The sequence below is a fragment of the Pseudomonas sp. F8002 genome, from assembly GCF_013385495.1.
Lineage (GTDB): Bacteria > Pseudomonadota > Gammaproteobacteria > Pseudomonadales > Pseudomonadaceae > Aquipseudomonas.
Genome location: NZ_JACAPW010000042.1, coordinates 407 through 56,270, shown reverse-complemented (window position 1 = coordinate 56,270; position 55,864 = coordinate 407). Strand labels below are relative to the sequence as shown.

At 61.1% G+C, this 55,864-nt stretch carries 53 protein-coding genes and 2 pseudogenes (1 of these 55 only partly in view); 21 read left to right on the top strand and 34 right to left on the bottom strand.

Features of this window, described 5'->3' with window-relative positions; genetic code table 11:
- Positions 1 to 497, top strand: partial view of a hypothetical protein gene (locus HX811_RS28195; RefSeq protein WP_177048359.1) — the 3' portion only. 13 nt of this gene lie to the left of the window's left edge; the window shows 497 of its 510 coding nt (coding positions 14-510); its start codon lies beyond the left edge, outside the window; the stop codon is at positions 495 to 497.
- 137 nt (positions 498 to 634) lie between these two features.
- Here the strand turns inward: HX811_RS28195 and HX811_RS32320 are convergent.
- The 3 genes and pseudogenes from HX811_RS32320 to HX811_RS28185 form a co-directional block, all read right to left on the bottom strand.
- Positions 635 to 1,060: pseudogene (locus tag HX811_RS32320) on the bottom strand (methyl-accepting chemotaxis protein); the annotation flags it as partial.
- A 165-nt stretch (positions 1,061 to 1,225) separates the two neighbouring features.
- Positions 1,226 to 1,849, bottom strand: a pseudogene (locus HX811_RS32315) (PAS domain-containing protein); the annotation flags it as partial.
- A gap of 272 nt (positions 1,850 to 2,121) precedes the next feature.
- Positions 2,122 to 2,991 carry a LysR family transcriptional regulator gene (locus HX811_RS28185; RefSeq protein WP_008431612.1) on the bottom strand — a complete coding sequence of 290 codons (870 nt, stop codon included), beginning with the start codon at positions 2,989 to 2,991 and terminating at the stop codon, positions 2,122 to 2,124.
- A 98-nt stretch (positions 2,992 to 3,089) separates the two neighbouring features.
- Between HX811_RS28185 and gstA the strand changes: the two genes are divergently transcribed.
- Entirely contained in the window at positions 3,090 to 3,692 is a 603-nt protein-coding gene (gene gstA / locus HX811_RS28180; protein WP_008431610.1) for a glutathione transferase GstA, read from the top strand.
- A 107-nt stretch (positions 3,693 to 3,799) separates the two neighbouring features.
- On the opposite strand, the gene HX811_RS28175 is transcribed toward gstA, so the two are convergent.
- The 9 genes from HX811_RS28175 to HX811_RS28135 all read right to left on the bottom strand — a co-directional run bounded on the left by HX811_RS28175 (position 3,800) and on the right by HX811_RS28135 (position 14,828).
- A complete protein-coding gene (locus tag HX811_RS28175) occupies positions 3,800 to 5,194 on the bottom strand; it encodes an aromatic amino acid lyase (RefSeq protein WP_177048357.1) in 1,395 nt (464 codons plus the stop codon).
- Entirely contained in the window at positions 5,191 to 6,195 is a 1,005-nt protein-coding gene (locus tag HX811_RS28170) for an ornithine cyclodeaminase family protein (RefSeq protein WP_003213072.1), read from the bottom strand. The genes HX811_RS28175 and HX811_RS28170 overlap by 4 nt, the downstream gene beginning before the upstream one ends.
- Before the next feature lie 329 nt (positions 6,196 to 6,524).
- Entirely contained in the window at positions 6,525 to 7,451 is a 927-nt protein-coding gene (locus HX811_RS28165) for an aliphatic sulfonate ABC transporter substrate-binding protein (RefSeq protein WP_008431606.1), read from the bottom strand.
- The gene (locus HX811_RS28160; protein ID WP_177022235.1) at positions 7,451 to 8,464 is read right to left on the bottom strand and encodes an ABC transporter substrate-binding protein; all 1,014 of its coding nucleotides are present in this window, start codon (positions 8,462 to 8,464) and stop codon (positions 7,451 to 7,453) included. Before HX811_RS28160 ends, HX811_RS28165 begins: the two co-directional genes overlap by 1 nt.
- Before the next feature lie 80 nt (positions 8,465 to 8,544).
- Positions 8,545 to 11,184, bottom strand: coding sequence for a TonB-dependent receptor (locus HX811_RS28155; protein WP_177048355.1), 2,640 nt, complete (start codon positions 11,182 to 11,184; stop codon positions 8,545 to 8,547).
- Between the two features lie 253 nt (positions 11,185 to 11,437).
- Complete coding sequence (locus HX811_RS28150) at positions 11,438 to 12,373, bottom strand: FecR domain-containing protein (protein ID WP_177048353.1); 936 nt, start codon at positions 12,371 to 12,373, stop codon at positions 11,438 to 11,440.
- Positions 12,370 to 12,879, bottom strand: a complete 510-nt coding sequence (locus HX811_RS28145; protein ID WP_003213062.1) for a sigma-70 family RNA polymerase sigma factor — start codon at positions 12,877 to 12,879, stop codon at positions 12,370 to 12,372. Before HX811_RS28145 ends, HX811_RS28150 begins: the two co-directional genes overlap by 4 nt.
- 218 nt (positions 12,880 to 13,097) lie before the next feature.
- Positions 13,098 to 13,877 (bottom strand): phosphate/phosphite/phosphonate ABC transporter substrate-binding protein, encoded by a 780-nt coding sequence (locus HX811_RS28140; RefSeq protein WP_177048351.1) that lies wholly within the window; start codon positions 13,875 to 13,877, stop codon positions 13,098 to 13,100.
- Between the two features lie 9 nt (positions 13,878 to 13,886).
- Positions 13,887 to 14,828, bottom strand: coding sequence for a fatty acid desaturase (locus HX811_RS28135; RefSeq protein ID WP_177048349.1), 942 nt, complete (start codon positions 14,826 to 14,828; stop codon positions 13,887 to 13,889).
- A gap of 334 nt (positions 14,829 to 15,162) precedes the next feature.
- On the opposite strand from HX811_RS28135, the gene HX811_RS28130 reads away from it, so the two are divergent.
- Both HX811_RS28130 and HX811_RS28125 read left to right on the top strand, forming a co-directional pair.
- The gene (locus HX811_RS28130; RefSeq protein WP_177048391.1) at positions 15,163 to 15,600 is read left to right on the top strand and encodes a GNAT family N-acetyltransferase; all 438 of its coding nucleotides are present in this window, start codon (positions 15,163 to 15,165) and stop codon (positions 15,598 to 15,600) included.
- 60 nt (positions 15,601 to 15,660) lie between these two features.
- Complete coding sequence (locus HX811_RS28125; RefSeq protein WP_003213051.1) at positions 15,661 to 16,479, top strand: class I SAM-dependent methyltransferase; 819 nt, start codon at positions 15,661 to 15,663, stop codon at positions 16,477 to 16,479.
- 136 nt (positions 16,480 to 16,615) lie between these two features.
- On the opposite strand, the gene def is transcribed toward HX811_RS28125, so the two are convergent.
- The 3 genes from def to HX811_RS28110 form a co-directional block, all read right to left on the bottom strand.
- Positions 16,616 to 17,155, bottom strand: a complete 540-nt coding sequence (gene def, locus HX811_RS28120; protein WP_003213049.1) for a peptide deformylase — start codon at positions 17,153 to 17,155, stop codon at positions 16,616 to 16,618.
- 3 nt (positions 17,156 to 17,158) lie between these two features.
- The gene (locus HX811_RS28115; protein WP_177042825.1) at positions 17,159 to 18,103 is read right to left on the bottom strand and encodes a YihY/virulence factor BrkB family protein; all 945 of its coding nucleotides are present in this window, start codon (positions 18,101 to 18,103) and stop codon (positions 17,159 to 17,161) included.
- A 181-nt stretch (positions 18,104 to 18,284) separates the two neighbouring features.
- Complete coding sequence (locus HX811_RS28110; protein ID WP_003213044.1) at positions 18,285 to 18,470, bottom strand: CsbD family protein; 186 nt, start codon at positions 18,468 to 18,470, stop codon at positions 18,285 to 18,287.
- Positions 18,471 to 18,669: 199 nt separating this feature from the next.
- Here HX811_RS28110 and HX811_RS28105 point away from each other — a divergent pair, with 199 nt between their 5' ends.
- Positions 18,670 to 19,047: a hypothetical protein gene (locus tag HX811_RS28105; protein ID WP_003213043.1), complete on the top strand. Its 378-nt coding sequence runs from the start codon at positions 18,670 to 18,672 to the stop codon at positions 19,045 to 19,047.
- Between the two features lie 183 nt (positions 19,048 to 19,230).
- Here the strand turns inward: HX811_RS28105 and fadD1 are convergent, their stop codons facing one another.
- Together fadD1 and fadD2 are read right to left on the bottom strand one after the other, a co-directional pair.
- Complete coding sequence (gene fadD1, locus HX811_RS28100; RefSeq protein ID WP_003213041.1) at positions 19,231 to 20,922, bottom strand: long-chain-fatty-acid--CoA ligase FadD1; 1,692 nt, start codon at positions 20,920 to 20,922, stop codon at positions 19,231 to 19,233.
- 394 nt (positions 20,923 to 21,316) lie between these two features.
- Positions 21,317 to 23,005 carry a long-chain-fatty-acid--CoA ligase FadD2 gene (gene fadD2, locus HX811_RS28095; RefSeq protein ID WP_003213039.1) on the bottom strand — a complete coding sequence of 563 codons (1,689 nt, stop codon included), beginning with the start codon at positions 23,003 to 23,005 and terminating at the stop codon, positions 21,317 to 21,319.
- A gap of 209 nt (positions 23,006 to 23,214) precedes the next feature.
- Here fadD2 and HX811_RS28090 point away from each other — a divergent pair, with 209 nt between their 5' ends.
- Together HX811_RS28090 and HX811_RS28085 are read left to right on the top strand one after the other, a co-directional pair.
- On the top strand, positions 23,215 to 24,159 hold the full coding sequence (locus HX811_RS28090) for an alpha/beta hydrolase (RefSeq protein WP_003213037.1): 945 nt from the start codon (positions 23,215 to 23,217) through the stop codon (positions 24,157 to 24,159).
- A 58-nt stretch (positions 24,160 to 24,217) separates the two neighbouring features.
- Positions 24,218 to 24,688 carry a MaoC family dehydratase gene (locus HX811_RS28085; RefSeq protein ID WP_003213034.1) on the top strand — a complete coding sequence of 157 codons (471 nt, stop codon included), beginning with the start codon at positions 24,218 to 24,220 and terminating at the stop codon, positions 24,686 to 24,688.
- Positions 24,689 to 24,743: 55 nt separating this feature from the next.
- Here the strand turns inward: HX811_RS28085 and HX811_RS28080 are convergent, their stop codons facing one another.
- Positions 24,744 to 25,211 (bottom strand): PA2169 family four-helix-bundle protein, encoded by a 468-nt coding sequence (locus tag HX811_RS28080; protein WP_003213033.1) that lies wholly within the window; start codon positions 25,209 to 25,211, stop codon positions 24,744 to 24,746.
- Positions 25,212 to 25,417: 206 nt separating this feature from the next.
- On the opposite strand from HX811_RS28080, the gene HX811_RS28075 reads away from it, so the two are divergent.
- Both HX811_RS28075 and HX811_RS28070 read left to right on the top strand, forming a co-directional pair.
- The gene (locus tag HX811_RS28075; protein WP_003213031.1) at positions 25,418 to 25,654 is read left to right on the top strand and encodes a DUF3820 family protein; all 237 of its coding nucleotides are present in this window, start codon (positions 25,418 to 25,420) and stop codon (positions 25,652 to 25,654) included.
- Positions 25,655 to 25,666: 12 nt separating this feature from the next.
- The gene (locus tag HX811_RS28070) at positions 25,667 to 26,842 is read left to right on the top strand and encodes an aminotransferase class V-fold PLP-dependent enzyme (protein WP_177048347.1); all 1,176 of its coding nucleotides are present in this window, start codon (positions 25,667 to 25,669) and stop codon (positions 26,840 to 26,842) included.
- Between the two features lie 137 nt (positions 26,843 to 26,979).
- Here the strand turns inward: HX811_RS28070 and HX811_RS28065 are convergent, their stop codons facing one another.
- Genes HX811_RS28065 through zwf form a run of 3 tightly spaced genes read right to left on the bottom strand, consistent with a single transcriptional unit; the run spans position 26,980 to position 29,829 of the window.
- Positions 26,980 to 27,645, bottom strand: a complete 666-nt coding sequence (locus HX811_RS28065) for a bifunctional 4-hydroxy-2-oxoglutarate aldolase/2-dehydro-3-deoxy-phosphogluconate aldolase (RefSeq protein WP_003213027.1) — start codon at positions 27,643 to 27,645, stop codon at positions 26,980 to 26,982.
- A gap of 17 nt (positions 27,646 to 27,662) precedes the next feature.
- A complete protein-coding gene (gene pgl, locus HX811_RS28060) occupies positions 27,663 to 28,376 on the bottom strand; it encodes a 6-phosphogluconolactonase (protein WP_087693179.1) in 714 nt (237 codons plus the stop codon).
- On the bottom strand, positions 28,363 to 29,829 hold the full coding sequence (zwf, locus tag HX811_RS28055; protein ID WP_003213023.1) for a glucose-6-phosphate dehydrogenase: 1,467 nt from the start codon (positions 29,827 to 29,829) through the stop codon (positions 28,363 to 28,365). The genes pgl and zwf overlap by 14 nt, the downstream gene beginning before the upstream one ends.
- A 218-nt stretch (positions 29,830 to 30,047) precedes the next feature.
- Between zwf and HX811_RS28050 the strand changes: the two genes are divergently transcribed.
- On the top strand, positions 30,048 to 30,908 hold the full coding sequence (locus HX811_RS28050) for a MurR/RpiR family transcriptional regulator (protein WP_173406104.1): 861 nt from the start codon (positions 30,048 to 30,050) through the stop codon (positions 30,906 to 30,908).
- Between the two features lie 142 nt (positions 30,909 to 31,050).
- Here the strand turns inward: HX811_RS28050 and HX811_RS28045 are convergent, their stop codons facing one another.
- The 10 genes from HX811_RS28045 to HX811_RS28000 all read right to left on the bottom strand — a co-directional run bounded on the left by HX811_RS28045 (position 31,051) and on the right by HX811_RS28000 (position 42,224).
- Entirely contained in the window at positions 31,051 to 31,896 is an 846-nt protein-coding gene (locus HX811_RS28045; RefSeq protein WP_003213018.1) for a D-hexose-6-phosphate mutarotase, read from the bottom strand.
- Positions 31,897 to 32,074: 178 nt separating this feature from the next.
- On the bottom strand, positions 32,075 to 33,421 hold the full coding sequence (locus HX811_RS28040; RefSeq protein ID WP_003213016.1) for a carbohydrate porin: 1,347 nt from the start codon (positions 33,419 to 33,421) through the stop codon (positions 32,075 to 32,077).
- A gap of 105 nt (positions 33,422 to 33,526) precedes the next feature.
- A complete protein-coding gene (locus HX811_RS28035) occupies positions 33,527 to 34,687 on the bottom strand; it encodes an ABC transporter ATP-binding protein (RefSeq protein ID WP_003213014.1) in 1,161 nt (386 codons plus the stop codon).
- A gap of 2 nt (positions 34,688 to 34,689) precedes the next feature.
- Complete coding sequence (locus HX811_RS28030; protein WP_003213012.1) at positions 34,690 to 35,535, bottom strand: carbohydrate ABC transporter permease; 846 nt, start codon at positions 35,533 to 35,535, stop codon at positions 34,690 to 34,692.
- Complete coding sequence (locus tag HX811_RS28025) at positions 35,528 to 36,436, bottom strand: carbohydrate ABC transporter permease (protein ID WP_003213011.1); 909 nt, start codon at positions 36,434 to 36,436, stop codon at positions 35,528 to 35,530. Before HX811_RS28025 ends, HX811_RS28030 begins: the two co-directional genes overlap by 8 nt.
- A gap of 88 nt (positions 36,437 to 36,524) precedes the next feature.
- A complete protein-coding gene (locus HX811_RS28020) occupies positions 36,525 to 37,811 on the bottom strand; it encodes an ABC transporter substrate-binding protein (protein ID WP_177048345.1) in 1,287 nt (428 codons plus the stop codon).
- A gap of 106 nt (positions 37,812 to 37,917) precedes the next feature.
- Positions 37,918 to 39,177 (bottom strand): AGE family epimerase/isomerase, encoded by a 1,260-nt coding sequence (locus HX811_RS28015; RefSeq protein ID WP_008430989.1) that lies wholly within the window; start codon positions 39,175 to 39,177, stop codon positions 37,918 to 37,920.
- Positions 39,178 to 39,333: 156 nt separating this feature from the next.
- Positions 39,334 to 40,161: a hypothetical protein gene (locus tag HX811_RS28010; RefSeq protein ID WP_003213005.1), complete on the bottom strand. Its 828-nt coding sequence runs from the start codon at positions 40,159 to 40,161 to the stop codon at positions 39,334 to 39,336.
- A gap of 118 nt (positions 40,162 to 40,279) precedes the next feature.
- Positions 40,280 to 41,278 (bottom strand): NAD(P)-dependent oxidoreductase, encoded by a 999-nt coding sequence (locus HX811_RS28005; protein ID WP_003213003.1) that lies wholly within the window; start codon positions 41,276 to 41,278, stop codon positions 40,280 to 40,282.
- Positions 41,279 to 41,330: 52 nt separating this feature from the next.
- Positions 41,331 to 42,224: a LysR family transcriptional regulator ArgP gene (locus tag HX811_RS28000; protein WP_003213001.1), complete on the bottom strand. Its 894-nt coding sequence runs from the start codon at positions 42,222 to 42,224 to the stop codon at positions 41,331 to 41,333.
- A gap of 99 nt (positions 42,225 to 42,323) precedes the next feature.
- Between HX811_RS28000 and HX811_RS27995 the strand changes: the two genes are divergently transcribed.
- The 6 genes from HX811_RS27995 to HX811_RS27970 all read left to right on the top strand — a co-directional run bounded on the left by HX811_RS27995 (position 42,324) and on the right by HX811_RS27970 (position 49,932).
- Positions 42,324 to 42,725 (top strand): ACT domain-containing protein, encoded by a 402-nt coding sequence (locus tag HX811_RS27995; protein ID WP_177048344.1) that lies wholly within the window; start codon positions 42,324 to 42,326, stop codon positions 42,723 to 42,725.
- Between the two features lie 5 nt (positions 42,726 to 42,730).
- Positions 42,731 to 43,333 carry a LysE/ArgO family amino acid transporter gene (locus HX811_RS27990; RefSeq protein ID WP_177048342.1) on the top strand — a complete coding sequence of 201 codons (603 nt, stop codon included), beginning with the start codon at positions 42,731 to 42,733 and terminating at the stop codon, positions 43,331 to 43,333.
- Positions 43,334 to 43,508: 175 nt separating this feature from the next.
- On the top strand, positions 43,509 to 44,105 hold the full coding sequence (locus HX811_RS27985; RefSeq protein WP_003212997.1) for a superoxide dismutase: 597 nt from the start codon (positions 43,509 to 43,511) through the stop codon (positions 44,103 to 44,105).
- Between the two features lie 556 nt (positions 44,106 to 44,661).
- Positions 44,662 to 46,713: a bifunctional diguanylate cyclase/phosphodiesterase gene (locus HX811_RS27980; protein WP_177048340.1), complete on the top strand. Its 2,052-nt coding sequence runs from the start codon at positions 44,662 to 44,664 to the stop codon at positions 46,711 to 46,713.
- Between the two features lie 162 nt (positions 46,714 to 46,875).
- Positions 46,876 to 48,213 (top strand): imelysin family protein, encoded by a 1,338-nt coding sequence (locus HX811_RS27975; protein WP_003212990.1) that lies wholly within the window; start codon positions 46,876 to 46,878, stop codon positions 48,211 to 48,213.
- A gap of 264 nt (positions 48,214 to 48,477) precedes the next feature.
- On the top strand, positions 48,478 to 49,932 hold the full coding sequence (locus HX811_RS27970; protein ID WP_177022247.1) for a TrkH family potassium uptake protein: 1,455 nt from the start codon (positions 48,478 to 48,480) through the stop codon (positions 49,930 to 49,932).
- Here HX811_RS27970 and HX811_RS27965 read toward each other — a convergent pair.
- Positions 49,889 to 50,944: an AraC family transcriptional regulator gene (locus tag HX811_RS27965; protein ID WP_003212986.1), complete on the bottom strand. Its 1,056-nt coding sequence runs from the start codon at positions 50,942 to 50,944 to the stop codon at positions 49,889 to 49,891. The two genes, HX811_RS27970 and HX811_RS27965, sit on opposite strands and share 44 nt — an antisense overlap.
- Positions 50,945 to 51,105: 161 nt before the next feature.
- Here HX811_RS27965 and HX811_RS27960 point away from each other — a divergent pair, with 161 nt between their 5' ends.
- A complete protein-coding gene (locus tag HX811_RS27960) occupies positions 51,106 to 51,417 on the top strand; it encodes a DUF962 domain-containing protein (protein WP_003212984.1) in 312 nt (103 codons plus the stop codon).
- A 33-nt stretch (positions 51,418 to 51,450) separates the two neighbouring features.
- Positions 51,451 to 52,035: an HD domain-containing protein gene (locus HX811_RS27955; protein WP_003212982.1), complete on the top strand. Its 585-nt coding sequence runs from the start codon at positions 51,451 to 51,453 to the stop codon at positions 52,033 to 52,035.
- On the opposite strand, the gene HX811_RS27950 is transcribed toward HX811_RS27955, so the two are convergent.
- Complete coding sequence (locus HX811_RS27950; protein WP_052024259.1) at positions 52,032 to 53,306, bottom strand: MFS transporter; 1,275 nt, start codon at positions 53,304 to 53,306, stop codon at positions 52,032 to 52,034. The two genes, HX811_RS27955 and HX811_RS27950, sit on opposite strands and share 4 nt — an antisense overlap.
- Positions 53,307 to 53,668: 362 nt before the next feature.
- Here HX811_RS27950 and HX811_RS32110 point away from each other — a divergent pair, with 362 nt between their 5' ends.
- From HX811_RS32110 to HX811_RS27940, 3 genes are all read left to right on the top strand, one after another.
- Positions 53,669 to 53,797, top strand: coding sequence for a hypothetical protein (locus HX811_RS32110; protein WP_003212978.1), 129 nt, complete (start codon positions 53,669 to 53,671; stop codon positions 53,795 to 53,797).
- Positions 53,798 to 53,871: 74 nt separating this feature from the next.
- A complete protein-coding gene (locus HX811_RS27945) occupies positions 53,872 to 54,045 on the top strand; it encodes a hypothetical protein (protein ID WP_008430977.1) in 174 nt (57 codons plus the stop codon).
- An 86-nt stretch (positions 54,046 to 54,131) separates the two neighbouring features.
- Entirely contained in the window at positions 54,132 to 55,331 is a 1,200-nt protein-coding gene (locus tag HX811_RS27940; protein ID WP_177008479.1) for an MFS transporter, read from the top strand.
- Here HX811_RS27940 and arfB read toward each other — a convergent pair.
- Positions 55,328 to 55,741, bottom strand: a complete 414-nt coding sequence (gene arfB / locus HX811_RS27935) for an alternative ribosome rescue aminoacyl-tRNA hydrolase ArfB (RefSeq protein WP_003212972.1) — start codon at positions 55,739 to 55,741, stop codon at positions 55,328 to 55,330. The genes HX811_RS27940 and arfB overlap by 4 nt on opposite strands.
- Positions 55,742 to 55,864: the final 123 nt, after the last annotated feature.

Sequence of the window (55,864 nt, the reverse complement as noted above, 5' to 3'; positions counted from 1 at the left end):
ACAACCCCCAGGCTCAGTCGACGATCCAACGCATCAAGCGCGCAGACATGGACCCGGCCAACGCCGCGGCCAGCGCGCTGTACAGCGGTGCCGCGCAAAACGTGCAACAGGGCACTACCACTGTATCGACCACACAGGCAGCGGCCGACGCCACTGCCGACAACATCAATGCCGCCTTCGCCAAGACCCGTGTGCAGTTGCAAGCCACCACCGCAACCGCCTCGACCACCGATACGGCCAAGACTGACTCCACCACGTCGGCCCGCAGTGACTTCACCGACTACATGAAAAAAAGCCCGGCCGAGCGCATCCGCGAGCAACTGCTCAAGGAACAGGGTTTGACCGAGGACGATGTGAAGAACATGCCTCAGGAAAAGCAGGACGCTATTTCCAAAGAAGTGGCAGAACGCCTGAAAGAGCAGCAGACGCAGCAGGTAGCGGCGAAGACGGCTGACCCGCAGGCGCAGACGGTGAAAGAGACCCTGGCTGCGATCTAAGCCACACCACAAACCAAATGTGGGAGCGGGCTTGCTCGCGAATGCGGTGTGTCAGTCAATCCATGTGCTGACTGACACACCGCATTCGCGAGCAAGCCCGCTCCCACACAAGCTCATTCCACATTTGATCTGCGGTGTTACTGCAATTGCAGTGTCGAGTTGAACTGACTGATCGCATCCACCACATGCCGTGACCCTTCCTGAATCTCCAGGATCACCTGCCCCGCCTCATTCGCCAGCTCCACCCCAAGCCCTGTGCGGCTCAGGCTCGACTGCATGCTCGACACTGCGCTGATCGACAGGTCGTGGTTCTTGCGCACCACATCCACAATCTCGATCGTCGCCTGGCTGGTGCGCGCCGCAAGGCTGCGCACCTCATCCGCCACCACCGCAAACCCGCGCCCATGCTCGCCCGCCCGGGCCGCTTCGATCGCCGCATTCAGCGCCAGCAGGTTGGTCTGGTCGGCGATGCCGCGGATGGTCTGGACGATGGTGCCGATGATGTCCGACTGCTTGCTCACTGCGTCGATGCTCACGGCCGCTTCGTTAAGGTCACGGGAAATTTCTTCGATGATCTGCACGGTCTGCTGCACCACTTCCGAACCCTTGCGGGCGCAGGCGTCGTTTTGCACCGAGGTGGCGTGAGCCGAGTCGGCAGCCGTGCGCAAGGTGGTGACCTGGTCGGTGATGTCGCTGGCGAACTTCACCACTTTGTACAGGCGCCCGTTGGCATCGAAGATCGGGTTGTAGGAGGCTTCCAGGAACAGCGTTTGGCCGAATTTGTCTTTGCGCTCAAACCGGTGGGAGTGATATTCGCCGCGATTGAGCGAGGCCCAGAATGCCTTGTAGGCCGGCGAATCGGTCTCACCGCGATGACAAAACAGACTGTGGTGCTGGCCGACAATTTCACTGAGGGAATACTTCACCGTCTTCAGGAAGTTGTCGTTGGCATTCAGGATCTGGCCTTGCGGAGTGAATTCAATGACCGCCATGGAGCGGCCGATGGCGTCGATCAGGCTCTGGTTTTCATGCTCGCGGTGAATCCGCGCCGAGATGTCCGAGGCCACCTTGATCACGCTTTGCACCTGGTTGTCGGCACCGATTACCGGCATGTAACTGGCCTCCAGCCACACTTCCTGGCCATGCTTGTTCAACCGCATGAAGGTGCCACTGAGGGGCTCGCCCCGCGCCAGGTCGCGCCAGAGCTTGGCGTAGGCGTCGGTGTGGGTGTAGGCCTCTTCGCAGAAAATCCGGTGATGCTTGCCGCGAATTTCTTCGGCGCGGTAGCCCATGGTCTTGCAGAAATTTTCATTGGCATCCAGCACGATGCCGTCGCGATCAAACTCGATCATTGCCATGGAACGGCTGATGGCGGCCAATTTGGCTTTGGCTTCGGTAAGGGCGCAGGAGAAACGTTCGATTTCCAGCAGGTCGGATTTGTGTTGGCGGTTGAACATGTCAGATCACCCTTTATTTTCCCGACGCCCACGCGGGCGCATTCCATTCACGGTTTGAATCTTGATCGCAGACCTTTATAGAGAAACCTATCCGAAACGCTTTATATGCCGAGCGTCATCAACGGTTCTGGGTGAGCATAGACAGGCGTTGGCGCTATGCAAGGCCACTAGTCAGCCAGCATTTGCAACAAAGCATTAACCACTGCGGAGGGCGGTTGGTGGCGTGATGTCACCAACGCAAACTCGCGATGCACCGGCTCCGCCAGGGGCATGATGCGCAAGCCTTGGCGCTGGGCCGGCAGGGTCATCTCGGGCACCAGCGTCACTCCCACGCCTTCACGCACCAGGCTGAAAGCGCTGTTCCATTCGCGCACTTCCACCCGCACCTCGCGCAGCACCAGGCCGGCTTCCTGCGCCAGGCTGCGGGCGTTGACGGTGCAGCCGCCGGTGGCAAGCACGAACGGTTGCTCCACCAACTCTTCCAGCGTGACCGTTGCCTGCGCCGGGCGCCGGGAAAACCCGTGGGCCATCGGCAGCACCGCCACCCAGTTATCGCGCCCCAGCACGGCGGCATTGCGCTCGGACGGCGGGTTGAGCACCACGCCCAGGTCGATCAGATTCGCGTCGAGCAAGGTGTTCACTTCATCGTCGGTCACTTCCAGGGCCGTGACCTCGATGCCGGGGTAAAGCTGGTTGAACCGACGCAGCAGCGGCGGCAGGAACACCGCCAGCACCATGGGGAAACTCGCGATGCGAATCGTCCCACGCAGCATCGGCCGCGCTTCGTCCACGGTGGTGCGAATCGCCTGCAAGGCCCCGAGCATCACCCGCGCCTGCTCGATCACCTGCAGGCCCAGGGCGGTAGGCACGGTCTGACGCGCCTCACGCACAAACAACTGCGCACCGAGGTTGGCCTCCATGGCCGCCATCGCCTGGCTGGCGGCGGACTGAGTCATGCCCACTCGTTCGGAGGCGGCAGTGATGCTGCCGTTGTCCGCCACGGCCACCAGCAGGCGCCAGTGCATCAGGTTCATCATGGCAGTAGCTGTCCTTATGGCAGGATTCTGAAAGATTAATTTTACCCAAGGTGCCATGCCCACGAGACTGAAGGCAACTGTCCTGCGGAGTTGCCCCGATGAAGCTGTATTTTTCCCCGAATGCCTGTTCCCTCGCCTCCCATATCGCGCTGCGGGAATTGGCCCTGCCGTTTGAATTGATTCGCGTCGACAACCAGAAAAAGCTCACGGCTGACGGTGATGATTTCCTGCAGATCAACCCCAAGGGCTATGTGGCCGCACTGCAACTGGACAACGGCGAGGTACTGACCGAAGGCGCCGCCATCCTGCAATACCTGGCCGACCGTGTACCCGCAGCGGGCCTGGCGCCGGCCAATGGCAGCTGGGAGCGGGTGCGTTTGCAGGAGTGGCTGAACTTTGTCTCCAGCGAGATTCATGGCGGGCTGGGAGTGTTGTTCAAGGACGCGATTCCCGATGAGGTGAAGGCGCTGTTCAAGGCCACGTTGTTCAAGCGTTTTGCGATTCTGGTACAGACCCTGGAGCGCCAGGATTACCTGCTGGGCGCGCAGTACTCGGTGGCGGATGCGTACCTGTTTGTGGTGCTGCGCTGGGCGGGGTTGTTTGATATCGACTTGCAGCAGTGGCCGGCGTTGGCGAAGTTTCAGCAGCGGGTCGGTGAGCGGCCGGCGGTGATTGCCGCCCTGGCCGCTGAAAATCCATGACCTGAAATGCAGTCAAAAATGTGGGAGCTGGCTTGCCTGCGATAGCGATGGTGAATCCAACACCGCTATCGCAGGCAAGCCAGCTCCCACATTGGGTCTTCATTGGTTTAGAGAATGGGTTTCAAGCCATCGTTTTCGATGAATGCACTTAACGCCAACACATCCACCGACCCCGAACGGTCCTGATCCAGGTGCGCCACCTGGCGGCGCACCGCCTGATGAATACGCCGGGTGCCCTGCCCCAGTTGAACCGTGCCGCACAGGTCCACCGCCTGCGCCGCCACGATCAACTCAATGCTGCCCAGCCACACCACGCGCTGCACCAGTTGCCGGGTTTTCTCGACCACCGCCAGCGCCTGCCCCGCGTAATCTTCCACGCGATCCGCCACCGGCACGCTCACCGCCGGGATCGGATTGGCCAAGTGCCCGATCTCCGCCACCAACGCCGAACCGGTGCGCTGCAAGGCGGCCATGCCCACGTGCCCGGGCTGGTTGATCAGAAAGCGCGGCAGTTCACTGGAAGCCGGCGACAGCAACTTGGCAATCCGCTCGGCGCTGCACACCGCCACACGGCTCAACGCCAGGCCCAAGCCTTCGGCCGCCAGCGCGAGATGGGTGCTGTCGAAATTGGCCGTGGCCAGCACCAACGCGTCTTCGCTGATCAACGCCGGATTGTCCGCACCGCTGGCCAGTTCCAGTTCGATCAACTCGCGCAACGCCTGCATTGCCTGTTGCGCCGCGCCTTGAACCACCGTGGCACAGCGAAAGCTCAGCGGGTCCTGTAGCCGGCGCGGGTTATCGGCCAATTCGCCGCCCGCCAGCAATTCCAGCAACGCCGCTGATTGCCCGCTTTGCCCCGGCGCCAGGCGCAACCGCGAAGCCCACGGCTGGAACGGACTGAGGTTGGCCCGATAGCCTTCACACGACAACGCCAGCCCCGCCAACATGGCCTTCAATGCCTGTTCGGCCTCGGCCACCAGCAACGCGCCAAGGCCGATGCTCGCGGAGTTGGCCGACACCAGCGCCAGGCCATCCTTGCCCGTCAATGGCACGTTCAGCGCCAGACTCAAATGCGCCAACGGCGCCAGGTCGCTCTCGCCCAGCGAGCCGAGCAACGGCACCGCGGGCTCCATACCGCAGTTGAGTAACGCCAACAGCGCCTGCGCCACACCCGGCGAAATACCCGAACGCCCCTGGGCCAACCCCGCCAAGCGGGCTGCGGTGATCGCGCGTAATTCCTCACGCTTGGCCAGGCGGCCAACGCCCACCGCACGCCCCAAAGGAATGTTTGCCTGCACCGGCGCAACCTGCGTATCCACCGCCGCACCGAGGCCGGTGGTCACCCCGTAAATCGGCGTGCCTTCAGCCACCAGGCGCAGCAACAGTCGATGCCCTTCGTCGATACGTTGGCGCGCCGCATCGCTGAAGTCAGCCGGTGCGTCTTGGCGGGCAATCGACAGCAAATCCTCAATCGTCAAACCGGCGGGATCGAAGTGAATCATGCCCAGCGCAACCGCTGGCCGATCCCCAGGCGTCTGGATTTTTCCAGCAGTGCGTGGCCCAGGGCAATATCGCTGAGGCTCAAGCCACGGTGCCAGAACAGGATGGTTTCCTCGGGGGTTTCCCGGCCGGTCTTCAAGCCGGCGACGATCTGCCCCAACTCGGCATGCAAGGTCTCGGCGCTGAGTTTTCCGGCGTCGACATGGGCGCGCAATGCGCCGAACATCCCGCCCTTGCACTGGCCCCAGTCGTCCACCACCAGCTTGTGCATGATGTCGGTCAACGACAGTTCCACCGCGCTCATGGTGCCGTAGGGCACGACGAAGGCACCGGGCTTGATCCACTCGGTGTGCAGCAACGGTTGCGGCTGATCCAGGCGTGAAGCTTCCACCACGATGTCGGCGCCGCGCACCGTGGACTCCCAATCATCCGTGACAATCACCGGCTTGCCGAGGTCGCGGCGCAGGCGTTCGGCGAAGGCTTCGCGGCTTTCACTGCGGCGCGAGTGCACGCGGATTTCGTCGAAGTCGAACAGGTGGTCCAGCAGCCGCACGTTCCAATACGCCGTGCCACGGGCACCGATGTGCGCGAGGATTTTGCTGTCGGGCCGGGCCAGGTATTTGGCACCGATGGCGGTGACGGCGCCGGTGCGCATGTCGGTGATCGCCGAGGCGTCGAGGATGGCCTTGGGGATGCCGGTGGCCGGGTCCAGCAGGTTGAGAATCGCCAGTTCCGAGGGCAGGCCCTTGCGGTAGTTATCGACAAAGTCGCCCACCACCTTGACCCCGGCGTAGCCGATTGCGCCGCCCAATACACCGCGCAGCACGTTGAAGTGGCCGTTGATTTCACCGCCGGGAATCAGGTGCATGCGCGGTTCGATCACCGCCTCGCTGCGGCCCTGGATCGCCAGGCTGGATTCGATGGCGTTGAGGATTTCGTCGTTGGTCAGGGCCAGTTCGTCGATGTCCAGGCCGTTGAGGAAGTCGATGTAGATCGGTTGCATGGTCTGCTCACTGATGGGTTGCGAAGGTCGATGCTGAAGATGCTTTTATGGGGTGAGGGAGATTGCTTTGGGGAGGGAGCGTGTTGTGGTGAGGAGCCTGTTGTGGTGAAGAGCTTGTTGTAGAGAGGGAGCTTGTTGTGGCGAGGGAGCTTGCTCCCGCTGGAGTGCGCAGCGCTCCCGTTTTTTTTGGGGCCGCTACGCAGCCCAGCGGGAGCAAGCTCCCTCGCCACAGCAAGCTCCCTCGCCACAACAGCTCTTTCCCTAAAGCAAGCTCCCCTGCCACAGCAAGCTCCCTCCCTACAGCAAGCTCCCTTGCCACAGGGATCAAGTTAAGGGGCCTTGAACACAACCTGCTGCACATCGACCTTTTTCGGGATCAGGCCGTTGGCAAAAAACGCGTCGGCCGTACGTTGCTGGTTGGCGATATCCACCGCTTCCAATGGCCGGCTCGGCGTCGGCGAGCGGTGCTGGAAGTAACTCTCCACCACCGCCGGCTGCAAGCCCAATGTCTTGGCCATCAGCGCGACGCTTTCATCATGCTGGTCCAGCGACAACCGCTGCGCCTGGGCAAACACCTTGAGAATCGCCGCAATCGCCTGCGGGTGCTGCTTGGCAAACGGCCCGCTGGCGATGAAGAAACTGCCCGCCGGGTTCAGCCCCTGGCCATCCCCCAGCACCTTCGCCGAACCGTCCACCACGGCCGCCGAGTAGTACGGGTCCCACACCACCCACGCGTCGACCTTGCCTTGTTCAAACGCGGCACGGCCGTCGGAGGGCGACAGGTACACCACGTTCACGTCCTTCCACTGCAAGCCGGCACGCAGCAAACTTTTGAGGAACAGGTTGTGGGCGCTGGAACCCTTGAGCAACGCCACGCGCTTGCCCTTGAGTTCGGCCACGCTTTGCACGGTGCTGTCCTTGGGCAGCAGGATGGCTTCGGTGCGTCCGTCATTGGGCTCGACGCCGATGTAGCGAATGTCGATGCCGGCAGCCTGGGCGAAGATCGGCGGGATGTCGCCGATATTGCCGATGTCGATGCTGCCGCCATTTAGGGCTTCGATCAGCGGCGGGCCGCCGAGGAATTCGATCCACTCGACCTTGGTGCCCGGCAACCCTTGCTCGAACAGGTGATGCTCACGGGCGAGCACCATGCTCACCGAGCTTTTCTGGTAGCCGACGCGCAGGGTGGCCGGTTCTGCCGCCAGCAGCGGCCCGGCGCACAGTGCCAGCAGTGTGGCTGCGATGAGCTTGCGCATCAGAGACTCTCCTTGACCTTGGCCGCGACGTCCGCCGGCACCCATTGCTGCCAGACCTGCGGCTGTTCTTTCAGGAACGCTTCGGCCACCTGACGCGGCGCGGTACGTTTCTCGGCCATTTGCGCGAGGATGCCGTTGAGCAGGTCAATCGGCAGGTCGACTTTTTCAAAGAACGTCACCAGTTGCGGGTACTGCGCCTTGAACGGCGCCGACACGCCAATCGCCAGGTGCGCTGGCATCGAACGAGTACCGATGGGGTGCGGGTTGTTGGCGTCGGCCAGGGTCTTCCAGGCTTCGGCGTTGAACGGTGGTTCTTCCAGTTTGATCAACTTGAAGCGCCCCAGCAGTGGCGTCGGCGACCAGTAGTAGAACAGCACCGGCTTGCCGCGACGGATCGAGGATGCAACCTCGGCATCCAGCGCCGCGCCGGAGCCGGTGCGGAAGTTGACGTAGCTGTCGGTCAGGCCATAGGCCTTGAGTTTCTGGCTGTTGACGATCTCCGAGGTCCAGCCGGTGGGGCTGTTGAGGAAGCGCCCACGGGTCGGGTCTTCGGGGTCGCGGAACACATCCTTGTAGCGGGCCAGGTCGGCGACGGATTTAAGCTCCGGGGCCAGGGGTTTGATGCCCCGTTCGGCGTCGCCCTTGATCACGTACTCCGGCACCCACCAGCCTTCGGTGGCACCTTTGACGGTGTCGCCCAGGCCGAACACCTTGCCTTCGCTTTCGGCCTTGACCCACGCCGGACTGCGCCCGGCCCACTCTTCGCCGATCACCTGGATATCGTCCTTGGCCAGGGCGGCCTCCAGGCTCACGGTGCTGCCGGGCAAGGTGTCGGTGGGCAGGCCATAGCCTTTCTCGACGATCAGGCGCAGCACTTCGGTGATCAGGCTGCCGCTTTCCCAGGTGATGTCACCAAAGTGGATCGGTTTGGCAGGTTCGGCGGCCGTGGCTGATTGTGCCAGGACGGTGAGTGCCAATAGCGAGCCACCGAGCAGGTTTTTTAGTGTTCTCATGAGTAGCCTCTTGGAGATTCAAAACAGATCCAGAGTGGGCAGCTCCCACAGTTGATCTCCACACCCTTCAAGATCAGGGTTTAAAAGTCATAACTGAGCCGCGTGTAGTAAAACGCCCCTTCCGGCGCCGTCGGCGACAGGTAGCTGTATTGCTGGCCCGGGGTCTGGCGCAAACGGGTGTTGTAGTCGTCAGGCTTGCTGTCGAACAGGTTGTTGACGCCCACCGACACCCGCAGTTGTTTGGTGAAGGCGTAGTTCACGTCCAGGTCGGTGGTCCATTGCGCGCTGAAGGTCTGGTCGTACTGGGCGTTGGCTTCGCTGGAGGCATATTTGCGGTACTTGCCGTAACGGGTTTCGTTGAGGGCGATGGTCCATTGGTTGAGCTTGTGGACCGCGCCAAACACTAGCTTGTCTTCCGGGTAACCGTGCTCCAGGAAGCCCCGGGATTCACGGGTCAGCACTTCGAAGCCGTTGGGGTTTTCGTGGACCTTTTCGATAGTGGTGCGGGCCTTGGTGTAGCCCGCCGACAGGTTCAGGTTGCCGAACTGCTCAAGGTCCAGGTTGTACTTGCCCACGATGTCGACGCCACGGGTGCGGGTGTCGGCGGCGTTGGTCATGAACTGCGCCCAGGAGTACTGGCCGTAGCCGGCGTCCTTGAGGATCTGCTCGGCCAGCGGCCCGGAAATGCCACCGCTGAACAGCAGGCGGTCACGAATCGAGATCTGGTAGGCGTCGATGGTCAGCGAGGCCTGGTCGGTTGGGCGCAGCACCAGGCCCAGGGAGAAGTTGGTGGACTTCTCGGGCTTCAGCGGCTGCGCACCGAGGGCACGGGCGGCCGGGTTGTCGGCCGGCAGCATGCGGGTCAGCACCGGGTTGCCGTTGGCGTCGAGGTTGGTGGTGGTGGTCCAGGAGGTGCCGATCTGGCCCAGGCTGGGCGCGTGGTAGGCATTGTTGACCGTGGCCCGCAGGCCGACTTTCGGGGTGAAGTCATAGCGCGCCGAGAGTTTGCCGGTGGTGGCTGAACCGAAGTCCGAGTAGTGCTCGGTACGCCCGGCAATGCCCACCTGGAGCTTGTCGGTGACCTGGTTTTCCAGGCCGAAATACACGCCGCCCACATCACGCTTGAAAGTGCCGGCGTCGTCCGGGGTCAGGCCCGAAGCCTGCACCGCGCCAACCTGCACGCCGTCGATGCCACCGTAGGAATAGGAATCGTAGTCGCCGGCCTCCAGCCGGTATTGCTCATGCCGGTAGGCGACGCCCGCTGAAACGGTGAGTGGATGGCTCGACCAGTCGACGTTCAGATCCTTGGCGTAATCCAGGGTGATGTTGGTCTGGTCGTTGACCAGGGTGGCGACGTTGAACTTGGTCGGGCTGTTGATCCCGTAGCTCGGGTTGACGGTGTTGAAAGCCAGTTCGTCGTGCTCGTCGCGGCCATAGGTGGCGCTCAAATCGAAGCGGCCGATGCTCTCGTCTTCATAGCGGGTGCCGACGGTGACGGCGCCGTCTTCATAGCGATAGCGGTATTTCGGGATGGTGCCGTTGGGGTAGATCCCGGCCACGTTGTTCGGGCTGCTGGCCAGCAGCGGCGGCGTGTTGTTTACCGAAGTGTCCTGGCCGAAGGTGGCGAAACTGTAGAGGCGCCATTGGTCGTTCAGGCCGATTTCGGCGTTGGCCGCCAGGTTGTATTTGTCGCGACCGGCGCCGCCCCAGCGCGGGTCTTGTACCTGGCCGTCGGCGACGTATTTGTCGCCGATGTCATCGGGTTTGTTGTTCAGGGTATTGAAGCTCAGGGTCAGGAAACCATCCCCCGGCAAGCCGATGCCGTACCAGCCATCGGTGGTTTTGCTGAAGCCGTCGCCCTGGGCGTATTTGCCCAGTTGGGTGTTGATGCCGCCACCGCTGTCGCGCTCCTTGAGCACGATGTTGACCACCCCCGCCACCGCGTCCGAACCGTATTGCGCCGAGGCACCGTCGCGCAGCACTTCGACGTGGTCGATGGCGCTGATGGGGATCATGTCGAGGTCCACCGGCTGCGCGCCAATGAACGGCACGCCACCGGAAATGTTCACCACCGCCGAGGTGTGCCGGCGCTTGCCGTTGATCAGCACCAGGGTCTGGTCCGGGGACAAGCCGCGCAGGGAGGCGCCTTTCGGATCCTGGCCGCGGGTGGCGCTGTTGTTCTGCGGAAAGTTGAACGAGGGCAGCAGTTGGAACAGCGCCTGGTTGAGGCTGGTGGCGCCGGTTTGCTTGAGTTCTTCGGCGTTGATCACATCCACCGGGGCGCTGCTGGTGAGGGCCGTGGCGTCGCTGCGACGGGTACCGATGGCGACCACACGGTCGAGGGTTGGCGCCTGGGCTTCGGCGGTTTGCGCCTTGATGCTGTTGCTGGCAGGCGCGACTTTGGCGCCTTCCTTGATGATGAATGCACCGTCCGGGCTGACCTGGACTTGCAGGCCGGTGCCCTTGAGCGCGGCGTCTACCGCCTGTTGCGCCGACAGCGAACCGTCGACCCGCGCCGAGGAATAATTGCCCAGCTGCGGCGTGAAGGAAATCACCTGGCCGCTCTGGCGGCTGATGTTCAGCAGCACTTCGTCCAGCGGGCCGGGCGCGATGTGGTAGACCTGCCGCGTGTCTTCGGCGCTGGCGGCGAAGGACAGGAACAGACTGGCCAACGGCACCAGGGCAAAGGTTCGAAGCGGTGTACGGTTGAATGGGCTCACGTTGGCTCCCCCCAAGGAAACTCCTGAGCGCTGCTCCCCGCAGCGCTTACGGGAGTGATGTGGGATGGCCGGGGGAAAACTTGCAGATCGTTTGGTTATGTCGTTAGAACCGACATTCGGAAACGACGCGGTCAACTGTGGGAGCTGTCGAGCTTTAGCGAGGCTGCGATGGTATCGCTGCGGTACATCTGAGAGGCCGAGGTGCTCGCATCGCAGGCAAGCCAGCTCCCACATTGACCGAGGTGAACCGTTTTCATGTGGCACTGACGGTCACCCACAACCCGGTCCGGCGGGTGATGTGGATCGGCAGGGTGCGCGCCAGGGTGTCGAGGATCTGGTCGGGATTGTCGAGGCGGTACAGGCCGCTGACCCGCAACCCTGCCACCGCCGGATCGAGGCGCAGCACACCGTTGTGATACGGGCGCAGTGCGTCGATCACCTCCACCAGCGGGCGGTCGCGCACTTGCAGGAAGCCATCGATCCAGGCGGTCGCGCCCGAGGAACTGGCGAGCACCGGTCCGAAGCCGAAGCGGTCATAAGTCACCTCGTGCCCGGCCTCCAGTTGCAGGCGTTCACCGTTCTGGCCGTCGATCTCCAGGGCGCCGTTGAGCGCCACCACGTGGCCCTGCCCTTCGCGCTCACGCAACAGCAGGCGATTGCCATCGGCGCGCACTCGGGCCTGGTCGGTCTGGATGAAAAACGGCCGGTGGCTGTCCTTGGCGATCTTCGCCAGCAACTCACCGTCGCGCAGGCGCACCACGCGGCGTTGTGGGTCGAATTGAATATCGGCGGCACTGCGGGCGTTGAGCAGTAACTCGCTGCCATCGGCCAGCTCTACAGTGCGCCGTTCGCCGGTGCCGGTGCGGATATCGGCGGTCAAATCCTCCACCACCGGCCGGGCCAGCCAACCGGCGCCCAGCACCAGGCCAGCGCCCACCAGGGCGCCGCGCAATACGGTGCGGCGGCTGGATGGCGCGTCCAGTGCCTGCTGCAATACCTTGCCGCTGACGCCTTGGGCCTGCGGAATTTGAAACACACCGAGGCGGGTTTCCAGTTGTTGGCACAAGGCTTCGTGACGCGGGTCTGCGGCGCGCCACTGATGGTAACGCTGCCAGTCGGCGGCACTCGCCTCGCCGGAGCGCAGCAACACCACCCAGCGAGTGGCGCTGTCGATCAGGTCGTCGCTCATTCCAGGCACAGCCGCAGGCAGCGGTTGACGGCACGGGTCATGTAGTCGCTGACCGAGCGTTGGGAAATGCCCAGCTCGGCCGCGATTTCCGGGTAGGTCAGGCCATTGAGTTGCGACAGCAGAAAGGTCGCCTTGACCTTGGCCGGCAAGCCGTCGAGCAACTGGTCGATGGCCTGCAGGGCTTCGAGCATCTGCGCCAAATCCTCAGGGGATGGCGCGGGCGAGGTTTCGTCCTGGTCGAGGGCGTCGAGGTAGGCGCGCTCCAGGTCACGGCGACGCCACAGCTGGTACATCAGGCGTTGGGCAATGGTGGTGAGCAAGGCGCGTGGCTGGCGGATCGGCGCCACGCCCGGGGAACTCAACAGTTGGACGAAGGTGTCGGCGGCGATGTCTTCGGCGTGGGCACGGGAATCGAGATGGCGGTGCAAACGGCCGCACAGCCAGTCGTAATGACTGCGGAACAATCCGCCCACGTAATCGCTGTGAGAAGTGTCGGCGCCGGACATAGTGGCTCCATCTGAGTAGGTTGCGCGTTATGTCCGGTGTTCCGGTGGAGCGATCCTAGCAAGGCTGCTTATTCTTTAATAATATTTAAAAGGTATTTTTATATAACCGATCGTTCCCACGCTCTGCGTGGGAATGCCGCCTTGGACGCTCCGCGTCTGCTTTGAAATGGTGACGCAGAGCGTCACAGGATGCGTTCCCACGCGGAGCGTGGGAACGATCATTGGAGGCGTGGATAACCCAAGGCTTCCGCCTGCTGCCGGTAATCCAGCAGCACCTGGTAATCCGCTTCGCTGGCGGGCAGCACTTCGTGTACGCCGAGGGTTTGCACCACTTCGGGCAGATCCTGCAAGGCCAGGTTCATGGCCTCCCGCAGGTGTTCACTTGAGCCCGGCGCGCTGATGTAAGGCAGCGTCGGGCTGGGCGCACTGCGGGTGACGATCCTCAGCCCGGCCACTTCCTCTGGCGCAAAACGGGCGAGGTAGTCGAAGGTCACGCTGTCGATGGCGGCAAGGTCGGCGCGATCTTCCCGCAGCCAGCGCAGGCTTTCGCGATGGGCGCCGCTGATGCCGACTTCGGCAAAGAACCGACCGCCCTGCTGCAGCGGCGCCAGGCGTTCGCGCAGCAGGTTCATGCCGCTGTTGGAGTCATGGCCGTTGATCACGCCGCGGCTGTCTTGGAAGTCGGCCAAGGCAACGCGGGGATTGTCGTCGCGGGTCAGCAGCAGGCTGCAATGCTGGCCGCCGCTGCTGTGGGGCAGTTCGTAGCGCGGGCGGCCAATCACCTGGACTTGCCCGCGCAGCTCGGTCATCAGCGGGTAGCCGCAGGTTTGCGTCAGCAGCAATTGCGGGGCACGCCACAGGCTGCGCAGGTCGAGATGATCAGCCTTGCGGCGGGTCGCGCCCAGGCGCTCAAGGATGCGCGAAAGCCAGCGCTCATTGGCCTGTTGCACCTGCTGCGGCGCCACGTACATCAGCAGTTCGGCGTAGCGGTCACTCATGGTCGTCTCTCAAGCAAAGGGGTGCCGTGGGCTGTCGATGGCCTTGAGCCCGTGACGGCCGATCAACTGGCCGTAACCCTGCACCAGGAACCCGCCGCTGCGCGCCACCCATTGTTCACGCCGCGCGCGGTACACGGTGGGCAGCAAATACCACGGCAGCTTCGGCAAGTCGTGATGCACCAGGTGCAGGTTGTTGTTGAGGAACAGCCAGGTCCACGGCCAGGCGGCTTCGTTAAGCACCGTGCGCTGTTCCGGTTGTGGGTGCGGGCGATGCTCATAGTAGGAACGGATCGCCGCCACCGACAAGGCCGGCACGCTGACCAGCGCCACGTAGTGCCACACCGGCAGCACGCTGTAGTGGGCGATGAAGGTCAGCATCAGCACGGTCACGGTGCCATGGCTCAGCCACATCAGCCACGCCTGGCGCTGGCCTTCGCGCAGGCGTCTGACCTCGTTGCGCGCCAGCTTCCACAGCGCCAGCGGCGAACCCAGCAGGAAGCGTCCCAGGACGGTCTTGGTCAGCCAATGCAAGGTGCGCTCGAACAGCGAACTGTCGTCCCACTGCCGCTGATTCAGGTAGCGGCTTTCCGGGTCGACACCGGGCACCGTCAGGTCTTCGTCGTTGTGGTGCACCAGGTGGCAGTTGCGGTACAGGGTGTAGGGGTACCAGACGGCAAACGGTGCGTAGCCGAGGAGTTTGTTCAAAGCAGTGAAGCGGGTGGGATGGCCGTGCAGCAGTTCGTGTTGCAGGGACATCCATAGCGCCACGAGCGGGATCAACAGTGCGGTACTCAGCCACAGGCCAAGCCAGTGGCTGGCGAGGATCACCGCAAACCAGCCGGCATAGACGCCGATCAACAGCAGCCAGGTCGGCCACTCGGTGCGGGCGGTAAAGGTCTGGGCCAGGGCTTCGATTTCCCGGCGCTGGGTTTCATCAAGGTAGTTGGACATCGGCAGCTCAGGGCAGGCGTGGCCGACGAAAAAGTCGGCTTCATCCTGCTCTGTGCAATGGGGCGGAAAAATCTTGCAGATCGTTTGGTGCTTAGCTTAGAACTTAATGACCGAACAGGTTGCTGTCGGTTTTCTTGGCCTTTTTCTCGGCGCGTTTTTCATCGGCGGTCTTTGCCGGTTTCTTCTTGTCAGCTTTCTTGGAATTCAGACCTTTGGCCATGATGCGTGCTCCACTTACAGGGGATGTAACACTGGGTATAACACCGATTGCCCAACAGAAGGCGCTTTGCCCGACTTATAATCTGCACCCCCTGGATTCGCGTGTTTGAAAACCATGCCCGAGTTGCACATCGACCGACTGGCAGAGCCGTTGTGGCCGCTGCTGAACAAGTTCTACCGCAGCCATAACTCACCAATGAAGGCCCTCAAGGGTGGCCAGTTGTGGGTGGCCAAGGGCAACGAGATTGTCGCGGGCCTGTGCCTGACGCCGGTGGTGGGCGGGCAGTGGCTGACCGGGCTGTTTGTCGACCCGGCGCTGCGTGGCCAGGGGCTGGCGGCGCAATTGATTCGCGCCTCGGTCGCAAGCGTTGAAGGCACGGTGTGGCTGCTGTGCCATCCGGACCTGGAAGGCTTTTATCAACGCCAGGGTTTTACCCAGGACACGTTGCTGCCGCAGTCCTTGTCGGAGCGCCTGGTGCGCTACAAACGCAACAAGCCGATGATCGCCATGGGCTTAGAACCGTTGGTGAGGTCGACCTTCAATAAAGTGTGATCAGCCGCTGTGGACCCCATGCTAGCCTCGGCGGCACCAGCGGCCCATTACAGGATGATCATGAAAGCGACCCTTGCAGCCTTATCCCTTGCAGCCCTCCTCGCCCCGGCCTTGAGCCAGGCAGCCGAAGCGCCGGTTTCCGCCGAGCAGTATGCAACCGTGCTCGCCGGCAGTTGGCGCGTGCCGGCCAACAGCGCGCGCGATGTTTATCGCCACCCGCAGCAGACCCTGGAATTCTTTGGCCTGCGGGCCGACCAGACCCTGATCGAAATCACCCCCGGTGGCGGCTGGTACAGCGAGCTGCTGGCGCCGCTGCTCAAGGATAACGGCCACTATATCGCCGCCGTGCAGGCGCCGAACAGCAGTGCCTACGCGCGTACATCAGAAGAAAACCTGAAAAAGAAATTCGCCGCAGACCCGGTGCATTATTCCAAGGCCGGCTTCGCCGAGTTCGACCCCAAGGCTCCGGTGCTGGGCAAGCCTGGCTCGGCCGACACCGTGCTGACCTTTCGCAACGTGCATAACTGGGTGATGGCGGATACGGCGCCGGCGATGTTCGAGGCGTTCTTCAAGGTGTTGAAACCGGGCGGCGTGCTGGGGGTGGTGGATCACCGGGCCAAGGACGGGGCGTCGCTGGAAGACATCAAGCACAGCGGTTACCTGACCACCGCGTACGTGGTGAAACTGGCGACGGATGCGGGGTTCAAGCTTGAGGGGCAGAGCGAGGTGAATGCCAACCCGAAAGATACCAAGGACTACCCGGATGGGGTCTGGACCTTGCCGCCGGCGTTGACGTTGGGGGAAAAGGACAAGGCGAAGTATGTGGCGATTGGTGAGTCGGATCGGATGACGTTGCGGTTTGTGAAGCCCGCAAAATAATCTGAATGCACGCAGAACAAATGTGGGAGCGGGCTTGCTCGCGAATGCGGTGGATCAGTCTATATCTTCGGTGACTGGCACTCCGCTTTCGCGAGCAAGCCCGCTCCCACAGTTTGATGTGTGTTTTGCCTGAGGGTTATTCGTCTGCGGTGGGATCCATATCCGGGAACATCACTTCGATAAACCCGAACTTGCTGAAATCGGTAATCCGCGATGGGTACAGCCGGCCGATCAGGTGATCGCACTCGTGCTGTACCACCCGTGCGTGAAAGCCTTCGGCAATCCGCACAATCGGCTCGCCCTTGGGGTCAAACCCTTCGTAGCGAATCTGCTGGTAACGGTCCACGGCCCCGCGCAAACCCGGCACCGACAGGCACCCTTCATAACCTTCTTCCAGCACCGGGCTAAGGGGCGTGATCAGCGGGTTGATGAGGATGGTCTGGGGCACGGCGGGCGCGTCCGGGTAGCGTTCGCTGCTCTCGAAACCGAAGATCACCAGTTGCAGGTCCACTCCAATCTGCGGCGCGGCCAGGCCGACGCCACCGACGTGTTCCATGGTCTGGAACATGTCATCAATCAACTGCCACAGCTCGGGGCTGTCGAACATTTCCGGCGGAACCGGCGGGGCAATGCGCAGCAGGCGCTCATCGCCCATTTTCAGGATTTCACGGATCATCGATCAGACTTCATCGGTAGTGGGCTTGAGTGAGTGGTCCCGGCCAAGGCCTGAGACATGTTGTTTGTCGTCGTGCTCGCCAAAGTCCTTTTCACCAGGATCCTTGCCTTCGGCCGACATGTGTTCGATCACCGCGTTCATCTCCGCCCCCAGCAACAGCACGGCAGCCGAGATGTAGAAGTACAACAGCAACACAATGATCGCGCCGATACTGCCATACATGGCGTTGTAGTCGGCAAAGGTTTTGACGTAGTAGCCAAAACCCAGGGAAGCGATGATCCACACCACCACCGCCAGCACCGAACCCGGTGTGATGAAGCGAAACTTTTGCTTCACGTCAGGCATCACGTAGTACATCAACGCCACGGCGAACATCAGCAGGATCACAATCAGCGGCCAACGCAGGATGGTCCACAGGGTGACCACGAATTCCTGCATGCCGATCTGCCCCGCCAGCCATTCCATCACCTGGGGCCCGAGCACCATCAGGGCGGCAGCGGCCAACAGCATGCCGGCGATGCCGATGGTGTAGAACACCGACAGCGGGAAACGCTTCCAGATCGGCCGGCCTTCCACTACGTCGTAGGCGGCGTTCATCGCGCTCATCATCAGGCGCACACCCGCCGAGGCGGTGTACAGCGCAATCACGATACCCACCGACAGCAGGCCACCCTTGGATTGCTGCAACTGGTCGATCACCGGGTTGACCTGCTCCAGGGCCTGGGGCGGCAACACCAGTTCCGATTGCATGCGCAGCCAGGTGAAAAAGTCCGGCAGGTGCAGGAAACCGATCAGGGCGATCAGGAACAGCAGGAAGGGAAACAGCGAGAACAGCATCTGGTAGGCCAGTGCCGAGGCGTACGTAGGCATTTCGTCATCGACGAACTCTTTGACGGTGCGCACCAGCACTTTGTGCAGGGGCAAGCCTTGTAATACCGGAAAAATCATAGCGTCTCCTTTCGCCGCAAAAAGTTGAGTTCGTGGGCGACTCAGGGGCCGTTTTCTACATCAAGGTAGCCCATTTGGCGACCTTGAAACAATTTCCAAACTTTAATCACTGCAGGTGACACAAAAACGGCCATCCGTGGATGGCCGTCGGGCTGCTGGAGTGCAGGCAGCCAGGTCGGGACTATTTGACCGCTTTCTTTACTGCGTCCTTGGTGTCGCCGACTGCTTTTTGCACTTCACCTTTCTTTTCCTGAACCACGCCTTCAGCCCGCAACTTGTCGTTGCCGGTGACTTTGCCAACACCTTGCTTGATGTTGCCTACGGCCTCGTTCGCCAAACCTTTTGCCTTATCCGATGTGCTGCTCATGGTATTTCTCCTGGGAACAATCAAGGATTTTGGTCACTACGTAGTCGTTGACCCTTGGCCTTTCCAGAGAGTTTCAATTATTTTTTCAGCGGCATTTCATCGCGCCGTACAGGTTTGGCTTTATGTTTTGCGGCCAACCCACGAGAATGCCGGGCACATCCAGGCGCAAGCGCTGGGTAACAGATCCCGTAGGAAGGTTATGAAACTCAATAAAGCACAGGCCATTGCCCGCAGAAACCAGGAACTGGGCGGTGCCGTACTCGGTGTCAACAACTGCCACTTCACCGACCTGGACCGCAAACGCAACATCTGGTGGTTCGACCTGCCGGTGGGCCGGATTGCCGTGGGCCAGTACGAGTGGATCCACTTGTTGATGCACAACGCCGAGAGCGACCAGTTGCTGCACCTGAAGGTGCCAACGGTGTTTTTGCGCGAGAAGCTGGAAGGCCTGGTGGTGCGCAATGCCGGCAAGCGCAAGCCGGAGATTACCCTGGAGCTGAGTGCCGACAAGGACTCGTTCCTCAAGGACGTACGCCCGGCCGGTGCCGGTGTGAGCTTCGCGCAGTTCGCACTGTAGGAATACGGTCTAAACCTGTGGGAGCGGGCTTGCCTGCGATGGCGGTGGGTCAGCTAACACTGCTTTGACTGGCCCACCGCTATCGCAGGCAAGCCAGCTCCCACATTTGGATTGCATTCCAAGTGGCCGGATCAGCGTTCAATAAAAAGCCCCGCATCTGCGGGGCTTTTTGTTGGGGCCGATTTACTTCTTCAAGCCCAGCTTTTTCAGTTCTTCATCCCGCAGTTCGCGGCGCAGGATCTTGCCCACGTTGGTGGTCGGCAGCGCATCGCGGAATTCCACGGCCTTGGGCACCTTGTAGCCGGTGACGTTGGCGCGCATGTGCTCCATCACCTGGTCTTTGGTCAGGCTGGCACCCGGCTTGACCACGATGAAAATCTTGATGTGTTCCCCGGATTTCTCGTCCGGCACACCAATGGCCGCGCATTGCAGCACGCCCGGCAGGGTCGCCAGCACGTCTTCCAGCTCGTTGGGGTAGACGTTGAAACCGGAGACCAGAATCATGTCCTTCTTGCGGTCGACAATGCGCATGTAGCCATCCGGCTGGATGATCGCGATGTCACCGGTCTTCAGCCAGCCTTCGCTGTCGAGGATCTCGGCGGTGGCGTCTTCGCGCTGCCAGTAGCCCTTCATCACTTGCGGGCCCTTGACGCACAACTCGCCCACTTCACCCAGCGCCAGTTCGACGCCGTCATCGGTGATGACCTTGCACAGGGTCGACGGCACCGGAATGCCGATGGTGCCGATCTGGATGTTCTGGATCGGGTTCACGGTGGCCACCGGGCTGGTTTCGGTCATGCCGTAACCTTCGCAGATGGAGCAGCCGGTGACCGCTTTCCAGCGCTCGGCCGCCGCCAGTTGCAGGGCCATGCCGCCGGACAGGGTGACTTTCAGCGCCGAGAAATCCAGCTTGCGGAAGGCATCGTTGTTGCACAGCGCAACGAACAGCGTGTTCAGGCCGACAAAGCCGCTGAACTTCCACTTCGACAGTTCCTTGACCATCGCCGACAGGTCGCGCGGGTTGCTGATCAGGATGTTGTGGTTGCCGATCAGCATCATCGCCATGCAATGAAAGGTGAAGGCATAGATGTGGTACAGCGGCAGCGGGGTAATCAGGATCTCGCAACCTTCATTCAGGTTGGAGCCCATCAGCGCCTTGCACTGCAGCATGTTGGCGACGAGGTTGCGGTGGGTCAGCATCGCGCCCTTGGCCACGCCCGTGGTGCCGCCGGTGTATTGCAGCACGGCGACTTCGTCGCTGGCGGGGCTGACTTCGTTCACCGGCTGGCCGTGGCCCTTGGCCAGGACGTCGTTGAACTTGATCGCCTTGGGCAAGTGATAGGCCGGGACCATCTTCTTCACGTACTTGATGACGCTGTTGATCAGCAGGCGCTTGAGCGGCGGCAACAGGTCGGCGACTTCGGTGACGATCACGTGCCGGACGGAAGTCTTGGGCACGACTTTTTCAGCCAGGTGCGCCATGTTGGCCAGGCAGACCAGGGCCTTGGCACCGGAGTCGTTGAATTGGTGTTCCATTTCCCGCGCGGTGTATAGCGGGTTGGTGTTGACCACGATCAGGCCAGCACGGATGGCGCCGAACACGGCGACCGGGTATTGCAGGACGTTGGGCAGTTGCACGGCGATTCGATCACCGGGCTGCAAGTCGGTATGCTGTTGCAGGTAAGCGGCGAAGGCGCCGGACAGTTCGTACAGTTCACCGTAGGTGATTGTCTTGCCCAGGTTGCTGAAAGCCGGTTTGTTGGCGAAGCGTTGGCAGGACTGCTTCAGTACCGCCTGAATATTCGGATACTCGTCTGGATTGATTTCTGCAGCAATCCCGGCGGGGTACTTATCCTTCCAAAAGTCTTCGATCATGGAAGCCCACTCCTCAGCGACGCGAATTCATTCATCGCATTTGATGCGATTATTATTTGTTTGTTTTTGGGTGAGTCTGGCGGTTAAAAGCAGGCCAAGAGGTCACAAAGCGCGCCGAGAGTAGCAGCTTTGCCAAGGGCCGCCTAGAGCCAAAAGAGGCCCCTACGGTCATAAACATGACTCAAGAATATCTAATGGTCATTTTTAGAGCAAAGATTCTATAAGCCTGGAAAGGGCTCTGGAATGGGCTTCTACGCATTTAAACTGAATGAATAAAAACCAAATGTGGGAGCGGGCTTGCTCGCGAAAGCGCAGTGTCAGTCACAGGATATGTCGACTGGTACACCGCTTTCGCGAGCAAGCCCGCTCCCACATTTTTTGACCTTATTTCAAATCAGGCTATGTCGCGCAATTCGCGCCGCAGGATCTTGCCCACCGGCGTCATCGGCAACGACTCACGCAGCACAATATGCTTGGGCACCTTGTAGCCGGTGAAGTTGGCCTTGCAGTAGGTCTTCAGCTCTTCAAGGCTCACGCCTTGGGCACGGGCCACCACAAACAGCTTCACCGCCTCGCCGGTACGCTCGTCCGGTACGCCGATCACCGCGCAGCTGGCCACTGCCGGATGCGCCATCACCACGTCTTCGATCTCGTTGGGGTACACGTTGAACCCCGAGACGATGATCAGATCCTTCTTGCGATCAACGATGCGCACAAAGCCGTCCGGGTCGATCACCGCGATATCGCCGGTCTTGAGCCAGCCTTCGGCGTCCAGGGTCTCGGCAGTGGCCACCGGTTGCTGCCAGTAGCCCTTCATCACTTGCGGGCCCTTGATGCACAGCTCGCCCCGCTCGCCCAGCGGCAGCTCCGCGCCGTTGTCGTCGATGATCTTCATCGCCGTGCCCGGCACCGGAATGCCCACGGTGCCCAGCTTCGATTTGCCGCCATAGGGGTTGGTGCTGGCCACCGGTGAGGTTTCGGTCAAGCCGTAGCCTTCACCAATCGCGCAGCCGGTCAGTTGCTGCCAGCGCTCGGCCGTGGCCTTGACCAGTGCGGTGCCGCCGGAGTTGGTGAGCTTGAGGTGGGAGAAATCCAGGCTCTTGAAGTCCGGGTGGTCCATCAAGGCCACGAACAGGGTGTTGAGCCCCAGCAGCCCGGTGAAGCGCCACTTTTTCAGCTCCTTGATAAAGCCGCCAATGTCCCGGGGATTGGTGATCAGTACGTTGTGGTTGCCCGATACCATCATGCACATGCAATTCGCGGTGAAGGCATAGATGTGGTACAGCGGCAGCGGCGCCACCATCACCTCCTGGCCTTCCTTGATCAGCGGATGGCCGTCGTCCCCCAGTTGCGACATGCACGCCCGCACTTGCTGCATGTTGGCCACCAGGTTGCCGTGGGTAAGCATTGCGCCCTTGGCCAGGCCGGTGGTGCCGCCGGTGTATTGCAGCACCGCGATGTCGTCGAGGGTCACCGGGTGGCGGTTGAGTGCCTGGCCGGCGCCCATGCGCAGGGCGCGCTTGAAGGAGATGGCTTGCGGCAGGTTATAGGCCGGGACCATCTTCTTGACCTTGTCGACCACGGTGTTGATCAGCCAGCCTTTGGCGGCGGGCATGAAGTCGCCCATCTTCGCTTCGATCAGGTATTCGATCTCGGTGTCCTTGCTGACTTCTTCAACCCGCGAGCCAAACAGGTTCAGGTACACCAGCGCACGAATGCCGGCATCCTTGAATTGGTGACGCATTTCCCGCGGGGTGTACAACGGGTTGGTGTTGACCACGATCAGCCCGGCGCGCAGGGCGCCGAACACGGCAATCGGATAATGCAGGACGTTGGGCATCTGCACGGCAATGCGGTCACCCGGCTTGAGGTCGGTGTGCCACTGCAGGTAACCGGCGAACGCGGCGCTGCGCCGATCCAGCTCGGCGTAGGTCAGGGTGATCCCCATGTTGCTGAACGCCGGACGATCGGCAAAGGTCTTGCAGGAACGCTCGAAGACTTCGATCACCGATTTATAGGCTGTGAGGTCGATCTCGTTGGGAACCCCGGCTGCGCGTTTGTCATTCCAGAAATCAGGTTGCATTATTCTTGTCCTCTTACCTGAGTGGTCCGGCCGCTTTTGATGTTGCGATGAAAGCGGAGCTTTGGGGACGTTAGCAGCTATGGTCAATCAGGCAAATACAACAAGATGCGTCATTGATTGTGTGAATCTCCCCGCCAAGGCCAGCGCTGATCCAGCGGCCTGCGGTGAATGAGCTATACACTGCAACGACCCTGAGCAAAGGAAGCGCCATGAACCACACCACTTTCTGGCTGACCGCGAATGACCGCAGTCGGGTGTACGTCAACCAGTGGCTGCCGGACGGGCCGCCCAAGGCGCTGATCATGCTGGCCCACGGCATGGCCGAGCACAGTGGCCGCTATGCCCGCCTGGCCCAGGCGCTGTGTGATGCCGGCTACGGCCTGTACGCCCCCGACCAGCGCGGCCACGGGCGTACCGCCGACGAGGGCACCCTGGGGCTGTTCGCCGAGAAAGACGGCTGGAACAAGGTGGTGGGCGACCTGGCGAGCCTCAACCAGCATATCGGCCAGCAAGCGCCGGGGGTGCCGATCATCCTGCTGGGCCACAGCATGGGCAGCTACATTGCCCAGGCGTACCTGCTGCACCACAGCGCGAGCCTTAACGGGGCGATTCTCAGCGGCTCGAATTTCCAGCCGGTGGCGCTGTACGGCGCGGCCAAGGTGATTGCCCATGTCGAACGCCTGCGCCAGGGGTTGCGCGGGCGCAGTGCGCTGATTGATTTCCTGTCATTTGGATCGTTCAACAAGGCGTTCAAACCCAATCGCACCGCTTTCGACTGGCTCAGCCGTGACCCGGCCGAGGTCGACAAGTACGTCAGCGACCCGCTTTGCGGCTTCCGTTGCACCAACCAGCTGTGGATCGACCTGCTGGGCGGCTTGCAGCAAATCAGCAAAGCGTCCAATCTCGCTCAGATAGACCCGGGGCTGCCGATCCTGATAATGGGCGGTGAATGTGATCCGGTCAGTGAAGGCAAGCGTCTCAAAAGTCTGGCCAACGCGTTGCGCGAAGCCGGCTGCCAGCACCTGGAGCTGAGCATTTACCCACAGGCGCGCCACGAATTATTCAACGAAACCAACCGTGATGCGGTCACAGCCGACGTGCTGACGTGGCTGGCCCAGGCAGCAGTGCTGCGCCGCCCTACTCGCTGCGAATGATTTTTCGTTTAAAATCAATATATTAAGATTTCTGATTAGCCACAGGATGCACCAACTGATGACCCAGGTTACCAACACGCCTTACGAAGCCCTCGAAGTCGGCCAGACCGCCAGCTACAGCAAGACCGTCGAAGAGCGCGATATCCAGTTGTTCGCGGCAATGTCCGGCGACCACAACCCGGTGCATCTGGACGCCGAATTCGCCAAGGCGACCATGTTCAAGGAGCGCATTGCCCACGGCATGTTCAGCGGCGCCCTGATCAGCGCGGCGGTTGCGTGCGAGTTGCCTGGGCCCGGCACGATCTATATCGGCCAGCAAATGACCTTCCAGAAGCCGGTCAAAATCGGCGACACCCTGACCGTGCGTCTGGAAATCCTCGAGAAGCTGCCGAAATTCCGCGTGCGCATCGCCACCCGCGTATTCAACCAGCGCGACGAGCTGGTGGTAGACGGCGAAGCCGAGATCCTCGCGCCACGCAAGCAGCAGACCGTGACCCTGACCGAACTGCCGGCCATCAGCATCGGTTGAACGAACGCCCATGAAAAAGCCCCGCATCTGCGGGGCTTTTTTATTCAGGCGGGGCTCAAGACTGAGCGCGAGCCTGGTTACGCAGGGCTTTCACCTGGTCGTGGTTGCGTTGCGCGCCGTGGAACTGACGCTCTACCAGGTCACGAATGCCCAGCAGGTTGTGCTTGTTAATCTTCTCGATCGCTTCTTTGTAAGCCTTCAGTGCGTGGTCTTCACCGCGCTCGGCTTCGTTCAGCACGGCTTCTTCGTCTTTACCGGTCACCATCGACTTCACGTCGACCCAACCACGGTGCAAGGCACCGGCGACGCTGCCGGAGTCTTCCGGATCGCCACCCAGCGCTCTTACTGCGGTCTGCAGTTCGGCAGCGGCGGTACCGCAATCAACGGAACGTTTGGCAAACAGGGCTTTGAGTTCTGGGTGCTTGATGTCTTCTGCGCAGGTCTTGAAGCCTTCCTGGCCGTCTTTGCTGGTCTCGATCAGGTCGTTGAGTACGGAGATCGATTCTTTGTTGATATCAGTCATTTTTCAATTCCTTCGCGGGTTAAGAAACGTGTATTAGTAATTGCAGCGCCCGTGCCAGCTTTTGAAAAACAATTTATTACTTAAATTTCAATAAGTTAGCTAATACACAAAAATCTGTATCCGCTTTATTTGCATGATCTGTCATTTGGCCTCCATGCAGAATGCCTGTATTTTCCAAGGCATCGACTCAAACACCTGAAGCCGCAATGAACCCTGAAAAACTTGAACTGCTGATCACCCGCGAAATGCCCTTCGGCAAGTACAAGGGCCGGATCATTGCCGACTTGCCCGGCCCCTACCTGAACTGGTTCGCCCGTGAAGGTTTCCCCCACGGCGAACTGGGCGGGTTGCTGGCCCTGATGCAGGAAATCGACCACAACGGTTTATCCGAACTGCTGGAACCCCTACGCGCCAAGCACGGCAAGCCCGCCCCTCGTCATTAATAGAGCACGCACATGGACAGTACCCGCGACGAACAACACTGGCACGCCATCGCCCAGCGCTACGACCTGGAGCCCGGCCCGATCAACCTCGAAAACGGTTATTTCGGGCGCATGAGCCGCGCGGTACTTGAGCAGTATCAGGACAACGTCGCCTTCATCAACCGCAGCAACTCGATCCATGTGCGCCAGCGTTTCGAGCAGGGCGAAAACGTCGAGATCCGTAACCAGTTGGCGCAATTGATGGACGCCGATCCTGAAGCCATCGCCCTCACCCGCTGCGCCTCGGATGCGTTGCAGTCGCTGATCCGCAACTACAACCGCTTGCAGCCCGGCGACCAGGTGCTGATCAGCGACCTGGAGTACGACACCGTCAAGGGCGCCATGCGCTGGCTGGCGCAGAATCGCGGCGTAGAAGTGATCGAGATTGCCCACGAACACCCGGCCAGTTTCGACAGCCTGGTGCAGACGTATCGCGATGCGTTCCTGCGCTATCCCCGCCTGAAACTGCTGGCACTGACCTACGTGACCCACCGCACCGGGCTGGTGATGCCGGTGGAGGCGATTGCCGGCGCTGCCAGGGAACATGGAATTGATGTGATCCTCGATGGCGCCCATGCGCTGGGGCAGATCGAGTTCAACCTGGCGCAGTTGGGTATCGCGTTTGCCGGTTTCAACCTGCACAAGTGGATCGGTGCGCCGTTGACCCTGGGCTTTATTTATATCGACCCGCAACGGTTGGCGGACATTGATCCGGACATGGGTGAGTTTCACTATCCGGTGACCGATGTACGTGCCCGCACGCCGTACAGCACGCCGAATTTCCCGGCGTTGATGACCTTGCCGCTGGTGTTCGAAGAGCATCGTTTGCTGGGTGGATCCAGAGCCAAGGGCGCCCGCCTTAATTACCTGCGGGATTTGTGGGTGAGTGAGGTGCGGCAGTTGCCGGGAATTGAAGTGCTGACGCCCGACGATCCACGGCTGTATTGCGCGATCACGTCGTTCAAGTTCACTGACAAGCAGGATCAGCAGGTGATGGCGGAGCGACTGCTCAAGGAATACAACCTCTTCACCACAACCCGCAGCGGGGCGTCGTTCGGCAGTTGTATTCGGGTGACACCAGGCTTTTTGACGTCAGCGGCAGACATTCATGCGCTGATCAAAGCCATCACCGAACTCTGCAAAAACTAATCCGTAGCAGCTGTCGAGCGCCAGCTGCTACGGGGGTGGTGTCTTGGGTTTTCCTCCAGGCAAAAAAAAGCGGCACACCGACCAAGTGCACCGCAAAAATGCCGTAGAACACAGCAACAACGATTCGGTAAATCCAATCAGTCCAGCAGGGCCAGCGCCTCGGCGGTGGTTTCCTGGATGCGTGCCCAGTCGCCGTTCTTGACCCATTCCGGATCAAGCATCCAGCTACCGCCCACGCACATCACATTTTTCAACGCCATGTAGCTCTTGATGTTGGCCGGGCCAACACCGCCAGTCGGGCAGAATTTCACTTCGCCAAACGGGCCGCCCAGGGCCTTGATGGCCGCCACACCACCGCTGACTTCAGCCGGGAACAACTTGAAACGGCGATAACCCAGGCCATAACCTTCCATGATCCCGGAGGCATTGCTGATGCCCGGCAACAGCGGAATCGAGCTGTGTACCGAGGCTTCCAGCAGGTCACGGGTAATCCCGGGAGTGACGATAAATTGCGAACCGGCCACTTCGGCCGCTTCCAGCATATGACGATCCAGCACGGTACCGGCACCGGTGCACAGCTCCGGACGCTGCTCACGCAGTACCTGGATGGCCTTGAGGCCGAACTGCGAACGCAGGGTCACTTCCAGTGCGGTCAAACCACCGGCTGCCAGGGCATCGGCCAGCGGCAGGATGTCCTGTTCACGGGCAATGGTGATCACCGGCAGGATCCGCGCCTTGGCGCACAGGCTGTCGATCAAGGCAACTTTGTCCGCCATGGAAACGGTAGGTTGAGGGCTGTTCATCGCGGCTGATCCTTGGCTCATGGGCACCAGTAAATCTCTAGAGTAGGTTGCAAAAACGCGCGTATCGGCATGGCAGCAACGTCGTCACTGGCCAGCGCGGCGCTCAAGGTGGTCAATTTCGAGCTGCCGGAAATCGACAGCACGGTGTAGTGGGCGGTGGCCAGCAGCGCGCGACTCATGGTCAGGCGCTGGTGCGGCACGGTCGGCGCCAGCATCGGCCAGCAACGACGGCTGCCGTCCGGCTTCAACGCTTCAGCCAGGTTCGGGCTATTGGGGAACAGCGACGCGGTGTGGCCGTCGTCGCCCATGCCCAGTACCAGCACATCAATCGTCGGCAACTCGGCCAGCAGGCGATCGGCCTGCTCGGCAGCGTCGTCAAGGGTGGCGGCGACGCTGTACAGGCTCAGGAACTTGGCCTTGGCCGCCGGGCCTTGCAGCAAATACTTCTTCAACAGGCCGGCATTGCTGTCGGCATGTTCCACCGGCACCCAGCGCTCGTCGGCCAGGGTGATGGTCACCTTGGACCAGTCCAGGCCTTGCTTGGCGAGGTTCTGGAAGAACGCCACCGGGCTGCGGCCGCCGGACACCACCAGGGTCGCTTCGCCACGGGCACTGATGGCCGCGCGCAGTTGTTCGGCCACGTCATTGGCCAAGCCATCCGCCAGCAGCACCGGGTTGCGGTACTCATGGGCAGTCACGCCCTGAGGCAGTTTCAAATCAGATATCGCCATACCAAGACCTCCCGTCCCGCGTGATCAGTGCAATCGAGCTCATTGGCCCCCAGGACCCCGCCGCGTACGGCTTGGGCGCATCACCGGATTTTTTCCACCCGGCGATCAACTGGTCACACCACTTCCACGCGGCTTCGATTTCATCTTTGCGCACAAACAGGTTCTGGTTGCCACGCATTACTTCCAGCAACAGCCGCTCGTAGGCATCGGGAATCCGTGCGCTGCGATAGGTGTCGGAAAAATTCAGTTGCAGCGGGCCGCTGCGCAGTTGCATGCCCTTGTCCAGGCCCTGCTCCTTGGTCATCACGCGCAAGGAAATCCCTTCGTCCGGTTGCAGGCGGATGATCAGTTTGTTGCTGATCTGCAAGCGCTGCTCGGGGGCGAAGATGTAGTGGGACGGTTCCTTGAAGTGGATGACGATCTGCGACAGTTTTTGCGGCATGCGCTTGCCGGTACGCAGGTAGAACGGCACCCCGGCCCAACGCCAGTTACGGATATCGGCACGCAGGGCGACGAAGGTCTCGGTGTCGCTCTGGGTGTTGGAGTTCTCTTCTTCCAGGTAACCCGGCACCGGCTTGCCGGCGCTGTAGCCGGCGATGTATTGGCCACGTACCACCTGGGTGGTCAGGCCGTCCGGGCTGATGGGCGCCAGGGCCTTGAGCACCTTGACCTTCTCGTCCCGAATACTGTCGGCAGACAGGTCGGCCGGCGGGTCCATGGCGATCAGGCACAGCAGCTGCAGCAGGTGATTCTGGATCATGTCCCGCAGCTGCCCGGCCTTGTCGAAATAGCCCCAGCGACCTTCGATGCCTACTTGCTCGGCCACGGTGATTTCCACGTGGGAGATGTAGTTCTGGTTCCACTGGGTTTCAAACAGGCTGTTGGCAAAACGCAGGGCGATCAGGTTCTGGACGGTCTCTTTGCCCAGGTAGTGGTCGATGCGGTAGGTGCGGTTTTCCGGGAAGAACTGCGCCACGGCGTCGTTGACCTTGCGCGAGGAATCCAGGTCCGAACCGATGGGTTTTTCCAGGACCACGCGGGTATTTTCCGCCAGGCCGACCTTGGACAGGTTCTCGCAGATCGCGCCATACACCGCCGCCGGGGTGGCGAAGTAGGCAATCAGGCGTTGTTCAGTGCCGGCGTTCTCTGCCAGGGCGACGTAGTCATCGGCCTTCAGGAAGTCGACGTGCAGGTACGTCAGGCGGGCCAGGAAACGCTGGGCGACGGTTTCGTCCAGTTCCTTGCCAACGTAACCACGCAATTCTTTTTCGATGTGGGCCAGGTGCTGTTGCTCGGAACCGGCCTCACGGGCCAGGGCCAGGATGCGCGTGTCTTCGTGCAGCAGGCCCGCACCATCGAGTTGATAGAGGGCAGGAAATAACTTGCGCAGCGCCAGATCACCCAAGGCGCCAAACAGGGCAAAGGTGCAGGGTTCTACGGTTATCGAAGGCATGATGTTTGTTCTTTTATCAAGTTAAGCTACAAATACCTTTTTTTAAGGCATCACTCAAGGAAAAATGTAGTAATAACCACAACATTTTCCCGAAAAACGTATTCCGAGTGGTGGTGTTCAACTACCCTCAGTAGGATAGGCCACCGCAAAGGGCCGCTCGTCGATTGGTTGACGACCCTTATTTGCATCGTCGCCCTAAGGAAACATGAATGGACCGCGTGCGAAATCTACTGGAACAGATCCAGAAACGCCTCGAAGAACTGAACAAGGCTGAACGTAAAGTCGCCGAGGTCATCCTGCTCAACCCGCAGCAGGCGACCCGCTTCTCTATCGCCGCCCTCGCCCAGGCCGCTTCGGTCAGCGAACCTACAGTGAACCGCTTCTGCCGCTCGTTCGGCGTGAGTGGTTACCCTGAACTTAAATTGCAGCTGGCGCAAAGCCTGGCCAGTGGCGCGGCGTATGTCAGCCGCGCGGTGGAGGCCGATGATAACCCGGAGGCCTACACCCAGAAGATCTTCGGCAGTGCCATCGCGTCCCTCGACAGCGCCTGCCAGGCCCTGGACCCGAACCTGATCAGCAAGGCCGTCGACCTGCTGATCCAGGCTCGGCAGATCCACTTCTTCGGCCTGGGTGCTTCGGCGCCGGTGGCCATGGACGCGCTGCACAAGTTTTTCCGTTTCAACCTGTCGGTCACGGCCCACGCCGATGTGCTGATGCAGCGGATGATCGCCTCGGTGGCCCACACCGGGGAGTTGTTCGTGATCATTTCCTACACCGGGCGTACCCGTGAACTGGTGGAAGTAGCACGTATTGCGCGGGAAAACGGCGCCTCGGTGCTGGGGGTGACCGCCGAAAATTCGCCGCTGGCCAAGGCCAGTACGGTGAGCCTGAACATTCCGTTGCCGGAAGACACCGACATCTACATGCCGATGACCTCGCGGATCATTCAGTTGACGGTGCTGGATGTACTGGCGACGGGCATGACCTTGCGTCGCGGAGTGGATTTCCAGCCGCACTTGCGCAAGATCAAAGAGAGCTTGAACGACAGCCGGTATCCGGTTGGGGATGAATTCAACTAGGCCCGAATCTACTGTGAATGTGCCGGCCTCTTCGCGAGCAAGCCCGCTCCCACATTCGACTGCATTCCAAAAGTGGAGCTCGGTCTAATGTGGGAGCGGGCTTGCTCGCGAAAGCGGCATCAGCAACACCGGAACATCCGGATCAAGCCCCCGCCCTCGCCTGCAAACTCAAATGCGCCCGCTCCCCCGGCGCCAGGCTCGCAGCAGCCATCGCCGACTCCACACACACAAACCCCGCAGCCTCGTTGAAGCTCACCCCCAGCAACGGTCGACTCCCCGGGTGCCACACCACCGTGTCGGCACTCTCGCCGGTGTCGATGCACAATTCGCGCTGCCAGGCATGGTCCTTGAGGTGCAGTTCACCGTCGTGCTGGAACACCCGCTGACACCCACCATCGACACGCAACTCACCTTCCTGCTGGCACGCCTGGCGATTCAGCTGGTCGTAGCCCTGCGCGCCATCGAGCCCAGACAGCGCTATCTCACCAACGTTGCCAATCCGCCAATAAGCGTGCAAAGCATGGCTCAATTGGCACGGCAGCTCGTCCTGGTGCTCGGTGGCCAGGCGCAGCTCCAGGGTTTCCCCCAGGTGTGCATGCAGGTCCACCTGCCAGTCGCATAGCTGCAATTGCCAGTGCAAACGCACGCCGTCGTCGTCGGTGCTGCTGTCCAGCAATTTCCAGTCGATCAGCCGTGCCCAGCCATGGGACGGCCAGGCGTTTTCGCTGGGATGGCGGCCATACCACGGCCAACACACCGGCACGCCGCCACGGATGGCGCCGACCTGCGGCCACTTGGCCGCGCACCACAGCCAGGGCTTCTGACCCGTGGGCTGAAAGTGCAGCAATTGCGCGCCCTGGCGACTGAACACCGCCTGGCAGAGCGGGTGATCAATCACCAGCACATCGCGCATCTGGAAGCGTTCCCAGGCGAATACCGGCCGCTCGCGCAGGGATTTGAAAAAGCGTTGCAGCGGATGCTCATGCATGTGCCACGGTCCTGAATATCTTTGCAGGCGCTGGCTTGCCTGCGATGGCATCGCCTCGGTGTGGCAGATACACCGCGGGGCTCGCATCGCAGGCAAGCCAGCTCCCACACAAAAAAAAGCGGATAGCCATGGCTACCCGCAAAATGCGCACAGAGAGAAGGAGCTTATCGCAACAACGTTAGAACGTAGACTGAATTTTCAGGCCCGCTACCACCGCGTTGTCGACTTGCTTAACACCACCTGGGTTGGCGATGTATTGCAGGTTGGGACGCACGGTCAGCCAGTTGGTGACGTGGATGCCGTAGTTGAGTTCGACGTTGTACTCCGTGTTACGCAGCGGTGCGTAACCCGATTGGTCGTAATCCGTGAAACCGCCGGCCGCGTTGAGCAACTCAGCATTTTTCTTCACGTCACTGTTGGCATGGATACGGGATACACCGATACCCACGTCATCTTTTGTACGTGCGTCGAATGGACCTTTATACACAAGCATCAGCGACTGGTAGTTGTCGACCAGGTTGGTGTCTTTGTCGTGGAAGGTGACGTTGGCCGCGATGTTCAAGCCGCGGGAAGCATCGCCATTGTGGGTGGTGAGTTGCTGTTGCAGAACGCCCCAGTAACCGCTTTTGCTGCTGCGAACGCGGAAGGCTGCGCCCGTGGTGCCAGCATCGTTACCGTTGACGTCTTCACGTACGTCGGTAGCGTCGGCGGTGCTCTTGTAGTAACCCACACGGTATTCGCCCGGCAGGCCATTGACCTTCGGCGACCAGACCAATTCAACCGGCAATACGGTGCCTTTGGTGCCGCTGCCGCTGAGCTTGAAGCCGTTGCCGTGCTCCAGTTGCGACGGGTTCTGGTTGTACGCACCGATTTGCGCATACAGCTCAGGCGTGATGTTGTACTTCACGCGGATAGCCGCCTGGCTGACGGGCCAGTTGTACCAGGTGTTTACATAGTTACCGACCTGCGAGCCACAGAACGACAGGTTCTGGAAGTCGCACGGGAAGGTGTTGAAGTCTTCGCCTTCACCGAAGTAACCGAGTTTCACGTCCAGCTTGTTGTCGAACATCTGGTGCTGAATCCAGAACTGGGTCAGACGCACCATGTGGCCTCGGCCGTCGACTTCCTGAGACGAGCTCAAGGTGCCGGCACGCGGGTCACCAATACGGTCGTTGGAAATGTTTGCGCCATTACGATTGGTCAACTGGATCTTGGCCTGGGTGTTGTCCCAGCCCCACAGCTTTTGCAGGTCCAGTGCCACGCCCAGACCGAACTGGTCAGCGTAACGGGCAGTCTTGTCGTTGTTGTAGCCACCGCTGAGGTTGCCACCGACTTCACCGACGTAATCCGCCTTGATGTCGATACCTTGCTCGATCAGCTTGGTACGCTCGCCGCCCCAATCGCCGGTCATCCACTTGGAATCGGCGCTGAACGCGTCGTCCGCCATCGCATTGGCGGACAGTACCAGGGCGGCTGCTGCTGACAGTTGGCAGATCAGCCGGGTGTTGTTGTGGTGCTTTTTCATCCCTACATCCTCGTCTTTATTGTTATTAACTGTTTTTATCTAACGCGGTTTACTTCTTTGTGAGAGCAGGACTCTCACAAAAGCCCCTACACATCATTTGAAACTTCAGCGTCCCTTGAATTGAGCAACGTTGTCCGCACGATCCTGTGCCGGCAACGAGGTGGCAGTGCCCAGGCGCTCGCCGGTCTTGGCGTCGAACAGCAACACCTTGGCCGGGTCGAACTGCAAGGTCAGGGTCTCGCCCACTTGCGGCGCCACATCGGGCGCCAGGCGGCAGCAGACCTTGGTGTCATTGATTTGCACGAACACCAGGGTGTCCGGACCGGTCGGCTCGGTGACTTGCACCTCGGCCCGAATGGTCGGCGCGCCGGTGGCTTCGGCGGCGGCCAGCACGATCTGCTCCGGGCGCAGGCCCAGGATCACTTCGCGGTCTTCAAGACCGGCATCGTTCATGTTCAATGGCAATTCACAGCGGGCCTGGCCGCTGTCCAGCAGCGCCACCAGGCGGCCGTCCTTGCGTTGCAGGCGCAGTGGAATGAAGTTCATCGGCGGCGAACCGATGAAGCTCGCCACGAACAGATTGGCCGGGTCGTTGTAGATCTCTTTCGGCGTGCCGAACTGCTGGATGATGCCGTCCTTCATGACCGCCACTTTGTCGCCCAGGGTCATCGCTTCGATCTGATCGTGGGTGACGTAGACGGTGGTGGTTTTCAGACGCTGGTGCATCAGTTTCATTTCGGTACGCATCTCGACCCGCAGCTTGGCGTCGAGGTTGGACAGCGGTTCGTCGAACAGGTAGATCTTCGGGCGACGCGCCAGTGCCCGGCCCATGGCCACACGCTGTTGCTGGCCACCGGAAAGCTGGCCCGGCTTGCGATTGAGCAGGTGCTCGATCTGCAGCAGCTTGGCCACTCGCGCCACTTCTTCATCGATCGCCGCCTGGGGCATCTTGCGAATCTTCAGGCCGAATTCGATGTTCTCGCGCACGCTCATGGTCGGGTACAGCGCGTAGGACTGGAACACCATGGCGATGTCACGATCCTTGGGGCTCATGCCGCTGACGTCCTGGTCGCCGATCATGATCGCGCCACCGGTGATGTTTTCCAGGCCGGCAATGCAGTTCATCAGGGTCGACTTACCGCAACCCGAAGGGCCGACCAGGATCAGGAACTCACCTTCCTTGATCGACAGTTCGATGTTCTTCAGGGTGTCCGGCAGGCCGGTACCGTAGGTCTTGTTTACGTTACGAAGTTCGAGCGTTGCCATGATTACCCCTTGACCGCGCCGGCCGTCAGGCCGCGCACGAAATACTTGCCTGCGACCACATAGACCAGCAGGGTCGGCAGCCCGGCGATCATCGCCGCCGCCATATCAACGTTATATTCCTTGACCCCGGTACTGGTGTTGACCAGGTTGTTCAGCGCCACCGTGATGGGCTGCGAATCACCGCTGGAGAACACCACGCCGAACAGGAAGTCGTTCCAGATCTGCGTGAACTGCCAGATCAGGCACACCATGATGATGGGTGTCGACATCGGCAGGATGATCAGGCGGAAGATCGTGAAGAACCCCGCGCCATCCAGGCGAGCCGCCTTCACCAGTGCATCGGGAATGCTGACGTAGTAGTTACGGAAGAACAGTGTAGTAAACGCCAGTCCGTAGACGATGTGCACGAACACCAGGCCCGTGGTGGTACTCGCCAGGCCCATCTTGCCGAGGGTGAACGAGGCTGGCAGCAGCACGGTCTGGAACGGCAGGAAGCAGCCGAACAGCAACAGGCCGAAGAACAACTGCGAACCACGGAAGCGCCACATCGACAGCACATAGCCGTTCAACGCACCGATGGCGGTGGAGATCAGTACCGCCGGAACGGTGATCTTGATCGAGTTCCAGAAGTAGCCGTCAACCGTGGCCCAGGCTTTCACCCAGCCAATGCCGGTGATCACGGTGGGCCAGCTCAGCAGGTTGCCGGTGCTGATGTCTTCCGGGGTCTTGAAGCTGGTGAGCAACATGACCACCAACGGCACCAGGTACAGCAGGACAGCGAGAATCAGCACCGCGTAGATCGCGACGCGGCTCAGGCTGATGGCAGGTTTGCCAGCAAGACTAGTCATTGCGCTTGGTCCTCAGCTCGGAGTACAGGTAAGGCACGATGATCGCGAGAATCGCACCGAGCATCAGAATCGCACTGGCCGAACCCATGCCCATCTGGCCGCGGCTGAAGGTGAAGGAGTACATGAACATCGCCGGCAGGTCGGAGGAGTAACCCGGACCACCCGCCGTCATGGCCGCCACCAGGTCGAAGCTCTTGATCGCGATGTGCGCCAGGATCATTACTGCACTGAAGAACACCGGGCGCAGGCTTGGCAGCACCACTTTCCAGTAGATGCGCGGCATGCTCGCGCCGTCGATCTGCGCGGCACGGATGATCGATTGATCAACACCGCGCAGGCCGGCAAGGAACATCGCCATGATGAAGCCCGAGGCTTGCCATACAGCAGCGATCACCAGGCAATACACCACACGGTCCGGGTCGATCAGCCAGTCCAGGCGGAAGCCTTCCCAGCCCCAGTCACGCAGCAGTTTGTCCAGGCCCATGCCCGGGTTGAGCAGCCATTTCCAGGCGGTACCGGTGACGATCATCGAGAGCGCCATCGGGTACAGGTAAATGGTGCGGATAAAACCTTCGCGACGGATTTTCTGGTCGAGGAAAATCGCCAGGGTCACGCCGATCACCAGGGTGATGCCGATGAACATGCCACCGAACACCGCGAGGTTCTTGCTCGCGACCCACCAGCGGTCGTTGTCGAACAAGCGCACGTATTGCGCCAGGCCTACGAACTTGTAGGTCGGCAGGAAAGTCGAGTTAGTGAACGACAGCACGAACGTCCACAGGATGTAGCCATAGAAGCCCACCAGAACGATGAACATGCTCGGCGCCAGCACCAGTTTGGGTAGCCAGCGCTGCAGTGCATCGAACGGCGAGGCTTTGCTGAACACAGCAACAGAACTCATGGGAAAATCCAGTACAGGGAAAAAGGACTACAGGAACATGCCTTGTGGGGGTTAGGGGTCCCCCCACAAGGCCATTCAGTGCTAACCGTTACTTGGCAGACTTGATCGCTGCCGCGAGTTTCTTCGCGGTATCGGCAGGATCAGCTTTCGGGTCATTGATGTAGTTGGTCACGACATCAAAGAACGCGCCTTGTACCGCCAGCGTGGTTGCCATGTTGTGGGCCATGCTTGGTTGCAGGCCGCCAGTCTTGGCATCCGCCAGGAAGTCCTTGGCAGCAGTCTGGGCGCAGGAGTCGAAGCCGTATTTGCCCATGTCTTGCAACATGTCGATACGAACCGGGATCGAGCCTTTGTTGATGCTGAAGACTTTCTGGAAGTTTTCGCTCAGCACGACCTTGGCGATGTCCTGCTGGCCGGCAGCAGTGCCCTTGTCTTTCTGCTTGAACGCAGCGAGGGAGTCGATGTTATAGGTGAACGCCTTGTCGGTGCCCGGGAAGGCTACGCACTCGTAGTCTTTGCCGGCGACTTTCTTGGCGGCGGTCCATTCACTCTTGGCCCAGTCACCCATGATCTGCATGCCGGCCTTGCCATTGATGACCTTGGCGGCTTCCAGGTTCCAGTCCTGGCCCTTGCCGTCGGCGTCCATGTAGGTCGCGACTTTCTTCAGCTCGGTCAGGGACTTGATCATTTCAGGGCCGGTCAGGGCTTTTTCGTCGAGGTCGACCAGGGCTTTCTTGTAACCGTCAGCCCCCATGACCGAGAGCACGACCGCTTCGAAGACGGTGCTGTCCTGCCAAGGCTGGCCACCGTGGGCGAGCGCAATGAAGCCGGCTTTTTTCAGCTTGTCGCCAGCGGCGTAGAATTCTTCGAGGGTGGTAGGCGGTTTTTCGATACCGGCTTTCTTGAACACTTCCGGGTTGATCCACAGCCAGTTGACGCGGTGAATGTTCACCGGCACGGCCACGTAGTTACCTTCGTACTTCACGGTATCGGAGACTTTCTTGTCCAGCAGGCTGTCCCACTTCTCTTCTTTGGCGGGTTCCTTCAGGACGTCGGTGTCGAGCAGCCCGGTGGACGCCCATTCCTGGATGTCGGGGCCTTTGATCTGGGCCATGCCTGGCGGGTTGCCAGCAACGGCGCGGCTTTTCAGTACGGTCATGGCAGTGGAACCGCCACCGCCGGCGACGGCACCGTCTTTCCAGGTGAAACCGTCTTTTTCAACTTGGGCCTTCAGGACATCTACTGCCGCTTTCTCGCCACCCGAGGTCCACCAATGCACAACTTCAACCGTCCCTTTCGAGTCGGCGGCAAAAGCACTGAGGGGAAACAACGAGGCAACGGAAATAGCTACGGCGAGGCGACTGATCGCTTTCATCTGAGTACCTTTTTTCTTGTTGTTATGCATGCAAGTCGGTGCTTGCGCTGCAAACGAGTTTAAACAGGGATTTTTCAGGTGCAGGTAACAAAGGGACGCCAAAATGTCACCACTTGGTGACATAGCGCCCGGTGGCCACGGCACTGGCCATGCTCGGTGACAAGGGTAGCCCCGGCAGCAAGACAGACTGCCAGGCGTGGTAGAGGTCCGGTTTGCCACCCCAGATTTTCGCGCTGGGCTGGTTTTTCGGGCTCAGTTCGTGGTGCCAGCTGCCGTGGGTGCGGTCAATGAAACGGGTTTCACAGAACTCCCAGAAGCGCCGGTACCAGGTTTCGTAATGCAGCTCGCCGGTGCGCTTGAGCAGCGCCTGGGCAGCGGCACTGGCTTCGCAATGGGTCCAGTGCAGGCGCTCGCGCACCACGGGGCGCTGGCTCCAGTCGAGGGTGTAGACAATGCCGGGGGCGCCGTCGACGGCCCAGGCGTATTCACAGGCGCTGGCGAACAGGCCCTTGGCGTCGGTCACTAGCCACTCAGGGGTGACGAGCCCGGCATCCAGGCGCGCAGCCTCAAGGTGCAACACCAGTCGCGCCCATTCGAAGCCGTGGCCGGGGGTGATGCCGTAGGGACGAAAACCATCGGCCGGGTTGTCTTCGTTGTAACCACGCAGGGGTTGCCAATGGCTGTCGAAATGCTCGATCACCATGTCCCGGTTTTGCGCCGCATGGGTATGAATAATCCGCTCGACGATGCGCAGTGCCCGGTCCAGCCAGCGGGTTTCACCGGTGACATCGGCCAGGGCCAGGAAGGCTTCAGTGGCGTGCATGTTGCTGTTGGCGCCGCGATAGGCTTCTACCCCGCTCCAGTCCTGGGCAAAGGACTCGAGCATCGCGCCCTCCTCTTCGCTCCAGAAATACTGGTCGATGATATGGATCGCGTCGTTGAGCAAGGTTTGCGCGCCGGGAGCGCCGGCCACTACTGCGGAGCTGGCGGCCAGGGCGACAAAGGCGTGCAGGTAGGCGGCCTTGCCGGTGTTGCCGTCGCGGGCGTCGGGCGTGGCGAACCAACCGCCGTGCCGGGCATCGCGCAGCGGGCCGCTGAGGGCCACGACGCCGTGTTCCACCAGATCGGCATAACCTGGCAGGCCCAGGCCATGGGCCATGGCAAAGCTATGGGTCATACGGGCGGTGTTCATGGTTTCGGCGACGGCATCGGGCGGCAGGACGCCTTGATCGTCGAGGTTGCCGAAGCCGTCAGGCAGCCTGGAAGCCTTGGCGAATGACAGCAGGCGCTGGCCTTCAGTGGCAAGCCAGGCGTGATGGGCAGGTGCGTTCAGCCAACTACTGGCAGGCAGTGGTTGCGTGGTCATGATTAGCCCTTTTTATTATGTGCGGGATGACGGGAGTCTAAACAAGGGCGGCGCGAGGGCAAGTAACGAAGGAGACGGGAAATGTCACCGATTGGTGACAATGATTGTGCCAGGGCCTGCAGGCGTCATGTGTAATGACGCCTGCAGGCCCTCACATCACTGCTGCCCGAGAGGGGTGATCCGGGCCGGCTGGTTGATCTGCTGCTGCAGGTTCTGCACCTGGCTTTGCAAGGCAGTGACGTTACGCGTGGTCTGGATGCGGAACACGTCGAACTCCTTGGTGGACGGACCGTCGGAAGCCGCGGCGCGGTTGTCCAGTTCGCTCTTGAGGACCACAAGGTCCTGCTCCAGGCGGGCGATGGCGGCCGTGGGGTTGCCCTGTTTTTTCAGGGCTGCGACGTCGGCGGAGAGGTCCTTGAACTCGGCGTCCCGGGACTTGAGGGTAGCCACCGCCTCCGTCAGCGCCTGGACCTGGCCCTGCAATTGCGCGTTGGCACTGGACAGTTGGGTCGTGCTGGCGGTCATCTGCTCCAGGCGCTTGTCCAGGTCAGTCGCCTGGCCGGCCACGCCCATCTGCTGCTTGCCCTGCTCCAGCAACTGGGTCTCCAGCTGCTTGATCTGCAGTTTCAGGGCCTCGCTGCCATTATTCACATTGGCTTCGCTGGCCACCACCTTGCCGGAAATATCCTGCAGGCGCCCCGCCGCTTCCTCGCTGATGCGCGCGAAGCTTTCCTGAGTCGCCACCAGTTGCTGGCCCATCAGGGAAATCTGCTGGAAGCTCCACCAGGCAAGGCCGGCGAAGGCGAACAGCAGCGCACCGACCAATGCCCACAGCGGCCCGGTACTGGCGCTCTTGACCTTGACAACCGGCGCAGGCCGGGAGCGCACGGAGGTAGCCGGCGTGGGCTCGAAATCATCGTCGTCCGAGGTGTCGGCCCGCAGGCTGGGAACGTTGTCGAAGTCGTCGTTAGCATCGTTACGCATGAATCAACCTTAAATCCTTTGAGGTGGCATATGGATAGCCAGGCGTCGGAGTATAAACCCCCGACCTGCCGCACTGATCGACCCGGGTTCGCAAAATCGGTTCCCGGTGTGTTGCCGGTTATTTAAGTCCCACGTCCTGGGCCTTCCACCAACTGCAGAACTCGTCGAGGGCCGCCCACAGGCTGACCTTGGGCTGGTAGTCGAGATAATGCCGTGCGCGGGTGATGTCGAGGGTGAAATCTTTGTTCATCACCTGCATGCCCAGCCGTGACAAAGACGGTTCCGGGCGCCCTGGCCACATGGCACAGAAGGCTTCATTGAGCGCCGCAACGCTGTAAGACAAGCCGTAGGACCGATAACGGGTGACCTGAGGCATGTCCATCTGTCGCATCACGTAGTTCACCACATCCCACACCGGCACCGGGGCGCCGTTGCTGATGTTGTAGACCTTGCCCAACGCCGAGCCCGTCGCCAGCAAACTGCTGAGCAGGGCTTCATTGAGGTTGTGCACGCTGGTGAAATCGACCTTGTTCAGGCCATCGCCGACAATCGCCAGGCGGTTCTTGCGCTGCATCTTCAACAGGCGCGGGAAGATGCTCATGTCGCCGGCCCCCGTGACAAAGCGCGGGCGCAGGGCCAGCACTTCGAGGCCAAACTCCTGGGCGCCAAACACCTTTTGCTCCGCCAGGTATTTGGTGGCTGCATACGGATGCTTGAAACGCTTGGGCACCTGTTCTTCGGTCAAGCCCAGGTGGTCACGACCGTCGAAGTAGATCGACGGCGAAGACAGGTGCACCAGGCGCCCGACCCGCTGCTTGAGGCAGGCCTCCACCACGTTTTCGGTAACCAGCACATTGCCCTGGTGGAAGTCCTGATAACGCCCCCATAGCCCCACGGCCCCGGCGCAATGCACCACGGCCTCGACGTCGCGGCACAGCTCGCGCACCAGGTCCGGATCATTCAAATCACCCTGGATAAACTCGGCGCCGCGCCGTACCAGGTGCTCCACACCTTCGGCCCGCCGCCCGTTGACCCGCACGTCCAGGCCCTGCTCCAGGGCGAAACGCGCAAAGCGCCCGCCAATGAAGCCGCTTGCGCCGGTGACCAGAATTTTCATGACTTACTCCGCATTCTTTCGTTTTTCATCGCTGTTGCCTTGACGCTGGCCATCACGCCAACGGCACCAACCATTGCCCCGTTGTGTGTGCCAGATGATCCGTCAGCAGGCCCAGCAATTGTCCACCACTGCGCCAATGATGCCAGTACAGCGGCACATCGATCGGCTTATCTGGCAATAACTCCACCAACACGCCCTTTTCCAGTTGGTCGCGCACCTGCAGTTCGGGCACCAGGCCCCAGCCCAATCCGGCTTCCGTCAGGCGAATAAAACCTTCGGACGAGGGGCATAGATGGTGTTCGAAACCACCGTCGACGCCCAGGGACGCCAGGTAGCGATGCTGCAGGAAATCATCCGGGCCGAACACCAGCGCCGGCGTGCGAGCCAGTTGATCGGCCCGCACGCCCTCGGGAAAGTGCCGGGCGACAAACGCCGGGCTGGCCAGCGCCCGATACCGCATCGCGCCGAGCAACAGGCTGCGGGCACCGGCCACCGGGCGTTCGCTGGCGCAAATACAGGCTGCCACTTCGCCGGCGCGCATGCGCTTGAGGCCGACGGTCTGGTCTTCTACCACCAGGTCCAACAGCAAATGCTGCTCGGCGCAGAAGTCGCTCACCGCCTCGGCCCACCACGTGGCCAGGCTGTCGGCATTCAAGGCGATGCGCAGGCGCTCGGGCATGCCCTCTTCATCCAGCGCGGGCACCTGGCTTTGCAGGTCGCGCTCCAGCAATCGTACCTGTTGCACGTGGTTGAGCAGGCGGCGGCCGATCTCGGTGGGCGTCGGCGGCGTGGCACGTACCAGCACCGGCTGGCCGATTCGCGCCTCCAACAGCTTGATGCGCTGGGAAATCGCCGACTGGGAAATTCCCAATACCTGCGCGCCGCGCTCGAAGCCGGCCTGTTCCACCACCGCCGCCAGGGCGGAAAGCAATTTATAGTCGAACATCAGTTTTCCTAATGAGCGATCAGCAATATTGGTTTTTCTTATACAGCCTTGGACAGGAGAATAGCCAGCATCGCTTCTTCTTATTCAAGGACCTTCCACATGGCTGGCGAAACCGCCCTGGCAACCCTGCTGCGCAGCATGAGCCCACAGCTCAACGACGGCGACTACGTGTTCTGCACCCTGGCCGACAGCCGTATCCCCGAAGGTTGCGACGTGATCGGCAGCTTCCGCGAGCAGGAAGGCCTGACGCTGATCGTCGAGCGCCAGCAGGCCGAACGGGCCGGACTGGCTTTCGAATACGTAGCGGCGTGGATCACCCTCAACGTGCATTCGGCCCTGGAAGCCGTCGGCCTGACCGCCGCGTTCGCCACGGCCCTGGGCCAGGCCGGGATCAGTTGCAACGTGATTGCCGGCTACTACCACGACCACCTGTTTGTCGGGCGCGCCGATGCCGAGCGCGCCATGACGGTGCTGCGGCAATTGGCGGCGGGCGCGGAGTAAATCCTATGTGGCAAAGCTATATGAACGGCCTGTTGGTGGCCTTTGGTTTGATCATGGCGATCGGCACCCAGAACGCGTTTGTGCTGGCGCAGAGCCTGCGGCGCGAACATCACCTGCCCGTGGCGGCATTGTGCGTGGTGTGCGACGCGATCCTGGTGGCCGCCGGCGTATTCGGCCTGGCCACTGTGCTGGCGCATAACCCGGTATTGCTGGCGGTTGCCCGCTGGGGTGGCGCGGCGTTCCTGCTCTGGTACGGCACCCTTGCCTTGCGCCGGGCCTGCTCAAAGCAGAGCCTGGGCCAGGGCGAGAATCTCAAGGTGCGCTCATTGAAGGCGGTGATGCTCAGCGCCCTGGCAGTGACCTTGCTCAACCCCCACGTGTACCTGGACACCGTCTTGTTGATCGGCTCCCTCGGCGCCCAGCAAACTGAACCGGGCGCCTACGTGGCCGGCGCCGCCAGTGCTTCATTCCTGTGGTTCATGACCCTGGCCCTGGGCGCCGCATGGCTGGCACCGTGGCTGGCGCGCCCTGCCACCTGGCGGATTCTGGACCTGCTGGTAGCCACCATGATGTTCAGCGTGGCCTATCAATTAATCAGCGCAGCGTAGATATTCCAAAACGCTCTGGAACCTCTATCCCACACAGTTGTTGCGTGGTTTTGCCGCACCCCCGGTGCTATGATCCAGCCCCTGCGCCGCAAAGAGTACAAACTCCCCGGCGCTTGTTTGGCCGCCCGTGATCGGCCTTGCGCTCACCGCAACTGACCTGATTAGGAGAATCATCATGGCTTTCGAATTGCCGCCGCTGCCCTACGCACACGATGCCCTGCAGCCGCACATTTCCAAGGAAACCTTGGAATACCACCACGACAAGCACCACAACACCTATGTCGTGAACCTGAACAACCTGGTGCCTGGCACCGAGTTCGAAGGCAAGACCCTGGAAGAAATCGTCAAGTCTTCTTCGGGCGGCATCTTCAACAACGCCGCTCAGGTCTGGAACCACACTTTCTACTGGAACTGCCTGGCACCAAACGCCGGCGGCCAACCTACCGGCGCACTGGCTGAGGCGATCAACGCTGCCTTCGGTTCGTTCGACAAGTTCAAGGAAGAGTTCACCAAGACTTCCGTCGGCACCTTCGGTTCCGGTTGGGGTTGGCTGGTGAAAAAGGCTGACGGTTCCCTGGCACTGGCCAGCACCATCGGCGCCGGCAACCCGCTGACCAGCGGCGACACCCCGCTGCTGACCTGCGACGTCTGGGAACACGCCTACTACATCGACTACCGCAACGTGCGTCCAAAGTATGTGGAAGCGTTCTGGAACCTGGTCAACTGGAAGTTCGTGGCTGAGCAGTTCGAAGGCAAGACCTTCACCGCTTAAGTACTGCTTGCAGTAGAAAGAGCCCGGCGATTGCCGGGCTTTTTTGTGGGCGGTGCATAACCGGAACAACAGGCGAAGACCAATGGAACTCAATGGCAGGAAATGGCCACGCAGGCGATGAGAAGAATTTCCTTCTTATTGAATGCTCAGAGAGGTTATCCATGTCAGTAATCGCAGGAACCGCGGCACTAGGGCTAGGCTTTGCGGCAGCGCGCGCCATCGCGCCGATAGTCCTTTCAAAGGTCGCTCAGGTCTCGGACACAATTGTTCCAGGCTCAGGCAGTGCAATAAACACGGCCTCGAGGATCGTCATGCCTGCCCTGAACGCTGCCAGAATACTGGTGTGACGCCAGAGGGGAGGCGGAAATAACTCCGCCTCCCGTTTGACGGCCCTTCTGCCCTGACCGTCCCCCTTCCGGCCCCTCGATTTCCGAGCAAGGCCATCGCCTCAACGCCCCAAACCACCGCAAGCCGCAATGTCCCTTTGACTGCCCTCACGGGATTGCCAATACTCATGGCATATTGAGGCTACCCGCATGGAACAAGGAATAACCCTTTGAAGCTGGAACTCAAAAACAGCTTGTCGGTGAAGTTGCTACGGGTGGTACTGCTTTCGGCATTGGCCGTGGGCGTGGTACTGAGCGCGGCGCAGATCGTCTTTGATGCGTACAAGACGCGCCAGGCCGTGGCCGGTGATGCCCAGCGCATCCTCGACATGTTTCGCGACCCCTCGACCCAGGCCGTCTACAGCCTGGACCGGGAGATGGGCATGCAGGTCATCGAAGGCCTGTTCCAGGATGATGCCGTGCGCATGGCCTCCATCGGCCACCCCAACGAAACCATGCTCGCGGAAAAAACCCGCGACCTGCAACAATCCCCGAGCCGCTGGCTGACCGACCTGATCCTGGGCCAGGAGCGCACCTTCACCACGCCGCTGGTGGGGCGCGGGCCTTACAGCGAGTACTACGGCGACCTGAGCATCACCCTCGACACCGCCACCTATGGCAAAGGGTTTCTTGTCAGTTCGGTGATCATTTTCATCTCCGGGGTGCTGCGGGCGCTGGCCATGGGGCTGGTGTTATACCTGGTCTATCACTGGCTGCTGACCAAGCCGCTGTCGCGCATCATCGAGCACCTGAGTTCGATCAACCCCGACCGCCCCAGCGAGCACAAGATCCCGCAGCTCAAGGGCCACGAGAAAAACGAGCTGGGGCTCTGGATCAACACTGCCAACCAGTTGCTCGAATCCATCGAGCGCAATACGCACTTGCGCCATGAGGCGGAAAACAGCCTGCTGCGCATGGCCCAGTACGACTTCCTGACCGGTTTGCCGAACCGCCAGAAACTGCAGGAGCAACTGGACAAGATCCTGATCGACGCCGGCCGCCGGCAACGTCGGGTCGCGGTGTTGTGCGTGGGGCTGGATGACTTCAAAAGCGTCAACGAGCAGTTCACCTACCAGGCCGGCGACCAGTTGCTGCTGGCCCTGGCCGACCGCCTGCGCGCCCACAGCGGCCGCCTTGGCGCCCTCGCCCGCCTCGGCGGCGACCAGTTCGCCCTGGTGCAGGCCGATATCGAGCAGCCCTACGAAGCCGCCGAATTGGCACAAAGCATCCTCGACGACCTGGAAGCCGAATTCGCCCTCGATCACGAACAGATCCGCCTGCGTGCCACCATCGGCATTACCCTGTTCCCGGAAGACGGCGACAGCACCGAGAAGCTGCTGCAAAAAGCCGAACAGACCATGACCCTGGCCAAGAGCCGCTCGCGCAACCGCTACCAGTTCTATATCGCCAGCGTCGACAGCGAAATGCGCCGCCGCCGCGAGCTGGAAAAGGATCTGCGCGACGCCTTGAGCCGCGAGCAGTTTCACCTGGTGTACCAGCCGCAGATCAGCTATCTCGACCACCGTGTGGTGGGTGTCGAGGCGTTGATCCGCTGGCAGCACCCCGAGCACGGCCTGGTGCCGCCCGACCTGTTTATCCCGCTGGCGGAACAGAACGGCACCATCATTGCCATCGGCGAATGGGTGCTGGACCAGGCGTGTCGGCAACTGCGGGAATGGCATGACCTGGGCTTCACCGAGCTACGCATGGCGGTCAACCTGTCGACCGTGCAGTTGCACCACGCCGAGCTGCCACGGGTGGTCAACAACCTGCTGCAAATCTACCGCCTGCCGCCCCGCAGCCTGGAGCTGGAAGTCACCGAGACCGGCCTGATGGAAGACATCAGCACCGCCGCCCAGCACCTGCTGAGCCTGCGCCGCTCCGGGGCACTGATTGCGATTGATGACTTCGGCACCGGCTATTCATCCCTGAGCTACCTGAAAAGCCTGCCGCTGGACAAGATCAAGATCGACAAGAGCTTCGTCCAGGACCTGCTGGATGACGACGACGATGCGACCATCGTGCGGGCGATCATCCAGCTCGGCAAAAGCCTTGGCATGCAGGTGATCGCCGAAGGTGTGGAGACCGCCGAACAGGAGGCCTACATCATCTCCGAGGGTTGCCACGAAGGTCAGGGCTATCACTACAGCAAACCCCTGCCGGCACGGGAGTTGGCGGCCTACTTGAAACAGGCCCAGCGCAATAACGCCGCCATCCTCTAAAGCAATGCCGGCCATCGGGAGCACCCGTACCGGCGGCCGGCAAATCGATACTAAATATTTCCTGCTTATAACGCTTTACACAAAATGCAAATCTTTCGCATTATGTCGCAGTTTTGCGCGCCCCCCGCGTGCCCCATCAACAACCGAAGCAGGATGTTCGCCATGATTCGTATGCCCCTGGCCACCGCCAGCCTTCTCGCCATTGCCATTTCGCTCGCCGGTTGCGGTGAAGGCAAAGACAAGGCCGCCGCGCCTCAAGCTCCGGCCGCCGCCAGCACCACCGCCCCGGCGGCTGCTCCGGCAGGCCAGGTAGACGAGGCCGCCGCCAAGGCCGTGGTCGCGCATTACGCTGACATGGTGTTCGCGGTGTACAGCGATGCCGAGTCCACCGCGAAAACCCTGCAAACCGCGATCGACACTTTCCTTGCCAACCCGAACGACGACACCCTGAAAGCGGCCCGTACCGCCTGGATCGCCTCGCGCGTGCCGTACCTGCAGAGTGAAGTGTTCCGCTTCGGCAACACCATCATTGACGACTGGGAAGGCCAGGTGAACGCCTGGCCCCTGGACGAAGGCCTGATCGACTACGTCGACAAGACCTACGAACACGCCCTGGGCAACCCTGGCGCCACCGCCAACATCATCGCCAACAACGAGATCCAGGTCGGCGAAGACAAGGTCGATGTCAAAGACATCACCCCGGAAAAACTCGCCAGCCTGAATGAGCTGGGCGGTTCCGAAGCCAACGTAGCCACCGGCTACCACGCAATTGAATTCCTGCTCTGGGGCCAGGACCTGAACGGCACCGGCCCGGGCGCCGGCAACCGTCCAGCGTCGGACTACATGACCGGTGATGGCGCCACTGGCGGCCACAACGAGCGCCGCCGCACCTACCTGCGCGCCGTGACTCAACTGCTGGTCAGCGACCTGGAAGAAATGGTCGGCAACTGGAAGCCCAACGTCGAAGACAACTACCGCGCCACGCTGGAAGCAGAACCTGCGACCGATGGCCTGCGCAAGATGCTGTTCGGCATGGGTAGCCTGTCCCTGGGCGAGCTGGCCGGTGAGCGCATGAAGGTTTCCCTGGAAGCCAACTCGCCGGAAGACGAACAGGACTGCTTCAGCGACAACACCCACAACTCGCACTTCTACGACGCCAAGGGTATTCGTAACGTTTACCTGGGTGAATACACCCGCACCGACGGTACCAAGATGACCGGCGCCAGCCTGTCTTCCCTGGTGGCCAAGGCCGACCCGGCGGCCGATGAAGCGTTGAAGGCTGACCTGGCCTCCACCGAAGCGAAGATCCAGGTGATGGTGGACCACGCCAACAACGGCGAACACTACGACCAGTTGATTGCTGCCGGTAACGACAAAGGCAACCAGATCGTACGTGACGCCATCGCCGCATTGGTGAAGCAGACCGGTTCGATCGAACAGGCTGCTGGCAAGCTGGGCATCAGTGACTTGAACCCGGATAACGCTGATCACGAGTTCTGATCAGTGCCGCGTTGAATGAGGCGACCTTCGGGTCGCCTTTTTTGTGCCTGCCCTCCAAGCTCCATCAACCAGCACAAATCTCCTGTGGGAGCGGGCTTGCTCGCGAAAGCGGTGGGTCAGCCAATGCATCCGTTGACTGATACACCGCTTTCGCGAGCAAGCCCGCTCCCACACTTGATCTGCCACGTCTCCAACGCCCCCCCGGTTTACTTGCCCTGCACCGCAGGTAGAATGGCGCCTTTCCTGTCACCCCGAGCGGACCTCATGGCGTTGCCGACCTTACGGATAATCGGTTTCATTATCGGCATCTTCCTGATCACCCTGGCGATCGCCATGGTCATCCCCATGGCGACCCTGGTGTTTTTTGAACGCACCAGCGACCTGCCGTCGTTCCTCTGGGCCAGCCTGATTACCTTTATCGCGGGCTTGGCGCTGGTCATCCCCGGCCGCCCGGAACACGTGCACCTGCGCCCGCGGGACATGTACCTGCTGACCGTCTCCAGCTGGCTGGTGGTGTGCATCTTCGCCGCACTGCCGTTCCTGCTGACCCAGCACATCAGCTACACCGACTCGTTCTTCGAAAGCATGTCCGGTATCACCGCCACCGGTTCCACGGTGCTCAGCGGCCTGGACACCATGTCCCCGGGCATCCTCATCTGGCGCTCGCTGCTGCACTGGCTCGGCGGCATCGGCTTTATCGGCATGGCGGTCGCGATCCTGCCGCTGCTGCGCATCGGTGGCATGCGCCTGTTCCAGACCGAATCCTCCGACCGCTCGGAAAAGGTCATGCCCCGCTCACACATGGTGGCGCGCCTGATCGTGGCGGCGTACGTGGGCATCACCATCCTCGGCAGCCTGGCGTTCTGGTGGGCCGGGATGGGGCTGTTCGATGCGATCAACCATGCGATGTCGGCGATTTCCACCGGAGGGTTCTCCACCTCCGATGAATCCCTGGCCCACTGGAAACAGCCGGCGGTGCACTGGGTGGCCGTGGTGGTGATGATCATGGGCAGCCTGCCGTTCACCCTGTATGTGGCCACGATGCGTGGCAACCGCCGGGCACTGATCAAGGATCAGCAGGTGCAGGGCATGCTCGGTTTGCTGGTGGTGACCTGGCTGGTGCTCGGCACCTGGTATTGGTGGACCACCAATCTGCATTGGCTGGAGGCGCTGCGCCACGTGGCGGTAAACGTCACTTCGGTAGTCACTACCACAGGTTTTGCGCTGGGGGACTACAGCATCTGGGGCAATTTCTCGCTGATGCTGTTCTTCTATCTGGGCTTTGTGGGCGGTTGCTCCGGCTCCACGGCTGGCGGGATCAAGATCTTCCGTTTCCAGGTCGCCTACATCCTGCTCAAGGCCAACTTGAACCAGTTGATTCACCCGCGAGCGGTGATCAAGCAGAAGTACAACGGCCATCGCCTCGATGAAGAAATCGTGCGGTCGATCCTGACCTTCTCGTTTTTCTTCGCCATCACCATCTGCGCCATCGCCCTGGCCCTGTCACTGCTGGGCCTGGACTGGATGACCGCACTGACCGGCGCCGCCAGTACCGTGTCCGGCGTGGGCCCGGGCCTGGGGGAAACCATCGGCCCGGCCGGTAACTTCTCCACCCTGCCGGACGCTGCCAAGTGGATCCTGTCATTCGGCATGCTGCTGGGCCGGCTGGAGATCATTACGGTGTTTGTGCTGTGCATTCCGGCGTTTTGGCGTCACTGACAGGCAGCTCATGCAACCGCGCCCGGTACTCGCCGGGCGTGGCATCGAACCAGCGGCGGAACGCACGAAAGAAGTTGCTCGGGTCGGCAAACCCCAACAGGTAGGCAATTTCCAGCAGGGTCATGCTCGGCTGCGCCAGGTATTGCTCGGCCAGTTCGCGGCGGGTGTCGTCGAGCAAGGTCTGGAAACTCGTGCCCTCCTCCTGCAAGCGGCGCTGCAAGGTGCGCTGGGACAGGTGCAACGTCTGCGCAACCACTTCACGCTTGGGCTCGCCCTGGGGCAGCAATCGGCATAGCACCTGCCGCGCCTTGTGGGTCACCCGGCTCTCGGAAAACCGCGCCAGGTACTCCCCGGCAAAACGATCGTGCAACAACGCCATCGCCTCGTTCGCCGTGGGCAACGGCGCCTCCATATCGGCCCGTTCGAAGATCAGCGCGTCATAGGGCGCGTTGAACACCAGCGGTGCATGGAAGGCTTGTTTGTAGGGCGCCAGGTCCGCTGGCTGATCGCCCTGCACCAGCACCTTGCGCGGTTGCAACGTGCGCCCGGTCAGCCAGCCGCATAACGCCAGGGCACTGGCCAGGGACGCTTCGGCACTTTGCCGGGTAGGCGGCAGGTGGTCGCCGTGCACCGTCAGAATCAGCGCATAACCTTCGGGCAACAGGCGGAAACTCAGGTCGGCACTTTCAGCAATGATTCGCTGGTAACGCACCAGCCGCATAAAACCTTCGGCCAGGGTATTGCTGGACATCAAGGCGTAGCCGGCCACATGAAACGACGCCGGGCGCACCACCTTGCCCATGTTCAAGCCAATCGCCGGGTTGCCCGACAGCTCGACCGCACGCTGCCAGAGCCGGGTCATGGAGTCCTGGGGGAAGCGTGCATCCGGGTCATTCAGCGCGGCGTAATCCAGGCCAAGCTGCTTGAACAAGGCACGGCAATCCAGGCCGTCCATTTCCAGCGCCTTGACTATCCCCATCGCCCAGCTTGCAGAAGTCGTTCGTTCGCTCATGGCGTTTTCTTAACAAGGAAGGCTGAAACGACAGCCAGGAATCCGAAGGATACTAAAGTGGCATCTATTGTCACTGGCTGTTACCACTGATGACTCTAGACTCAAATAAGCTCCCCGCCGAACATCTGTCGGGCAGAACAATAACCAGAGGGCCGACCACTGTGGAAAATGCCAGGCAATTCAACAGCTTCGCCGATTTCTACCCGTATTACCTGAGCGAACACGGCAACAGTACGTGCCGTCGCCTGCACTTTATCGGCACCAGCCTCGTTATCTTCATTCTCGCGTTGGCGATCGGCAAAGGTGCGTGGTGGCTGCTGCTGGCGCTGCCGGTAGCCGGCTACAGCTTTGCCTGGATCGGCCATTTCTTCTTTGAAAAGAATCGCCCGGCGACCTTCCAGCATCCGCTGTACAGCCTGTTGGGGGATTTCGTGATGTACCGCGACATGATTCTGGGCAAGGTGCCGTTCTAGCCCCACGCTTGAAGAACAATAAGAGAGGCTTTGATGAACCAGCAGGCCCGTTTCACCCATATGCAGGATGGTACCCAGGAAGACTGGGCGATCATCGCCAAGGATTTCAGTGCTTACGCACGGCAATTGCCAAGCCGGATCCTGGCGCATCTACGGCTGCTGGAGGGCGACTTCGGCGGCTTCCCGGTGGACCGCCTGACCCACTCGCTGCAAACCGCCAGCCGCGCCTGGCACGATGGCCGGGATGAAGAATACGTGGTGTGCGCCCTGCTCCACGACATCGGCGACACCCTCGGTTCCTACAACCACCCGGACATCGCCGCCGCGATCCTCAAGCCGTTCGTAAGCGCCGAGAATCTGTGGATGGTGGAGAAGCACGGGATCTTCCAGGGCTACTACTTCTTCCACCACCTGGGGATGGACCGCCACCTGCGCGAGCAATTTGGCGACCACCCGCAGTACCGGCAAACCATCGAGTTCTGCGCGCAATACGACGCGGCGGCGTTCGACCCGGCCTACGACACCCTGCCGCTGAGCTTCTTCGAGCCGATGCTGGCGCGGGTGTTTGCCCAGCCGAAGAACTCGCTCTACAAGGCGGCGATGGAACGCCAGGGTTAAACCGGCAGCAATGTGCCGCCGTGACCGGTTTGGGTGGCTGGCTCCGGATCTTTGACGATCTCCCGGGCCACCATCAGGATCACGATGGCCGCAATGATGTCGAAAATCGCCAGCACCACAAACAGCGGGCTGTAGCCGACCTTGGTCACCAGCACGCCGAACACCGCAGTAAATGCCGCAGCCCCGATAAACCCGCACATCTGCCCGCCACCGGTGGCGGTGGCCACGTCATTCTTGCCGAATGAGTCCGAGGCGATGGAAAACAGCGCACCCGACAAGGTCTGGTGGGCGAAACCGCCGACACACAGCAGGGCAATCGCGGTGTAGGCACTGTCCACCAGGCCGATGCACGCCGGGCCGATCATGCACAGGCAACCGAACAGCATCACCAGCTTGCGCGAGGTGAACAGCGAGACCTTGAAGTAGCGGTGGAACAACGGGCTCAGGTAGCCACCCAGCACACAGCCAATGTCGGCGGCCAGGAACGGCAGCCAGGCGAACAGCGCCATTTCCTTGATGTTCATGTGCCGCTCGGTCATCAGGTACAACGGAATCCAGGCATTGAACGTCTGCCAGGCCGGCTCCGAGAGCATGCGCGCCGAGGCGATGGCGAAAAAGTTGCGGCTCTTGAGGATGCGCTTCCAGCTGGCTTTCTTCTGCACGCCTTCCTTGAGGTGGGTTTCCTGGCCGGCCTCGATGTACTCACGCTCGGCCTGGGCCAGCAGGCGCTGGTCACGCGGGTGCTTGTACAGCAGCAGCCACAGCCCGCTCCACACCAGGCCGATGCCGCCAACGATCAGGAATGCCAACTGCCAGCCGCTGTGCAAAATCGCCCAGACCACCAGTGGCGGCGCCAGCAACGCACCAAACGACGAACCAAAGTTGAACCAGCCGATGGCGACGGAGCGCTCCTTGGCCGGGAACCACTCGGTAATCGCCTTGACGCCGCCGGGGAAGCCCGCCGACTCCGTCAGCCCCAGTGCGCCACGGGCCACTGCCAGGCTCTGCCAACCGGTGGCGAATGCCGCCAGGGCACAGACTACCGACCAGGAGATGGCGAAGATGGCAAAGCCCATCTTGGTACCGATCGCATCGATCACATAACCGGCGATCGGCTGCATCAAGGCGTAACACACCTGCCAGGCAACAACGATGTGGGAATACTGCTCAGTGGAGATGCTCAGGTCGGTCATCAGCGTGGGGGCTGCGACTGAGAGCGTGTTGCGGGCCAGGTAGTTAATAATCAGGCCGACCGTCATCAGCCCGACCATCCACCAACGGATGCCTTTGATTTTCATCGCTTCACCTTAATTATTTTTAGATTTGAGGCGTACGTTCTGCGACCGAGCGCATCCGTATTACGGGCGCTATAAAACTGTAACGTCATATGTCGTCATACAACTGTTAGCGTTATATTCAGTCCGCAGCACGATGTCAATCCGTGAAGGGTGATGTTGTACGATGACAATCGACACCCCTGTGGCGCCACGTCACTTGCGCGGCGGGATGAAGACGCGTTCATTTTCTGAGATAAAATCTTTCTGTCATTTACAGTGCTGTATCCTGCACAGGCTTTTTGAACGCGCGGAATCACCTGCGATTGATAAAACAGATCTTGCGAGGAGCGACGACGATGCACGAAATCCCTAATCTCCCCTTCCCAAGCCTGCACGAAACTGAGCAGCCAACCCCGCAACAGGCCGGTGCCACCAAGCCCGAGCCCAAAGAGGCAAAACCGGTCGACCGCAAGAGCGAAGACTGAGAGCCGTACCCAGACCGTGTGGAAAGCGTGACATTGCGCGCTTTCCACACCGCCTGAACACCGTGAGCCCCGCCATGACCGACACCACCCCCGATACCGCCCTGCTCGACACTGCCTTGCACATGGTCGACGTATGGAACCGCCTCACCCCGGAAAAACAGGCCCTCCTGCTCAAGCGCTTCGGCACCCAGGAAAACGCCCTCGCCGCGTTGGTAACCACGCAACTGCTCAACCCCGCCGATCGCTAAAAGTTTGCTTTGCTGCCCCCGCACGCGCCCAGCATCGGTATCATAAGCAGCCTATCTTTTCCTGCTGCGACAGTGGACCTCTCCCCATGCCAGATACCCAGCGCCCCATGGCGGTCACGCTGCAAGTCGTTTCCATCGTTTTGTTCACCTTCATCGGCTACCTGAATATCGGCATTCCCCTGGCCGTGTTGCCTGGCTATGTGCATAGCGACCTGGGCTTTGGCGCCGTGATCGCGGGCCTTGTGATCAGCGTGCAATACCTGGCCACTCTGCTGAGCCGGCCCTACGCGGGACGCATCATCGATAACCGCGGCAGCAAGCGCGCCGTCATGTACGGCCTGGCCGGTTGCGGCTTAAGCGGCGTGTTCATGTTGCTCTCGGCGTGGCTGTCACACCTGCCGGCGCTGAGCCTCACCAGCCTGCTGATTGGCCGCCTGGTGCTGGGCAGCGCTGAAAGCCTGGTGGGCTCGGGTTCCATCGGCTGGGGCATTGGCCGGGTGGGCGCGGCGAATACCGCCAAGGTCATCTCCTGGAACGGCATCGCCAGCTACGGCGCCCTGGCCATCGGCGCACCGCTGGGGGTGTTGCTGGTCAGTCATTTCGGGTTGTGGAGCATGGGCGTCAGCATCATCCTGCTGGCGGTGCTGGGCCTGCTGCTGGCCTGGCCGAAAGTCGCCGCGCCGATCGTGGTGGGCGAGCGCCTGCCGTTCATGCATGTGCTGGGGCGCGTGTTGCCTCACGGCTGCGGGCTGGCGCTGGGCTCGATCGGGTTTGGCACCATCGCCACCTTCATCACCTTGTATTACGCGACCCAGCATTGGGATAACGCGGTGCTGTGCCTGAGCCTGTTCGGTGCCAGCTTTATCGGGGCGCGGTTGTTGTTCGGCAATTTGATCAACCGCATTGGCGGGTTTCGCGTAGCGATTGCCTGTTTGTCGGTGGAGACGCTGGGGCTGCTGCTGCTGTGGCTGGCGCCGGATCCTCATTTGGCGTTGGCGGGTGCGGCGTTGAGCGGGTTTGGCTTTTCCCTGGTGTTTCCGGCCTTGGGTGTGGAGGCGGTCAACCTGGTGCCCGCCTCGAGCCGGGGTGCGGCGGTGGGGGCGTATTCGCTGTTTATCGATTTGTCGTTGGGGATCACCGGGCCGTTGGCCGGGGCGATTGCGGCGGGGTTCGGGTTTGCCTCGATCTTCCTGTTTGCGGCGATCGCGGCGTTTGGCGGGTTGCTGTTGAGCCTGTATTTGTACCGGCAGGCGCCGAAGTACCGCGAGGAGCGGGACGCGGCTTAGAAATCAACCTTGCCGCGGCCGGCCTTGATGCTGCCGCGTTTGGTCTTGGATTCGAGGCGGCGCTTCTTTGAGCCCAGGGTGGGTTTGGTGGGGCGGCGTTTCTTTTCGACCTTGGTGGCGCTGAGGATCAGTTCCACCAGGCGCTCGAGGGCGTCGGCGCGGTTTTGTTCCTGGGTTCGGTATTGCTGGGCCTTGAGGATCAGTACGCCTTCGCTGGTGATGCGGGTGTCGCGCAGGGCCAGCAGGCGTTCCTTGTAGAAGTCAGGCAGGGACGAGGCCGGGATGTCGAAACGCAGGTGCACGGCGCTGGAGACCTTGTTGACGTTTTGACCGCCAGCGCCCTGGGCGCGGATGGCTGTCAGCTCGATCTCGGCGTCGGGGAGGTGCACGTTGTTGGATATCACCAGCATTTTTGATCGGGCCTTGGGGTGGAGGGGTAAGGATACGCCAATGTGTTGGGCTGCTGGGGGCTGGGGGCTGGGTACATATCCGTTATTTGGGTGATGGCTGATATTGGTTCCGCTCTTACAGCG

Excerpts from the sequence above, each read along its gene's own strand:
- HX811_RS28185 (WP_008431612.1), bottom strand. The coding sequence starts at position 2,991 with ATGATGAACCTGATGCACTGGCGCCTGCTGGTGGCCGTGGCGGACAAC.
- gstA (WP_008431610.1), top strand. The coding sequence starts at position 3,090 with ATGAAGCTGTATTTTTCCCCGAATGCCTGTTCCCTCGCCTCCCATATC.
- HX811_RS28175 (WP_177048357.1), bottom strand. The coding sequence starts at position 5,194 with ATGATTCACTTCGATCCCGCCGGTTTGACGATTGAGGATTTGCTGTCG.
- HX811_RS28170 (WP_003213072.1), bottom strand. The coding sequence starts at position 6,195 with ATGCAACCGATCTACATCGACTTCCTCAACGGCCTGGACATCGACGAA.
- HX811_RS28165 (WP_008431606.1), bottom strand. The coding sequence starts at position 7,451 with ATGCGCAAGCTCATCGCAGCCACACTGCTGGCACTGTGCGCCGGGCCG.
- HX811_RS28160 (WP_177022235.1), bottom strand. The coding sequence starts at position 8,464 with ATGAGAACACTAAAAAACCTGCTCGGTGGCTCGCTATTGGCACTCACC.
- HX811_RS28150 (WP_177048353.1), bottom strand. The coding sequence starts at position 12,373 with ATGAGCGACGACCTGATCGACAGCGCCACTCGCTGGGTGGTGTTGCTG.
- HX811_RS28145 (WP_003213062.1), bottom strand. The coding sequence starts at position 12,879 with ATGTCCGGCGCCGACACTTCTCACAGCGATTACGTGGGCGGATTGTTC.
- HX811_RS28140 (WP_177048351.1), bottom strand. The coding sequence starts at position 13,877 with ATGAGTGACCGCTACGCCGAACTGCTGATGTACGTGGCGCCGCAGCAG.
- HX811_RS28135 (WP_177048349.1), bottom strand. The coding sequence starts at position 14,828 with ATGTCCAACTACCTTGATGAAACCCAGCGCCGGGAAATCGAAGCCCTG.
- HX811_RS28130 (WP_177048391.1), top strand. The coding sequence starts at position 15,163 with ATGCCCGAGTTGCACATCGACCGACTGGCAGAGCCGTTGTGGCCGCTG.
- HX811_RS28125 (WP_003213051.1), top strand. The coding sequence starts at position 15,661 with ATGAAAGCGACCCTTGCAGCCTTATCCCTTGCAGCCCTCCTCGCCCCG.
- def (WP_003213049.1), bottom strand. The coding sequence starts at position 17,155 with ATGATCCGTGAAATCCTGAAAATGGGCGATGAGCGCCTGCTGCGCATT.
- HX811_RS28115 (WP_177042825.1), bottom strand. The coding sequence starts at position 18,103 with ATGATTTTTCCGGTATTACAAGGCTTGCCCCTGCACAAAGTGCTGGTG.
- HX811_RS28110 (WP_003213044.1), bottom strand. The coding sequence starts at position 18,470 with ATGAGCAGCACATCGGATAAGGCAAAAGGTTTGGCGAACGAGGCCGTA.
- HX811_RS28105 (WP_003213043.1), top strand. The coding sequence starts at position 18,670 with ATGAAACTCAATAAAGCACAGGCCATTGCCCGCAGAAACCAGGAACTG.
- fadD1 (WP_003213041.1), bottom strand. The coding sequence starts at position 20,922 with ATGATCGAAGACTTTTGGAAGGATAAGTACCCCGCCGGGATTGCTGCA.
- fadD2 (WP_003213039.1), bottom strand. The coding sequence starts at position 23,005 with ATGCAACCTGATTTCTGGAATGACAAACGCGCAGCCGGGGTTCCCAAC.
- HX811_RS28090 (WP_003213037.1), top strand. The coding sequence starts at position 23,215 with ATGAACCACACCACTTTCTGGCTGACCGCGAATGACCGCAGTCGGGTG.
- HX811_RS28085 (WP_003213034.1), top strand. The coding sequence starts at position 24,218 with ATGACCCAGGTTACCAACACGCCTTACGAAGCCCTCGAAGTCGGCCAG.
- HX811_RS28080 (WP_003213033.1), bottom strand. The coding sequence starts at position 25,211 with ATGACTGATATCAACAAAGAATCGATCTCCGTACTCAACGACCTGATC.
- HX811_RS28075 (WP_003213031.1), top strand. The coding sequence starts at position 25,418 with ATGAACCCTGAAAAACTTGAACTGCTGATCACCCGCGAAATGCCCTTC.
- HX811_RS28070 (WP_177048347.1), top strand. The coding sequence starts at position 25,667 with ATGGACAGTACCCGCGACGAACAACACTGGCACGCCATCGCCCAGCGC.
- HX811_RS28065 (WP_003213027.1), bottom strand. The coding sequence starts at position 27,645 with ATGAACAGCCCTCAACCTACCGTTTCCATGGCGGACAAAGTTGCCTTG.
- pgl (WP_087693179.1), bottom strand. The coding sequence starts at position 28,376 with ATGGCGATATCTGATTTGAAACTGCCTCAGGGCGTGACTGCCCATGAG.
- zwf (WP_003213023.1), bottom strand. The coding sequence starts at position 29,829 with ATGCCTTCGATAACCGTAGAACCCTGCACCTTTGCCCTGTTTGGCGCC.
- HX811_RS28045 (WP_003213018.1), bottom strand. The coding sequence starts at position 31,896 with ATGCATGAGCATCCGCTGCAACGCTTTTTCAAATCCCTGCGCGAGCGG.
- HX811_RS28040 (WP_003213016.1), bottom strand. The coding sequence starts at position 33,421 with ATGAAAAAGCACCACAACAACACCCGGCTGATCTGCCAACTGTCAGCA.
- HX811_RS28035 (WP_003213014.1), bottom strand. The coding sequence starts at position 34,687 with ATGGCAACGCTCGAACTTCGTAACGTAAACAAGACCTACGGTACCGGC.
- HX811_RS28030 (WP_003213012.1), bottom strand. The coding sequence starts at position 35,535 with ATGACTAGTCTTGCTGGCAAACCTGCCATCAGCCTGAGCCGCGTCGCG.
- HX811_RS28025 (WP_003213011.1), bottom strand. The coding sequence starts at position 36,436 with ATGAGTTCTGTTGCTGTGTTCAGCAAAGCCTCGCCGTTCGATGCACTG.
- HX811_RS28020 (WP_177048345.1), bottom strand. The coding sequence starts at position 37,811 with ATGAAAGCGATCAGTCGCCTCGCCGTAGCTATTTCCGTTGCCTCGTTG.
- HX811_RS28015 (WP_008430989.1), bottom strand. The coding sequence starts at position 39,177 with ATGACCACGCAACCACTGCCTGCCAGTAGTTGGCTGAACGCACCTGCC.
- HX811_RS28010 (WP_003213005.1), bottom strand. The coding sequence starts at position 40,161 with ATGCGTAACGATGCTAACGACGACTTCGACAACGTTCCCAGCCTGCGG.
- HX811_RS28005 (WP_003213003.1), bottom strand. The coding sequence starts at position 41,278 with ATGAAAATTCTGGTCACCGGCGCAAGCGGCTTCATTGGCGGGCGCTTT.
- HX811_RS28000 (WP_003213001.1), bottom strand. The coding sequence starts at position 42,224 with ATGTTCGACTATAAATTGCTTTCCGCCCTGGCGGCGGTGGTGGAACAG.
- HX811_RS27995 (WP_177048344.1), top strand. The coding sequence starts at position 42,324 with ATGGCTGGCGAAACCGCCCTGGCAACCCTGCTGCGCAGCATGAGCCCA.
- HX811_RS27990 (WP_177048342.1), top strand. The coding sequence starts at position 42,731 with ATGTGGCAAAGCTATATGAACGGCCTGTTGGTGGCCTTTGGTTTGATC.
- HX811_RS27985 (WP_003212997.1), top strand. The coding sequence starts at position 43,509 with ATGGCTTTCGAATTGCCGCCGCTGCCCTACGCACACGATGCCCTGCAG.
- HX811_RS27975 (WP_003212990.1), top strand. The coding sequence starts at position 46,876 with ATGATTCGTATGCCCCTGGCCACCGCCAGCCTTCTCGCCATTGCCATT.
- HX811_RS27970 (WP_177022247.1), top strand. The coding sequence starts at position 48,478 with ATGGCGTTGCCGACCTTACGGATAATCGGTTTCATTATCGGCATCTTC.
- HX811_RS27965 (WP_003212986.1), bottom strand. The coding sequence starts at position 50,944 with ATGAGCGAACGAACGACTTCTGCAAGCTGGGCGATGGGGATAGTCAAG.
- HX811_RS27955 (WP_003212982.1), top strand. The coding sequence starts at position 51,451 with ATGAACCAGCAGGCCCGTTTCACCCATATGCAGGATGGTACCCAGGAA.
- HX811_RS27950 (WP_052024259.1), bottom strand. The coding sequence starts at position 53,306 with ATGGTCGGGCTGATGACGGTCGGCCTGATTATTAACTACCTGGCCCGC.
- HX811_RS32110 (WP_003212978.1), top strand. The coding sequence starts at position 53,669 with ATGCACGAAATCCCTAATCTCCCCTTCCCAAGCCTGCACGAAACTGAG.
- HX811_RS27945 (WP_008430977.1), top strand. The coding sequence starts at position 53,872 with ATGACCGACACCACCCCCGATACCGCCCTGCTCGACACTGCCTTGCAC.
- HX811_RS27940 (WP_177008479.1), top strand. The coding sequence starts at position 54,132 with ATGCCAGATACCCAGCGCCCCATGGCGGTCACGCTGCAAGTCGTTTCC.
- arfB (WP_003212972.1), bottom strand. The coding sequence starts at position 55,741 with ATGCTGGTGATATCCAACAACGTGCACCTCCCCGACGCCGAGATCGAG.